The sequence below is a fragment of the Bradyrhizobium sp. 2TAF24 genome (genome assembly GCF_052115025.1).
In the GTDB taxonomy this organism is placed as follows: domain Bacteria; phylum Pseudomonadota; class Alphaproteobacteria; order Rhizobiales; family Xanthobacteraceae; genus Bradyrhizobium_A.
The window spans coordinates 109,763-167,433 of record NZ_JBFRFW010000004.1; the positions used below are offsets into that span (position 1 = coordinate 109,763).

Sequence of the window (57,671 nt, forward strand, 5' to 3'; positions counted from 1 at the left end):
TGTGGCGCTCGACCGACCTGCCGTCCACCGTATAGGTGATGTCCACCGGACCGCCGCGATGCAGCACCATCAGGCTGTCGGACAGAGCATGCAGCTTGCCATCATAAGGGCGTTCGCGCTGCACCGAGGCGAACGCAGACGACCAGCCGAGCCCCTCGCTCGAACCGTGGATGTCGGCCTCGAATCGATGCAGGATGCGGTGGGTATCCTCAATTCCGAAAATCGGCTTCGCGTCCATGGACCGCTCGCGGGCTGCGGGACGGCGGCGAGTGAAGCGCAACGGCCGGCGGATTTCAACACGTCCGCTTCCGCGTCAATGTTGCGACGCAGCAGGCTTCCGGGCCGGCAACTGTCCGGCTAGGTTGAACGGGCCTGTTCTCCAACCCTCACGGTCGCCCCGATGCCTCGACGTCCCCTCGCGACGCCCACCACAGCTGTCGCCGAATGCCTGTGCGGCGCGGTCAAGCTGTCGATCGATACGCCCGCGCGCTGGGCTTGGCACGATCACACCGCGGCGAGCCGCACCGCCCATGGCGCTGCCTATGCCACCTATGTCGGCAGCTGGCGCAAGCGTTTTCGCGTGCTCGCCGGCGAGGAGCACATCCGGCGCTATCAGGAGGCGAAAACCGGTGCGACGCGCAGCTTCTGCGAACGCTGCGGCACGCCGCTGGCCTACGAGCGCGCACGCTCGCCGCACATGGTCAACATCCCCCGTGCGCTGTTCCGCAGCCGCACCGGCCGCCAGCCGCTCTATCACATTGGCATCGACGAATTGCAGGAGTGGACCTATGCCGGCGAACCGCTGGTGCCGCTGAAGGGATTTCCCGGCGTGGTGTGGGAGCGCCCGCGCAAGCGCCGACGCGGCCGCGACGACGATGGCCGCGTGATGTAGGCGTGACGCGCGCATCGCTGGCACGGATGAGCACAGCGATATCCGGGAATGCCGTGACGAAGCCATTGCCGACGCGAAAGCCCCCGCATGTCGCTGCGCTCATACGGGCTACGCCTCTTCCCTCATGGTGAGGAGCGCGGCGCCGAGGCGATGCGATAGAGCCATGCGATTGAATGCGCCGCGCGTCTCGAACCATGAGGCCCGGGCAGTGCTGCAAGTTGTCCTGCGCTGCGCCCCGGCCTCATCCTTCGAGACGCCCGCTGCGCGGGCGCCTCAGGACGAGGAGAACGAGGATGCCGAAAATCACAAACGAAACCCATGACAAATGACCATCGGGCCGGCGCTTGCGCACCGGCCCGACAGCTTGTCATCCGACAGACGAAACTACGACGAAACTACGCCGCCTTGTCGACCACGACCTTGGCGGCATCGGCGATGCCGCGGGCCATGGAGACGAACTCGCTCGGCATCATCACCAGCGTCATGGTGTTCTGCTCCGCGCCGACCTCGGTGATCATCTGCATGCGGCGCAGCTCGAGGCCGGCCGGATTCTGCATGATCACTTCCGCCGCCTGGCGCAGTTGCTCGGCGGCCTCAAGCTCGGCGCCCGCCTTGATCACCCGGGCGCGGCGCTCACGCAGCGCCTCGGCCTCCTGCGCCAGTGCACGCTGCATGGTCGGCGGGATCTCGACGTTCTTCATCTGCACCAGTTCGACCTTGACGCCCCACGGCTCGGTGATGCCGTCGACCGTCTCCTGGATCTGGCTGGCGATCGAGTCCTGCGCCTTGAGGATCTCGTCCAGCGTGTGCTGGCCGAGCACCGTGCGCAGCGTGGTCATCGCCACCTGGACCACCGCGTTGCCGACAGTCCTGACCTCCATCACCGCACGCTCGGGATCGAAGATGCGAAACCAGATCACCGCGTCGACCTTGATCGGCACGTTGTCCCGGGTGATGCCTTCCTGCTGCTCGACATCCGCGGTCACGGTGCGCAGGTCGATCTTGATCTGCCACTCCAGCCACGGCCAGATGAAATAGAGGCCGGGTCCGGCAATGCGATCGAAATTGCCGAGCTGGAAGATGACGCTGCGCTCATACTGGTTGGCGGTGTGCACGCTCTTCACCAGCAGCACGAGCGCCACCACGACGACAATGATCAGAGGAAAAACCAACGGGTAGTCCACGACACGCTCCCATATAATGTCTTTGGTCGCGACCCGACCAAATGAGAACAAAATAGGAACGCTATCCTGAATTTTCAAGGGGCACAGCGCCATCACTTTGCCGTGCGGCGGCCTCACCTCGCAATCACGGCGCGCTGATCACCCGTCATGCATGCGCGGCGAAGCGATCAGCACCGCGACGATGCATGTTTCCAGCAACGCCGCCTTGCTAGGCCGCCGGAAGCCCGAGCGGGCTGAGGCGCGGCAGCGGCGGCGCCTGATCGGGCGCGCCCAGCAATGCGATAAGCTCGCGCTTGAAGCGCACGAACGCCATGTCGGTCAGCAGGTCGCGGCTGCGCGGCCGCGGAAAGTCCAGCCGCAGGTCGGCGATGATCCGGCCCGGGCGTGGACTGAGCATCAGCACGCGGTCGCCGAGAAACAGCGCTTCGTCGATGTCGTGGGTCACGAACACCGTGGTGGTCGGGATCTCGCTCCAGATCTCCAGCAGCAGATCGTGCATGCGCGCCCGCGTCAGCGCGTCGAGCGCGCCGAACGGTTCGTCCATCAGCAGCACGCGCGGATGGTTGATCAGCACGCGGGCGATCTCGACGCGCTGCTGCATGCCGCCGGACAGCTGGGACGGATAGACCGCCTCGAAACCTGCGAGCCCGACCCGCCGCAACAGCGCATCGGCCGCCGCATGGCGCTCGGCGCGGCCGACGCCGCGCATCTTCAGGCCGAACGCGACGTTGTCGCGCACCGTCTTCCAGGGAAACAGCGTGTGCTGCTGGAATACGATGCCACGATCCGGGCTCGGCCCCACGATATCCAGATCGTCGACGATGAGACGGCCGGCCGTCGCCGGCAGATGCCCGGCGATCACGCCGAGCAGCGTGGACTTGCCGCAGCCGGACGGGCCGAGGATGCAGACGAGTTCGCCCGGCTCGATGGTCACGGTGAAGTCGCCGAGCGCGGCAAAGGCGGCCGCGCCCTCCCCGAGCCGGATCGACAGCCGATCGGCGACGATGCGTCCCGCCGTCACCGCCTGGCGTGTCAGGATCGCATCCATCAGCGCGCCACCGCCGGCCGCTGCCACGGCGTCAGCGCGCGGCCGAGCGCCGTCAGCCCCCAGCTGCTGCCCATGCCGAACAGCCCGATCACCAGCATGCCGACAATGATGTCGGCATAGTTCTGCAAGGTGTAGGCCTCCCAGGTGTAGTAGCCGATGCCGAACTGGCCCGCGATCATCTCCGCGGTGACAAGGCAGAACCACGACGTGCCCATGCCGATGGCGAGGCCGGTGACGATGCTGGGCGCGGCGCCCGGCAAGACGATCTCCCACAGAATGGCGCGGGAGCCGCCGCCGAGGCTGCGCGCCGACGCCACGAGGCGCCGGTCGACATGGGCGACGCCATGGACGGTGTTGAGGATGATCGGAAACAGCGCGCCGATGAAGGTGATGAAGACCATCGACAATTCCGACGACGGGAACATCAGGATCGCCAGCGGGATCCAGGCGACTGCCGGGATCGGCCGCAACAGCTCCAACGGCGGCAGCAGCACGTCGCTGGCGACGCGCGAACGGCCGATGGCGAAGCCCAGTGCCACGCCGGCCAGCACGGCCGCGGCATAGCCGGCAAATACCCGGCCGAGGCTCGCCCCGACATGGGACAGCAGTTTTGGCGAGCGCAGCAGCACCAGCAGCGCCTCCGCCACCTCGACCGGCGTCGGCACGTTGCGGAACGTGACGATGCCGAGATTGAGCCGCAGCGACGACGCCAGCTGCCACAGCACGAGGCACGCCGCGATCGAGCCGACGCGCAGCGCGAGACGCACCGCCGGCCGCGCCGGGAGCGTCGTGGCCGGCGCCATGGTCAGCGGCTCGCGACCAGCGCGGCGCGGGCCCCGGCGAAGTCCAGAACCTCGCCGCCATGCGCCTTGGCCCAGGCCTCCGCGCTATCCTTGCCGAGGAACGCGCTGAACTCGTCGCGTGCACCACGCACGAAGAAGGCCTGTTGCGCGAACAGCTTGATGCCGCTCTCGCGGTCCTGGGCATAGACGACGCGGACGGCCTTGCCCTCCTTCTCCAGTGCGGCGAGCGCACGCAGCGCATTCTCCGGCGACGCGTAGTGGCGCACCAGCGGCTCGCCCTTGACCCAGATCTGCGCGACGCGCGAGACGTCGGTGATCGGCGCGCCGGTCGCCGCGTCGTTGGCCTTCAGCGACGATGGCGCATAGTTCTTCAGCTCGGCGTCGTAATCGCGCCCCACCTGCACGAACGCGGCGCGGATGAATTTGTCGGTGACGAAGCTGTCGAGCGCGACATCGCTGTCGGCGCGCTTGAGCAGCTTCAGCGTCTCCAGCGAGGTCTGCACCGCCTGGCGGTATTCCGCCTTCCAGGTCAGGCCGCGCGTCTGCAGCCCGAGCGGGCCGTGGAACAGGTAGTCGACCTCGGCCTCGATGCCGGTGACGCGGGCGATCAGCTCGCTGTAGGTCTCGGGTTCGGCGGCGATCAGGCGATCGGCCTCGAGCGCGGCCCGCAGGTAGGCGATCACGATCTCCGGATATTTGTCGGCATAGTCGCCATCGACCAGCGCGCCATGGAAGGTCGGCGCGTTGGCCTGCGCACCGTCGAAGATCTTGCGCGCGAAGCCGCGCCAGGGAAACAGCTCGGCGAACGGCACGAAGTCGGCATGGGCCTCGATCTTGCCGGCCTGCAGCGCGGGCCCCGCAACTTCCGGCGCCTGGGTGATGATGCTGACGTCGGTTTCGGGATTCCAGCCCTGCGCCTTGATCGCGCGCAGCAGCATGCCGTGCGCGGTCGAGGCGAAGGGTACCGAAATGGTCTTGCCCTTGAGATCGGCGACCGACTGGATCGGCGACGCCGTCGGCACGACGATGCCATTGCCGCTGCCCTTCGGGCCGCCGGACAGCGTCGTGATGAACAGGCTGCGGCGGCCGGCCTTCTGGAACGCGACGCCGTTGAGCGAGCCGGGGAAATCGGCCATCGCGCCGAAGTCGAGCTTGCCCGCCACCATCTCGTTGGTGAGCGGCGCGCCGCTGGTGAAATTGCGCCACTGGATGTCGTAGGTGACGTCCTTGTACTTGCCGTCATGCGGCAGGTACTTCTCCAGCAGCTTGAGCTCGCGGATCAGCAGGCCGCCGGTCGCGCAGTTGATCGTGGTGTCCTGCGTGCCGATCGCCACGCGGATGGTCTCCGCCTGCGCCGCGCCGGCAAGGCCGAGCGCCAGCGCGACGATCGACGACAATCCAAGACGCATCATCTTCAATCCCCCGTGCCACATCCCCGTCGCCATCATCGCGACGGTCACATCGTCCACGGTCACCGTAGCGACGGCCGGCAGGCGCTGAAGCAATTACTTGCAGGGGTCGCTGTGGCAAACGCGTCGCATCCGTCCGGCCGCGGGCGGCAATGACGGCAGGCGCGAAAAGAATCTTTCTCATCGCGCGCGCATAACAGATGAATTCTTATCCTGGCCACGCGAAACTCCACGCGGCTGTCCCAACTCGATCGCCGCGGCGTCAAAGCAGTGGACTTCCGGCCGCCGCCGTCCTTACTTTGCGCACCTATGCCGCGCGCATCAGCAGACATGGCGACGATGACGACCCTCAAGCTTGCTTCCGACACCTCCGTTCGCAACCGCGCGCGCTCCGCACCCGTCCTGGCGGAAGGCTGGAGCGGAGCCGACGCGCGCCGCGGCACGCGGCCGGCGGCAAGCCATGACGCCGGTGGATCACCGCGGCCGGCGCGCAGCTCCGCGCTGTTCATGAGCGAGAGCATCGAGGGACTCAATGTCGGCGCCCATTTCCTCGACCGGCTGGCGCCGCGGGAACGCGAACAATTGCTGGCCTCCGGCCGCACGCTCCTTGCCCGCCAGAACGAGATGGTGTTCAGCCAGGGCGATCCGCATGACGGCATCTTCATCATCACCCGCGGCCAGGTGCGGGTGTATTACACCGCCCCGTCCGGCCGCGAGATCACGCTGGCGTACTGGACGCCGGGCCATTTCATCGGCGGGCCGGAGATCAGCGGCGGCGGCACCCACATGTGGTCGGGCATCGCGATCGACGATTGTGAATTCGTGGCCTTGTCGGGGGCGACGCTGCAGCGCGTGCTGCGCGAGATCCCGGCGTTCGCGCTGGCGCTGATCGACGGCCTTGTGGCCAAGGGCAAGTGCTACTCGTCGATGGCGCAGATGCTGGGCACCCGCTCGGTGATCGAGCGCCTCGCGCAGTACCTGCTCAATCTCGCCGAGCTCGAAGGCATCGCCGAAGGCGACACCGTGCTGCTCGGCCGCAAGACCACCCACGACCAGATCGCCGCCATGGTGGGCTCGACCCGCCAATGGGTGACGATGATGCTGAAGCGCTTCCAGGCCAAGCGCATCATCGCCATTGAGGGCGGCGCGATCCGCATCCTGCGTATCGACCAGCTCGAAGCCATCCTGTTCAGGGACTGACCGCGGCCGGTCGTTTAACCGCCCGCGCTGTCGATCCGCCCAAGCGCCCACGCCGCCGTCTTGCGCACGTCGGGATCGCCGTCCGGCGCCCGCGCCGCCAGCGCGGTGCGCGCCCGGGGATCGCCGATCTCGCCGAGCGCTGCGGCCGCCTCCTTGCGCAGCGACGGCAGGTCGTGATCGAGCAGCGCGATCAGCGCCACAACCGCCTCGCGCGCCCTGAGCTTGCCGAGGCTCTGCGCCGCCTTCTGGCGCACCTGCCAGAACGCATCGCCGAGCACAGCCACGAGTGGCGCCGCCGCGGACGCCACGCCGATGCGGCCGAGCGCTTCTGCCGCCGCAGCGCGCACCTCCCAGTCGGCATCGTGCAGCGCCGCCGCGGCGCCGCGTGCGGCCTCCGTCGTCCGGGCGAAGCACAGCGCGTTGACGGCGGCGAGCCGCACGCGCGCACTGGGATCGGCGACGGCGCCGATCAGCGCCGGCACCGCCTCGGCCGGCTTGAGATAGCCGATGACGCTGACCGCCTGTCCGCGCACCTCGGCGTCCGTATCGGCCAACGCCGTGACAGCGGGCGCCAGCGCCGCCGGCGCACGCAGGGCTTTGAGCGCCCGGAAGGCGGCCGCGCGGACGAAGGCCCGCGGAACCGTCACCAGCGGCAGCAGCGCCGCGGCGGCGTCGATGTCGCGCAGCTCAGCCAGACTGTCCGACGCCGCGTCGGCAACCTCGCCGTCGGCATCGAGCAGGCCATGCGCCAGGGCCTGTGCGACCTCGCGGCCGTCGAATTCGCCGAGGGCGCGCGCCGCCTGCAGCCGCACTTCCCGCGCTTCATCGCCGATGGCCACGGCGAGGTGCGCGACCGCGTCCGCGCTCGACGTCTCCGCCAACGCGATCACCGCAAGACGACGGACCGACGCGTCCGGGCTCGCGAGATCCGCGGCAATCTCGGCGACATCGCCGAACGCCTCGAAGGGATCGAAGCTCGCCATCCCCGTCTCCTCAGCGCAGCAGGTAGGGGATGTTGACCGTCACCGCGCCGGTCGGGCAGTCGGTCTCGCAGGGCATGCAGTACCAGCATTCGTCGTACTTCATGTAGGCCTTGCCGGTGAGGTCGCTGATCCGCAGCACGTCGAGCGGGCAGACGTCGACGCAGACGGTGCAGCCCTTGTCGGCGATGCATTTGGCGTCATCGACGACGACGGGCACGGTGGTGGGGGCATGGACAAGCGGCATGGCGGTTCCTTGTGTCAGGCAGTCTGGCGGATGCGCTGGCGGTCGTAGGCGCCGCGCTCGGCCTCGTCGATCGGCACGATGTAGGGCGCGACCGCGCGCTTCTCGGCGGTCATCTTGCCTGCCGCCTTGCGCACCAGGCTGTGGCAGAACCATTCGGCGTCGTTCTTGTCGGGATGATCGACGCGGTGGTGGTAGAGCCCCCAGCGGCTCTCGGTGCGGTACAGCGAGGCGAACGCCGCCATGTCAGCGCAGTCGAGGATCGATGACACCTCCAGCGCGCGCATCAGCTCATGGGCGTCGCGCGCCACCATCGCGGTGTCGAGGTCGTCGCGCGCTTCGGCAAAGCGCGCCTGCCCGAGCTGCATCCGCGCCGTCACCTTGGGCGGCTGCAGGTAGTCGTTGACCAGGCGGCGCACCTTGTATTCGAGCTGGTTGGGCGGAATGCCGTCGTCGCGCCGGGTCGGCGCCAGCACCCGCGCCTGCTCGCGCACGACATCCTCATGGTCATAGGCCGGCAGGTCGATGTCGGCGGCATGGTCGGCGGCGTGCTCGCCGGCCACCGCGCCGTTGGTGAACGCGCCCAGCATGTAGTTGTGCGGCACGCTCGCCATGTCGCCGGCGGCGTAGAGCCCGGACACCGTGGTGCGCGCGAAATCGTCGACGAACACGCCGGAGGCGCTATGGCCGGAGCACAACCCGATCTCCGAGATGTGCATCTCAATCATCTGCGCGCGGTAATTCGTGCCGCGGTTGTCGTGGAAACGGCCGCGGCTCGGCCGCTCCACCTTGTGCAGCACCGCCTCGATCTGGCCGATGGTGTCGCTGTGCAGATGGTTGAGCTTGAGGAACACCGGCCCCTTGCCCGACTGCAGCTCGTTGTAGAACTCCTGCATCATTTGGCCGGACCAGTAGTCGCACTCGATGAAGCGGCGGCCTTCGCTGTTGGCGGTGTAGGCGCCGAAGGGGCCGGCGACATAGGCACAGGCCGGACCGTTGTAGTCCTTGATCAGCGGGTTGATCTGGAAGCACTCGAGGTTGGCGAGCGCCGCGCCCGCGTGATAGGCCATGGCATAGCCGTCGCCGGAGTTGGTGGCGTTCTCGTAGGTGCCCCAGAGATAGCCGGAGTGCGGCAGGCCGAGGCGGCCGGCGGCACCTGCACACAGGATCACCGTCTTCGCGCGCAGCACCAAGAGCTCCGCGGTGCGGGTGTTGACGGCGATGGCGCCGGCGATGCGGCCGTCGGCGGCGGTGAGCAGCCGCGTCGCCATGAAGCGATTGGAGATCAGCACCCGCTCGCGCCGCAACTGGCGGTACAGCGCCTTCTTGATGGTGTCGCCGTTCGGCATCGGCAGCACATAGGAGCCGAGGTGATGCACCTTCTTGACGTCGAAGTCGCCGTTCTCGGTCTTCTGGAACTTGATGCCGAAGCTGTCCAACTCCTGGATCATGTCGAAGCAGCGCGAGGCGTATTTATAGACCGCCGCCTGGTCGACGATGCCGTCGTTGGCGATGGTGATTTCCTTGGTGTACTGCTCGGGCGTGGCATAGCCCGGCACCACGGCGTTGTTGAGCCCGTCCATGCCCATAGCGATGGCGCCGGAGCGCTTGACGTTGGCCTTCTCCAGCAGCACGACGCGCGCCGCCGGATTGCGGCGCTTGGCCTTGTAGGCGGCCATCGGGCCGGCGGTGCCGCCGCCGATCACCAGCACGTCGCAGTCGACCTCCGACACCCCGTCTCGAATCTCGTCCATGTTGGCTTCCTTCACGCCGCCTCGAGGCCCGCCAGCGAGCGCAAGTAGGACCAGGGATAGATGCCGCGGTGATGGCCGTCGGAAAACACCAGCCGCAGCGCATAGTTGCCGATCGGCTCCGCCGCCTCGACGCGCAGGTCCGCCGGCAGCCGCAACTCGATGCCATCGGCCTGCCGCCGGATCTCGCTCGCCGCACGGCTCGCCCGGCGCAGCAGTTCGGCGTCGAGCCGGCCGGTGCCGTCCGGCCAGGTCAGCACCAGCGTGGTGCCGGGATCGTCCAGTGTGATGTCGGTCGGCTCCATGGCGTCTCTCCGTTCGCAACGTTGTTGTAGGGCGCGCTCTTCGCGGAGGCGCGCAATAAATTGCCCCCGTGCGCCGATCAGCCAGCGCGTTGCGCGCCGGCCGCCTCGCCGCCGTCGCGGCGGCGCGGCGCCCGCTCGACGCCGTACCAGGGCAGCAGCGCGCGCACCGCGCGCTCGAACAGGACATCGGCGCCGAACCCCATGAGGCCGAGCACCGCAAGGCCGACGAACATGTGGTCGACCCGAAACACCTGCTGCGACATCTGGATGAGATAGCCGACACCGTAGGCGGCGCCCGCCAGCTCCGCCGCCACCAGCACCACCAGCGCCACCGACAGGCCGACACGCAAGCCGGCGATGATGAACGGCAGCGCGCCCGGCAGCACCACGAACACGACGTTGCGCCATCCCCTGGCGCCGAGGCTCGCCGCCGCGCGCCCGAGCAGCGGGCTGGCGTCGCGCACGCCCAGATAGGTGTTGACCCACACCGGGAAGAACACACCCCACGCCACCAGGAAGATCTTCGAGGTTTCGCCGATGCCGAACCAGAAGATCGCCAGCGGCACGAATGCCAATGAAGGCACCGCGCGGAACATCTGCACCAGCGGATTGATCGCGCCATGCAGCAGCGGCAGCCGCGCCATCGCGGTGCCCAGCGCGACCGCGAGCGCGGCGCCGGCGGCAAAGCCCACCGCCGCGCGAAAAAGACTGGCGCCGAAGTGACGCAGCAGCTCGCCGCTTGCGAGCAGCTCCCAGGCCGAGGTGAGGATCATGCTCGGCGCCGGCAGCATCACGGCATTGACGAGGCCGCTGCGGCTCAGCGCTTCCCAGGCAAGAAAAAAGATCGCGGTGCCGAGAATGCCGGCGACCGTCAGCCGGTCGATGCGTGCCACCATCGCCCTACTCCGCCGCCTCGAGCCCGATGGCGTGCGCCACCCGCTCATACAGCGCGTTGAACGCCGGCGACGTCCGCCGCCGCGGATAGGGCAGATCGACCGTGATATCCTCGGCGATACGGCCGGGATGGGCCGACATCACCACGAGGCGGGTGCCGAGGCTGATGGCCTCGGCGATGTTGTGGGTCACGAACAGGATGGTCTGGGCCTCGTGCGCCCTGATGTCGATCAGCTTCGTCTGCAGGGAGCTGCGTGTCATGGCATCGAGCGCCGCGAACGGCTCGTCCATCAGCAGCAGCGCCGGTTTGGTCGCCAGCGCCCGGGCGATGGCGACGCGCTGCTTCATGCCGCCGGACAATTCCGATGGGTAGCGCGCACCCGCGTCCGGCAGCCCGACGAGGTCGAGCAGGCGCTGTGCGGCCTCGCGGCGCTCCCGCGCCGGCCGCCCGGCCATGCGCAGGCCGAATGCGACATTGGCCTCAGCCGTCAGCCAGGGAAACAGCGAATAGTCCTGGAATACGACACCACGCTCGGAGCTGGGTCCATCGATCGCCCGTCCGTCGATGCGCACCGTGCCACGGGACGGCGTGACAAAACCGGCAAGGATGTTCAGCAGCGTGGTCTTGCCGCAGCCGCTGGGGCCCAGCACACAGACGAACTCGCCGCGCGCGACGCTGAGCGAGACGCGATCGAGCGCCGCCGTCTCGCCGCGGCCCGAGGCATAGACATGCCCGACATCGACGCAGGAGATCAGCGGCGGCTCGAACGCCGCCAATGGCGCGCGGGCCGCCTGCAGGGTGGTGCCGTGCACGTCGCGCCCCTCGCCTAGTTGCCGCGCGCGCGCTCGAACAGGTCCTGCACCACGACGGTGTCGAAGTCCGGGACCTTGGCGTCGGGCCGCACCAGCTTGTTCTCGACCGCCCAGGCCGCCTGGCGCTTGAGCTCGGCGACCAGCTCCGGCTTGTCGAGCGCAAGACGGAAATTGGCGCGCGGCCAGAACGCGCGGGCGACCGCCGGATCGAGCTTGATCCGTTCGGCGGTCAGCGCCGCTGCGGCGTCGGGATCCCTGCGAATGATGTCGTCGGCCTCGATCAGCGCTTTGAGCGCCTTCACCAGCAGATCGGGCTTGCTGTCGATGGTCGACTGCAGGGTGATGATGCTGGAGTATGTCGAATACAGCCCCGGCGAGCGGATGATGTGGAAGCGGTCCGGCCCCTGCGCCAGCGCCTGCGACAGGTGCGGTTCGGTCCAGATGAAGGCGTCGATGGCGCCGCCCGACAGGCTGGAGACGAAGTCACCGGGGTTGAGGCTGACGGGGGTGATGTCCGACAACGTCAGGCCTTCCGAGGCCAGCAGCTTGAGCAGGTAGTAGTGGGCGTTGGTGCCCTGGGAGTAGCCGATGCGGCGGCCCTTGATGTCCTTCGCGGTCTTGATCGCATTGATGGCGACGAGGTCGAACGGCTCGTGCCTGTTCAGCGTGCCGATGATCCGCACCGGCAAACCGTTGAGCGCGGCGAACACCACCGGCGTCTCCGCCGCGGTGCCGATGACGACGCCGCCACCGACCAGCGCGTCGAGCACGAGGCGGCCGCTGGCGAACGTCGTGGCCTTGGGGGTGAGGCCCTGCTTCTGCCACGTCTTGTCATGGTCGGCGACGAAGAACTGCGCCCAGCCGAGCGCGATGCCCTCGCCGATGGTGATGTCCTGCGCGCGGGATGGCGTCGCCGCCCCGGCCACCGCGACGGCCATCGCCAGCGCGGCCCCGATCCGCCTGACATTCGCCCGCAGGCCTGCGGTCCATTTGCTGCTGGTCACGTCGTCAACTCCTCTTGTCGATGGGATGGCGCTACGCGATCCGCGGCCGCGACGGCGCGCGCTGCGAGCGGCAGGTTCTGGTGGCGATGGAAGCGCTCGGCGAGCGCGGCCGCATCGTGATCGGCGAACGCCGGCGTGATCAGGCTGATGCCCTGCGGCACGCCGTTCGGCAGGAAGCCCGCGGGCACAGCCACCGCGGCGAGGTCGGCGAGGTTGACGAAATTGGTGTAGGTGCCGAGCCGGAAGTTCAGCGTGATGGGATCGGCCACAAGCTCCGCGATGGTGTAGGCCGTGCCGGTGGTCGGCACGGCGAACACGTCGATGTCCAGCCACAGCCGCTCGATCTCGCGCTTGAGCAGGTTGAGGCGCCGCTGGGCGGCGAATACCTGCGCACCGGAGATGCGCGCACCACCGAGCAGGATGTCGCGGGTGACCGGCAGGATCGCCTCGGGCTGCGCGTCGACGAACGACTGCAGCGCGCCATAGCGCTCGGCGAGCCACGGCCCCTGGAACAGCAGGTCGTTGATCTCGAGGAACGGGCCGTAGTCGACCTCGACCCGCGTGCCGCCGAGCGTCTCCAGACGGCGCACCGCGGCATCGAACAGCGCGGCCGCATCGCCATTGCCGAAGAACTCGAGCTGGGCCGCCCTGGGCACGCCGAAGCGAAACGTATCGCCGAGGCGTCGCGGCGCCAGCGTCGCCTGCCGCGCGAACGGATCGTGCGCGTCGAAGCCGCGGATGACCTCGAACGCCGCCTGCGCGTCGGGAACCGTGAGCGCGAACACCGACAGCGTCTCGATCGAGCGGCAGGCGGCGATGTTGCCGACGCCGCTGACAAGGCCGCGGGTCGGCTTCAGCCCGACCACGTTGTTGAGCGCCGCCGGCACTCGCCCGGAGCCGCCGGTGTCGGTGGCGAGCGCCAGACTGACCAGCCCGGCCGCGACCGAAACCGCGGCGCCCGAACTCGAACCGCCGGGAATAAAGCGCGCATCGAACGGATTGCGCGCCACGCCATGGGGCGAGCGCACACCGACGAGCCCGGTGGCGAACTGGTCCATGTTGGTCTTGCCGATGAAGATCGCGCCGGCCGCCAGCAGCCGCTCGACCGCCGGATTGTTCTCCGTCGGCACGTAGGCGAAGCCGGGACAGGCCGAACTCGTCGGCACGCCGGCGACGTCGGTGCAGTCCTTGACGCTGAACGGCACGCCCCACAGCGGCAGGCTCGCGCGCGCCAGCGCCGGCAGTGCTTCGAGCGCACGGGCACGAGCGAGCGCCGCAGCGCGCGGCGCGAGGCTGACCCACACGCCGTCGTCGCCGCGCCGCGCGATGGCATCGAAGATCGCCTCGACAACTGCCGTCGGCGTCAGCGTGCCATCGGCGTAAGCCGCGCGCAGGCTCGGCAGGTCGAGATGCAGCGGAACGGTCGCGGTCATCGCGGCTCACCGGGGCTGGCGAAAGGACGCGCGATTTCGAAGGCTCGCGCCGCGCGCAGCACGGTGGCATCGGCGAACCTGGCGCCGACGATCTGCAGGCCAACCGGCAGGCCCTCGGGCGTCAGCCCGACCGGCACCGAGGCCGCCGGCTGCTGGGTGAGGTTGAAGGGATAGGTGAAGGGCGAGCGGATCGGGCGGCGGACGAGATCGGCCTGCGTCGCGTCGATGGCCGAGGCCGGGTGCGCCGTGGTCGGCGTGATCAGCAGGTCCCAGGTCTGGTGGAACTGGTTGAAATGCCGGCCAAGCGCCTCGCGCGCGTCGACCGCGCGCAGATACGCCACGACATCGATCGCCTGCCCGCGTGCCGCGACCTCCTGCAGGCCCGCTTCCACCAGCCCACGGCGCTCCGGCGCGAAGGAGGCGAGCAGCTTGGCCGCCCCCGCCGCCCACAGCGTGTCGAAGATCGGAAAGGGATCGTCGATGCCGGGATCGACCAGCTCGACCGTGGCGCCGAGATCGGCGAACACCCGCGCGCCGTCGGCCACCAGCCGCTCGACCTGCGGATCGACCTGCGCATAGCCGAGCGCCGGGCTGAAGGCGATGCGCAGCCCCTTGACGCCCTGCTCCAGCCCGTCGTCGAGCGCGGTGGCCGATGGCGGCAGCGCGTGCCAGTCGCGCGCGTCGGGCCGCGCGATGACATTGAGCAGCACGGCGGCATCGCGCACCGAGCGCGTCAGCGGCGTGACATGATAGAGCGTGCCGTTCTGCGATGGCGGATAGACCGGCACGCGGCCGAAGCTCGGCTTGAAGCCGAATACGCCGCTGTGCGCCGCCGGCAGGCGGGTCGAGCCGCCGCCGTCGGTCGCGACATGCAGCGGCCCGAAGTCGAATGCCGCCGCGGCCGCGGCACCGCCGCTGCTGCCGCCGGGCGTATGCGCCGTGTTCCAGGGATTGCGGGTGATGCCGGTGAGCGGGCTGTCGCCGAGCCCTTTCCAACCGAATTCGGAGGTCGTGGTCTTGCCGAGCAGCACCGCGCCGTCCTCGCGCAGCCGCGCGGCGGCCGGCGCATCCTCGTCCCAGGCCTGCGCCGGATCGACGGCGCGGCTGCCGCGCAGCGTCGGCCAGCCCTTGGCGAGAATGAGATCCTTCAGCGTCACCGGCACGCCGTCGAGCGCACCGAGCGGCGTGCCGCGCCGCCAGCGCTGCTCCGACTGCCGCGCCGCCTCCAGCGCGGTCTCCGGATCGAACACCGCAAACGCGTTGACCTTCGGATCGAGCCGCCGCACGCGGTCGATCACCGCCTGCGTCGCCTCGACCGGGGACAAGCGCCGGGCACGATAGCCCTCAACAAGTTCCAGCGCCGACAGCCGCGCCGGATCGTCCGCGCCGGCGGATGGCCGGGCCGGTGTCGCGGCGGTGGATAATGGTGATGTCGGCATGCAGCGTCCCCTTGTCCTGCGTGAGGAGGAGACGTGGCTAAGGCGCCGCTTCAGCCGAATGCAGCAATTAATTGCGCCGGCTGCCGTTCCGCCTGCGAAATGCAACGGATCGACTGCCGTACATCCATTTTCGAGAATAAATCCCTCGCCGTCACATCACGACGGACGCGCTGCGGCGGCCGCCGCGCGCGGACGCAGCAGCTTGAACTCGCGCCCTTCCGTCAGCCATTGCTCACGCTCCGTGCGCAGCGCCTGGCGCCGCGCCTTGCCGGCATGGTCACGCAGCGGCACCGCCGAGAACTCATAGCTCTGCGGCAGCTTGAACTGCGCAATGCGGTCGGCAAGGAATGCCTCGAGGTCGACGAGGTCGATGCTGCGGCCCTGGCGCGGTTCGATCATCGCATGCACGCTCTGGCCGAGATCGCGATGCGGCAGGCCGATCACGAGCGAGGACGCCACCGCCTGATGGGCGTCGAGCGCCGCCTCAATCTCGGCGGGATAGATGTTGGCGCCACCGCGCAGGATCAGGTCGGTGCGGCGGTCGGCGAGGTAGAGGTAGCCTTCCGGATCGAGCCAGCCGAGATCACCGAGCGTCTCCCAGCCGTCGGCGCGGCGGTGCGGCTCGGCGCCGAGATAGTGATAGGTCGAGCCCGCGCCACCGGCCGGCATGAAGTAGATTTCGCCGATCTCGCCCGGCGCGCAGACCCTGCCGTCGTCCCGCAGCACCCGCAGCTCGCCGGGCGTCACGAGGCGGCCGACCGAGCCGCGATGCGTCAGCCACTCGCGGCCGTTGATTACGGTGAAGCCCTGGCTCTCGGTGCCGCCATACATATCCCAGATGACGTCAGGCCCCAGCCAGCCGATCCACTGCTCCTTGAGCCACTCCGGAGCCGCGGATGCGCCATGCACGACCGTGCGCAGCGACGACACGTCGAGGGATCGCCGCAACTCGTCCGGCAATGCCAGGATGCGGTGCATCATGGTCGGCACCAGGAACGTGAAGGCGACGCGATGGCGCGCGATCAGCCGCAGCGCCTCCTCGGCGTCGAAGTGAGTTGTGCCGACGACCCTGGCACCACAGAACAGGCCGCGAAACGCAAACGCGAACGGCGCATTGTGATAGAGCGGGCCGGCATTGAGGATGATGTCGTCGACGCGTTGCCCGAACACCGGCTCGTCGGGATCATAGACTGCGGCCATGTGATCGACGATCACCTTGGGCCGGCCGGTCGATCCGCCGCTGGTCATCGCCTTCCAGTATGGCGCCGGTGGCGCCGGCTCGAACGGCGCATCGTCGAAGCCGTCCAGCGCCGCATCGGGCGGCAGCCGCGGTGCATCGGACGGCCCAAAGCCGGCCTCCGCGATCAGCACTGCCGGCCGCACGAGATCGAGGATCGCCGCGGCCTCGGCCGGCGCCAGCCTGGGCGACACCACGTTGGGAATGGCGCCAAGCTTCCAGATCGCGAACACGCTTTCATACAGCACGAGGCCATTCGGCAGCGCCAGCGTGACGAAATCACCGGCCTTGACGCCCCGCGCCTGCAACAGCCGGGCGCGCCGGCTGCTGCGGGCATCGAGCGCCTGCCAGCTCAGCTCGCCTTCGGGATAGGACAGCGCGACGGCGTCGCCGGGCTTGCGCAGGGCGTGATGGCGCGCAAGCGCGCCCATGGGAAGCAGGGCCATTTGTCGGCGATCTCCGTGACAGGCGCAGGCAGGAGCTGCGGCTCGGAGCGCACAATGGCGGACACCGGCGACGGCGGGGAGGACCGAACCGCGCCGGCGGCGGGGACCCGTTCGGCGAAACGATCGCGCGCCTGCTCTGCCCGGCGCGCGCGGACATCACTCCAGCAGCGCGGCGGTCTCGCGGATGCGTGCATAAACCGCCGGCCCCACCGTGCTGGCTTCGCCGCCTGCGGTCGCGGTGCTGCGGATCTGATGCGGGGTCCGGCCGGTGGCGCCCTTGATGAAGCGGCGGAAGCTGCGGGCATCGGCGTAGCCGAGCTGGCAGGCGACCGCATCGACGCTGGCATCGGTGCTGCGCAGCAACCGCACGCCGGCATCGGCCAGCGCGCGCTGCCGGCTCTGGCGGTAGCCCGGCTCGCGCCGCCGCTCCCGCCGCGCCTGTGCCGGCGTCATCTCCTTGCGCACCTCCACATCCGCCAGCGGCTCGCCTTCCGCCTCGTCGACGAAACGCAACCAGCGGCGGGTGCAGTCCCACAAGGCGGCGTCGCTGCTCGGGCTGCCGCGACGGGCGCCGAGCAGCGCCTTCGGAAACCGGATAGCGGCGACAGATCCATGGCTCACCGGCGCGCGGATGGACCAGTGGCGCTGACCGAGGTTGAAATGGGTCGGATCGCGCGTCACGACATCGGCGACAGGCAGCGGCCGGCCGAGGAAGCCGCCGCAGCACATGAACAGCCAGCTCAGCGCGACATCGTCCATCACCGTATCGGCCGATGCGCTGCGCCCCTCGTGGCGCGCGAGCAGGCGGGCTTCGTTGCCGGCGACATCGAGCTTGAGCTGCAGCGACGGCAGCGCCAGGCGATAGAAGCGCTCGACCGACTGCAACGCATTCTCCAGCGTGGCGCTGCCGAGCATGATGCGCATCGCCAGCGCGCTGCTGCCGAGCCGCAGCCGCCGGTCGCACAGGCCATGGCAGGCGTCTTCGATGCCGCGCGCCAGATTGAGCCAGAACAGAAAGTAACGCGCGGAATCGATCTCGGCGTCGTCGTCCTCGGCGTCGAGGTCGATCAGCGAATTGCGAAAGATCTCCGCTTCCGAGATCCCTTCGGCCATGGCGCCGGCGCCATGGCGCCGAATCCAGCTCAGCGGCACCCCCTGATGCATCATCGCGTCGCGCTCCCCTGACTTCTCTCCCTTTGCCGTGAGGTTAGCGATATCGCCGCGAAAATGACAGCCCCGTGACGCCGGCTTCAGTCGGCCGACGACGGATTGTTGCGCCCCTCGCCGCCGCCGAACGACACGATCGCCTGCTTGAGCCCGGGCATGGCCTGCGGCGCCTGATCGAAGAACGAGGGATCGATGATGGTCTGGAAGCGCAGGCGATTGTGGGCATGGCCAAGCTGATGCTGCGCGAAGGCCGTCGCCATCGCCGACAGCCGCCCCTGGGCATCCTGCGCGGCGTTGACCGATTCCTTGGCAAGCCGCAGCGCAAACATCGGCTTGCGGGCGATGTCGACCGCCAGATCGAGCGTGAACGACGCAAGGTCGTCGCGCGGCACCACATGGTTGACCATGCCGAGCCGATGCGCCTCCGCCGCCGAAACCCAGCTGGCGCGGAACAGCATCTCCTTGGCCTTGCGCGCGCCGAACTCATAGGGGTGGGCGAAGAACTCGACGCCGTTGACCCCCATGGCGACGGTATTGTCCTGGAACTGAGCGTCGTCGGATGCCACGATCAGATCGCACGGCCAGATCAGCAGCAGCGCGCCGGCGATCGCCTTTCCCTGCACCTGCGCGATGGTCGGCTTGGGAATGTTGCGCCAGCGCTCGGAGAAACCGAAGAACGCTTCCTTCTCGAATGCCACGCGCCCTTCGGCGCCCTCGGCGCGAAAGCCGCTCCAGGTGCCGACCGTCTTGAAGCGCTCGACGGTGTCGACCTGGCCAGCATCGCGCAGATCGTGACCGGACGAGAAGTGCGGGCCGTTGGCGGCCAGGATGATCACCTTCACCGCATCGTCCTGGGCGGCGATGTCGAACGCGTCGTTCAGCTCGTAGAGCAGCTGCGCATCCTGGGCGTTACGGGTGTCGACCCTGTCGAGCACGATGCGCGCGACATGCGGCGCCGGTGCCTCGTAACGGATGCGGGTGAATTCCTTCATGATGGCGGGCTCTCCCTGAACGCGTGTTCGACGAACCGCTCGCGCCGGGCGCGACGGCCCGCCGTCTGATCGCGAACCCTGACGGAGCCTCCGCCGGTCGGGAAGGACAGAAACAGCGCGGCTACGGGGACAGTTTGCCGGCGCATGCCGCATCCGCCTCGATCCGGCCGGGCTGCGACCGATAGATTGCGCGGGACGCAACCCGACCACCCCAACAAGGAGAGGAAACCATGTCCCCTCGTGCTCTCAGCCGCCGCGCCGTGCTGGCCGGCGGCGTCGCCGCCGCCGCGCTCGGCAGCCGCCGCGCCTTCGCCGACAAGTCCTATGATCCGGGCGCCAGCGACAGCGAAATCCGCATCGGCCACATCAATCCCTACAGCGGCCCGGCATCGGCCTACGGCGTCATCGGCAAGGTCGAGGCGGCCTATTTCCGTATGCTCAACGAGCGCGGCGGCATCAACGGACGGCACATCAATTTCATCACCTACGACGATGCGCTGAGCCCGCCGAAGACCGTGGAGCAGACCCGCCGCCTGATCGAGGGCGACGAGGTGCTGCTGCTGTTCAACACCCTCGGCACCTCCAACAACATCGCCATCCAGAAATACATGAATACCAAGAAGGTGCCGCAGCTGTTCGTCGGCGGCGCCGCGTCGCGCTTCGGCGCCGATCCCGCCGGCTCGCCCTGGACCATGAGCTGGGGCCCGAACTACGACATCGAGGGACGTATCTACGCCAGATACATCCTCGACACCCACCCCGACGCCAGGATCGGCGTGTTCTCCCAGAATGACGACTACGGCCGCGACATCGTCAAGGGCTTCAAGGAAGGCCTCGGTGACAGGGCAAAGGCGATGATCGTGATCGAGGAGACCTACGAGATCACCGAGCCGACCATCGAGACCCATATCGTGAAGATCAAGGCGGCGGGCGCCGACGTATTCGTCGACTTCAGCACCTCGAAGTTCGCCGCCCAGGCGATCAAGAAGTCGGCCGAACTCGGCTGGAAGCCGCTGCACATCCTCAACAACCTGTCGAGCTCGATCGCCGCGACGCTGGTGCCGGCCGGCATCGACAACGCCACCGGCATCGTCACCACCGCATATCTCAAGGACGTCGGCGATACCGCCTGGCGCGATGATCCCGGCATGGTCGAATTCCTCGCCTTCCTCGACAAATACATCCCGGACACCGACCGCAACTCGATCTTCCTGCCCTATGCCTACAGCGTGGCGCAGACGCTGGTCCATGTCCTGACCCAGTGCGGCGACCGCCTGACCCGCGACAATGTCATGCATCAGGCCGCGAGCCTTGCCGGCGTGCGGTTGCCGCTGCTGCTGCCCGGCATCACGCTGACCACGAGCGCGACCGACTACTATCCGATCGAGCAGATGCAGCTCGCGCGCTTCAACGGCGCCGGCTGGGAGCGGTTCGGCAGCGTGATCAGCGGCAAATGAGACGACGGGCTCGGGGATGATCCCCGAGCCCGCCATTGCTCCCCGGCGCCTCGTCTCAGAACTGGTACTTCAGGCCGCCGCTGACGCCATGCAGTTCGCCGCCGCTGCGCGCGAAGGTAGTGAACGCGGTAAGCGTGGTCGAGAGCCCGCCGCCGAGGGCCGTACCAATGCCGCCGAGCACGCGACCATAAGTCCGCGCCGCGGCTCCGCCCACCGGCGTCCAGATCGGCAGCTCGATCGCCGAGGTCTGCTGGGTGACGATCCAGCGGTCGCGGTCGAGGAACTCGTGCTCGGCAGTCACATTGAGATATGGATTGATCTGCGCCGTCCCCAGCGCAAACGAGCGGCGCAGCTGTAGACCGATGCTGCCGATCAGGCTGTCCGAGCTCTGCCGGTTGACATGCTGGGTGATGACGCTGTCACCGCTCTCGGTGTAGCCGCCGATCGCGGCGTGGGCGTAGGCGAGGCCGGCGATGGGACCTGCGCGCAGCTCGCCAACATCGAACAGATAGCCTGCACGGACCGCGGCGGCGAAGGTGTCGGCGGAGGTGCTGGCATGCAGCACGTCGATCACCCCCTGCCGGTCGATCGCGAAGCGATGGCGGCCGTATCCCGCGACGATATCGGTGAACCAGGCGGTGCCGCCGAACGAGGCATAACCGGCGAGCTGATAGCTGTCGACGTCGGTCTTGCTGCCGGGCCCGGTCGCCACATGGGTCGTCGCAACGTTGAACGCGGCCCCTGCCAGCAGCGACGGCGAGAAGCGCCGCTCGACGCCGACGGTGCCGCCGGCGGCCTCGAAGCTGCCACCGCCTGCGACAAGGCCGGTCGCCGAAAGCTGACCGTCGCGGCCGCCACCCCAGTCGTTGCCCTGGATATAGACCGCAAGCCCGGATGCCGGCGCGACCGCCGGCCCGGACGCCGGCGCCTTGCGCGGCAGCTCGGCCCGGCTGTCAAACGGCGCCGCCCAGGACCGCCCGGCCTCGAGGCGATCGAGCAGCCCGCCGGTGAACCCGGTGGCGGCTCCGCGCACGATGTCGGACTGCAGCGGAATTGCATCCTGCGCGCCGAGCAGGTTCGCGATGTAGGTCGCAAGGATCAGGTGGCCCGTTTCGGTTGGATGCACGTCGTAGAAGAAATGCTGGTTCTGGACACTGCGCGGCGCGGTCACGCAGGCGGGATCCATCAGGCAAGGCTGGCTGGACTGCACGCCATAGGCGGCATAGATCGACGGCGTCAGCAGGGCCCGCGACACGATGGTGCTGAAATCCAGGACGCGGATCTGCGTGCCGGGACCTGCATAGCCTGCCAGCATGCGAGCGAGCCCCGACTGCACGGTGTCGGCGAACGGCACCGCCGCCGGCGCCACCGGCAGCGGCGCCCAGGCGCCGCCGGAATAGAGCCCCCCCTTCGCAAGCACCTGCAACTGCGGCACGGCGAAATTGTAGGCGACGATGTTGCGCGCGCCCGCGGCGATCAGGCGAGCGACGTTCTGCGACTGCTCCTGCAGCGCGACCTGGCCGAACTGCGCTCCCGACAACGGAAACGCCGGATTGAGAAACGCGAATGAATCGTTGCCGAAGCCGCTGAGCAGCACAAGGTCGCGCGCGCCGATGCGCTGGCCGCTCTGCGTCAGCTCTGCGACCTGGTCGGCGGTCGAGATCGGCAGCACCGTCCCGGGAAACGTCGCGCCCGTACCGGCGCCGCCGACCGCATAGATGTTGGCCGGGTTGAGCGAGTAGCCGGTCAGCGACGGCAGGAACTGAACGTCATTGCGGCCGTTGCTGCACCCGCCCAGCGACCCGGGATAGCCGAACGGCAGACAGGCGCGCCGGATATCGATCAAACTGTCGCCGAACCCGAAGATCGTGCCGCTCTGCGCGCGCGCAGGCGCCGACCACAGGCCCGCCACCATCATAACGGCAGCGATGCCCCACAGCATGCGATGAACCATGTTTCCCCCTCTGAGGTTTGTTCGGGCGATTGCATTCGCCCACCTTGTCGGCTGCGACTGTTTCCAACCGCTCCGGTTCTGGGAAGGACACATTCGGCGGCGGCACGGGGACCGCGCACGGGAACACGGCCCGGATCGGCGATTTCACGGCGCAGCGACAATCGGAGAACGAATGCCGTTCACACTTCGCGCCGGTCGCGCGTTGGACAAGGCGATGCGCGACCGGACGAAGCCGACCTGAGCGCGGCGGTTCACGATCGCAGCGCACGGCGCTATGATGCGGCCGATGTGCAGCGAGCCGCGGCACGGATGACGACAAGATCAAGAAGGAGCGCCAATGACATCCCCCTCTCCGCTCGCCCTCCCCATCGACCAGCAGGCATTCTGGAACGGCGAAGCCGGCCGGCAATGGACCGACTTCCAGGACACGCTCGACATCACCTTCGCGCCCGTCCTGCAGCACACGCTCGCGCGCGCCGCGGTGCGGCCGGGCGAGCGGGTGATCGATGTCGGCTGCGGCTGCGGCGCGTCCTCGGTCGTGCTGGCCGACCAGGTCGGCCCGACGGGCGAGGTGCTCGGCATCGACATCTCCCAGGAGATGCTGACGCGGGCCCGCGCGCGCATGCCTGCCGGCGCGCCGCTGACCTATCTGCAGGCGGATGCCGCAACGCATCGGTTTCCCGCCGGCCATTTCGACCTGCTGGCGTCGCGCTTCGGCGTGATGTTCTTCGATGATCCCATCGCCGCGTTCAGCAATCTCGCCGCGGCGCTGCGCCCGGGCGGCCGCGTCGCCTTCGCCTGCTGGCGCCAGCCACGCGACAATCCCTACTTCATGCTGGCGCTGCAGCAGGCCTACAAGCACGTGCCGAAGCTGCCGGAGATGAAGCCGGACGATCCCGGCCCGTTCGCATTCGCGGCACAGGCGCGCGTCGAGCGCATCCTGACCGCAGCGGGCTTCACCTCCATCGCGCTGGAGCCGTTCGATACGTCCCTCGACATGGCCGGCGGGCGCGGCCTCGACCATGCCGTCACGGTGGCGCTGTCGATCGGCCCCGCGGCGCGCGCGCTGGAAGGCCAGCCGCCGGAGAAGACCGCGGCCACCGCACAGTCGATGCGCGAGGCGTTCGCGGCCTTCCAGCACGGCGACAACGTCAAGCTGCCGGCGGCGGTCTGGATCGTCACCGCGGTCAAGCCGGGCTGATCCATTGCTGCTGGTTGCGCGAAGCACCGCGCGACCAACGGCTCGCTCGATCCTCATGGCGAGGAGCGCGGCAAGACCGCGCGTCTCGAACCATGAGGCCAATGAGCTGCGACAAACGGGCCTCATCCTTCGCGACGCCCGCCATGCGGGCTCCTCAAGAAGAGGGGGAAGGCTGGCGTCGGCGGCCCAATTTCGCGAACCAGGCCCGCAGCGAACTAGCGCGCGGCGAGGTTCTTGCGCTCCTCCGGCGTCAGCTTGTTCTGCTCTTCGTCGGTAAGCGCGCCCGCGCCGACATACTGCACCGACCCCTGCGGATCATAGCTCTGCTGATCGGAGCGCTTGCGGCGCGTGCCGGTGTCCTCGCCCGCGCCGTCGCCGCCGCCATAGCCCAGCACCTCGACCATGATGATCGACGGCTGGCCGTTGCCCGATTGCGGCGGCGGTGCCGCCTGCTGGGTCGCGGCGCTGGTGTTGTTGGCCGCCGTCAGCGCGCCGGTCGGCGGGCCTTGCACGGTGGGAATGCCGGAGGCGGTGCCCTTGACGTCGATGTTCGCGGCATTGATGACCTGCAGCGCCGCGAGGTTGAGGTTGCCCGACACGCGGATGCCGGCTTCGCCCGCATCGATGGTGCCGAGCGGCGCCACCAGATCGACGTTGCCCGGCGGCACGCCGGCCAAAAGCTTCAGCGTGGCGATGCCGGCGCCGCTCGCCGGCGCTGTCAGCGATACCGAAACGTTGCCATAGTTGTCGTAGATCCGCTGCGGCGGCGTGTAGAGGGTCGAGGTCTTGGCGCCACGGCCGGCGTTGATGTCGCCCTGCGCCGACCAGGCGAGGATGTTGCCGCCGAACATCGTCATGATGCGGCTCTGGCCGAGCAGGATGCTGCCGAGCGAATAGATGTCGATGTCGCTGTTGGCGGCGGCCGTGACGAGGCCGGCGTCCGCGCCGGGCGACAGGCCTTCAGTGCCGAGGATCACCTTGCCGCCGGGCGCCAGCAGCTGCACGCTGCCGCCCTTGTCCGTGTGCACGGAGCCGGAGACGATGGTCTTTCCCAGGCTGTCCAGCGTGCTGTACATGGTGATGTTGCCGGCAAAGTTCGTCGGCTGGCCGCCGACGCCAGCGGTGGGGAACAACGCCGCGATCGCCTCGCGCCCCCGCAGATAACTGAGGTGGCGCGGTCCGTTTTCGTCGTTGTACTCGCGCGCGCCGGCGGTCAGTTCGGCGTAGTACACCTGACGCAGGAAGATCCGCTGCTGGTCGCCGGGCAACGACCGGAAGTAGGCAAGCGCCCCCGTCTTGTCACCACTGTAGCCGAAACGCGACTGCAGCCAGTGGTAGAGATCCTGGTCGTAGGTCCTGGCGACCTTGCCCGGCTGCGCCGCGAGCGAGCTATTGCCGGCGAGATTGGCCGGATCGAGGTAGAGACTGGCAAAACCATCCCAGTTCACCTGACCGACGCCGGGCGCGCCGGTGCCGACACCGGCTTGCAGCACGACGCCGGCGCCCGGCGTCTTGTCGCCGCCGATGAGCGAGCCGATGCTCTCGACGCCCGCGCGCGAGCCCTGCAGGATGTCCTTGCCTGCGGTCAGTTCGAGCGTCCCCGGCCCGGCAATCTGCAGGCCGGCCACACTCGTCCCGGTATCGAGATTGTTGACGCCGGCATAGATCAGGCTGCCGCTCGCGGCGATCACCGATACATCCGTCGCCGCCTGGTGCATGATCATGCCCTTGAGGTTGACGATGTCGCCCGAAGCAAGAATCTGGACCGGCTTCGTCGCGCGGTAGTAGCTGGTGACCCCGGTGGCCTGCGACCCGACGACGTAGACCTCGCCGTAGTCGAGGTTCAGGATGTCGCCGCCCATCGCATAGATACGAGAGATCACGCCTGCGCTCGCCGCGCTGGTGTCGGTCACGGTATTGGGACCGAATGCGAACAGCGGCATGCTGCCACCGTCCGTGGCGAGATTGACGCCCTGCATCCCATCCGGAATGGGGCTGGCGAGGCTCCATATGTTGGTCGCGGATACGTTCGAGAGGTTGTAGTTGCTGGCCGAGAACCGCAGCCAGGCCGGATTGGCCGGCGTCGCCATGCTGAAAAGCGACGTCGACAGCGGACCGAACGACGCGACCGCGTTGGGGGCCTCGACCACCATGCCTGCCGCCAGCAATGTGAGCTGGCCCTGCGGTGACGGCATCATGAAGCTGACGCCACCTGTCGCCGGAGCCAGATAGATGTTGCCGCGCGCCGCAGTCGCGTCCAGGATGGCCGGCAGCACGGTGGTGCTCATCCCATTTCCCTGATTCGGCGACAGCGGCGTCAGGTCGCCACCAGCGGCGAACAGGTCCACCGCCGTGCGGTCCGTCCACAGCGTGAACCAGGTCGAGCCCTGCTGTCCGCCCGCGTCGGTGTTCTGACGCTGGGAGGAGCGGCCGGCGTCGTCGATGGTGTCCATGACGAGACTGCCGCGCGTGCGCACGGCGACCGTCCCGTCGCCGGGCACGAAGACGCCGCCCGCCACGGGAGGGCCGCCAATCCTCACGGCGATGCCATAGGGCACCAGCGGATTGAGCAGGCGCGGGTCATTGTAGCCATCGTAGCCGAAATTCGTCGCCACGGACGTGCCGAAATTGCCGGCCAGCACCGTGGTGTCGCCGCGCAGGTCGATGAACGCATTGCCGCCGATGCCGATGTTGCGCCCCGCCGTCACGCTCAACGTGCCGCCGCCGGTCACCATCGGCACGCCATTGGCGACCCGCCCCGTGCTGCCGACGGCTGCGACGATGCCGGCATTGGCGCCGCCGATGTCCCGGCCGGCGATCAGCGTGACGTTGCCGCCCCCGAGCGTGCCGATGCCGGAGAAAGCTGCAAAGCCCAGCTTGGGCGCGCCGCCGTTCGACGGAATGTCGGCGACATAGCTGCCGAAATTGATACCCCAGGCGGTTCCCTGGCCAAGCGCATCGCCGCCCTGGCGCCACAGCCAGTTGCCAGGCGCGGCCCCGCCAGGCACGAGTGCTCCGGCGATATCGCCCTGCGCCATCACCAGCACATCACCGCCGCCATCGCTGTAGTGGAGGCGCTGCAGGTCGAGCGTCGCACTATACGCCGCGTTGGCCGAGCCGAGCACGGTGCCGTCGACCAGGTGTCCGCGCGGCGCCTCATAGGCCGGATCGACCGCGATGGCGCTGCCGGCGGTGTAGACACCAAACGGCGAGGCCTGCTGATAATTGCCCCCGGCGAGAATCTCGAGACTGCCGGTGCCGGTACGCACCACGCTGACGCCGGGACGCGGCGTGCCGGTGCCGGAGATCGTCACCAAGAACGGGTCGTTCAGCACCACGTTGCCAACACCGGCCAGGCTCGAAGCAGCCTGCAAGGCGCGGGTATCCGCGCCAGCGAGGTCGGCGCCGCCGACTATTCTCATCGACCACGACTGCGTGCCCGGCGCCAGCAGCGGCGCGGTCGCCCATACCTGACGGTCGCCCGGGCCGGTGAGGTTGACGTTGCCCATGCCGGCGGGGAGCACCGTGCCGACCGGGATCGGCGTGTCCTTCGTGAACGTGTACCCGAAGAAGACGCGCAGGCTGGTGTTTGCAGGCAGGGTCACCGACTTAATGTAGAACGGCTTCGCCGTAGAGTTCATCGGCTGGCTGAAATAAGTGCCCTGGGCTATTTTGGTGCCGGCGGGCCATACCTCATTTGGCGGGATCTTCGATCCGCTGGCGTGCAGCACGCTACCGTCAGATCTGTAGATCGTCCCGGTCACCACCCGGGGCGGGTTGTTCGGCGGGGCCGTGAACGGACCGCTCAGGGTAACATCCACCGGAATCGGCGCGGCGGCGGTCGGACTCATGCCGATCCTGGCTCCGTCCGGCAGGGTCAGCGACATGTTGATTTTGGCACTGTAGGGGATCGACGCCCCTGCTGCGAGAACCGCATGGTTGGCCACCACATTGTAGCTGCTCGACAACACGCCCGACACCAGCACCGTCAGTGCATCGGGCGAGGCCGGCGGCGTGGCGAAGCCGTCGTTGATGCTGCCCTTGATATCGAGATCGCCGCCCGCGCGCAGCACCAGCGCGCCGGCCTCGCCGGCACCGAACGTCGGCGAGGTGCGATCGCGGTTCGCATGCGGGCCATAGCGGAAACCCGCGAGATCGAGATCGCCGGAGGTCGACAGCGTGCCGCTGGCACGGATCTCGACGCCGGGCCGCAGATGGAACGCGCCGTTGCCGCGGCCGTCCGTCACCTGCATGAGCCCGCCGAGGCTGGCCTGAAGCGACGCATTGAACTGCCCCGCCGCGACATTGCCATCATAGGCGGCGCTGATGAAGGCCAGGTTCTGGGTGTCGATCTGGTTGAGGCCGATCTGGTCCGTCGGCGATACCGGTGCCGTCCCACCATTGTCCTGCACAATGGTGCCGTTGGCGCCCGCCGGCTGATAGGTCCAGTAGGCATTGAGCGCGACGCTCTGCGCGCCACGGATATTGAGTGTCTGGCCCGCCTGGATATTGATGGTGCCGCTGGTCTCGCCGGTGCGCGGGACGTTGAGCACGACCTGCCCATAGCTGACGGAATTGTTCGGATCTGTCACGCGAACGTCGATGGTCGAGCCATTGTCGAGCTTCAATGTGCCCTGACTGGTGGTCAATTCCACCGTCGCGCGATTGGAAGCCACGATCGGCTGGCCATAACTGTCGACCTGCAGTTGTGTGCCATGGGCATCGAGCACACCCGACGCAGCCAGCTCCAATGTGTCGCGCGCCGACAGGCGGATGCTGCCCGGCGTGACGCCGCTGGCATTGATGGTGCCGTTGACGGTCAGGCTGCCGCCATCCACCGCGATGGTCACCGCATGAGCCACCACCTCATTGCCGACGACGAGATCGCCCTGCTTGAGGTCGAAGCTGCGCGACTTCAGGAAGCCCGCCGCCGTGAGCCTGCGGTTGAGCGCGGCGAAATCGCCGAGATTTTGCGCCGCGACGGTGACGCTGCCGCCGAGATAGCCGCCGCTGGCGACGCCGCGGAGCGTGCCGTTCAGCGCGACGACACCCTGTCCCGCACCGGTGGCGGCGGCCGTGATCGAGCCGGCGTCGTTGTTGGCGGCGGAAACGTCGATGACCGAGGCCGCGCTCTGGACGATGTTGCCCGCCGCGCTGGTCATCGCCAGGTCGCCGCCCCAGCTGTACTTGGTGACGTCGTTGAAGGCGATGCTGCGGCCGGCGAGATCGACATGCGCGCGATCGCCGAGCGTCACGTCATGGGTGGCCGCGAGCGTCAGCTTGCCGCTCGGCAGCGCCACGGCCGTGTCCAGCACCACGCTGTCACCCGACAGCGCGATGGTGCCGCCGAGGTCGTTGACACCCGCCGTCGCCGCGCCTGCCGCGCCCGCTGACGCCGCCACCTGGACCGCACCACCGGCCTTGTAGCTGATCGACGCGCCGCTTGCTGCGGTGAGCAGCGGCGTCGTCAGCACGAGATTGCCGCCGGTCAGCGCCCCGCCCGCGCCCTGCGACTGGCCGACCGAGAGTGTGCCGGTGCTGTTGGCCGTGATCTGCGTCGTGGCGTTGAAGGTCACGATCGAGAACCCGAGCGCGATGCGGTCGAGGGTGGCGCCATCCGTCGGCCGGCTGTTGGCGTCGTAGCCGAACAGGATCCGGTTGGCGTAGATCGCTAGCTGCCCGACGCCGGTGCCGGCGCCGCCCGGCAGCACCGCGCCAGGCGCCTTACTGCCGTAGGGAGCGCCATTCAGACCCAGGCCGCCGTTGCCGGTGCGGATGCCGTTCCAGACGAAAGTGTCGGCGCGGATCGAGGCGACGTCGCCGGCGCCGCCGAGACCATAGATCGCCGGCGTGTTCAGCACGAGTTGCAGGGGATGTCCGCTCTGGGCAGAGGCATCGAGCGACACGCTACCGAAAATGCTCAGTGCATTTCCCGCCGTGAGCGTCAGTTGCTCCAGTATGGGCGCGCCCGGCGTCGTGGACGGACGCAACAATGTATTGAGCGCCTCCTGGCTCAGCGTCCAGCCCGGCTGCAGCACGCCGGCGGCCTGGGCGGCCGCGAGCGAATTGGCATCGCCGATGTTGATCTGGCTCTGCGACACCGTGAGATAGCGCGCGCCGAAGTTGACATTGTTCATCGTGAGCGTGCCGGGCGCCGCCAGCACGACGCTGCCATCGGTGAGCAGCGAGGCCCCGCCTGCGATCGAGATCGAGGCATTGCCGACCACCGGCAGGAAATTGAGCCAACCGTTGGCCACCGCGAGGACCGCAGGCCCGGAGGTCACCGTCGCTTCGCTGGTCACGTTGCCGTAGAGATAGCCGAGCCGCGAGTCGGCAACCGTACCAACTGCGCCGCGCGTATCGATGACGGCGCTGCCCGAGACGTTGACGCTGTTGCCGATGGCATAGACCTGCGCCGCTCGGAGCACCGCGCCATCGAGGATGTTGACCACGCCGGAGCCGGTGAACGCGACGCGGTTGCCTGTGCCGTTGCCGACATCGACATAGTAGTTCGCGCCACCACCGATGAACAGCGCGCCGGCATTGAACGCGTCGAGATCCGCCGCAGCCACCGTGGTGTGCCCCGCGACCGGCGTTGCACCTGCCCCGACAATGTCGAGAATGACGTTCGGCGCCGACGACGTCACCATCAGGCTGCCCGAGATGCCGTCGCGGGCGGCGCCGAACAGCGCCGTGCCGGCGAAGCTCAGGGCCGGACCGTTGCCGCTGCCGAGATCGAGCTGCAGCACCTTGCCGTCCCCGGGCAGGCGCAGCCGCACCTGGCTGAGCAGCGCGGCCTGGCTGCGGGCGAAGTCGCTGTAGCTCGTCTCGTTGTACTGCGAATAGCGCCGCACCGTCGCGCCGGAGGTCAGCAGCAGCTGGGTCGGCAGCGCATTGCGGATGCCAGTGTTGGCGATGCCAAGAATGCCGGTCGTGACATACGATCCGTTGGGAAGACCGATGGTGCCGATCGGCGCCGTCGTGGTGCTGCCGACCTCGACGCGGAAAGCCCCCGGCAGCAGCGCGTAGCTCGACGGCAGCATGGTGTAGGTGCCCGCCGCAAGACCAGGCACGCCATTGCCGATGGTCACCTGCTGGCCGATCGCCGGATCGCCTGCGCCATTAGTGGCGATCGAAGGCGCATAGGCCGAGGCGTAGCCCGGCAGCAGCGCATAGACCTTGTTGCCCGCAGCAGAGTAGCCGTTGGCCGGATTGGCGTTGATGAGCGCGGTCTTCAGCACGTCGACGGAGCCGCCACGGCCGGGGACGAAGCCGGAACCGGTGAGACTGCCGCCGCCCGAGAGGTCAAGTACCGATCCCGCCTCGCCCACCAGCGAGGTCGCGGTGATCTTGACGCCTGTCGGCAGAAGGTAATTGTAGCCGTCGTTCACCAGCACCGAGCTGATATCGGACAGCGTGCCATCGGCGCCTTGATACGTGATGCCGTCGGTGGTGCCCCCGAACGGAATGACGAGACCATTGGCGCTTGCCGAGGTGATGCTGCCGGCGCGCAGGATGACCTGCGCACCGGAGGGCGCCTGCAAACTGCCCCCGGGCTGCGTGTTGAAAGCAACGATACCGAGCGGCGCTCGTACAATGCCGCCCTGATCGATGGCCGACGCGAACAGCGACAGCTTGCCGAACACTGCTGCCGGCATCGCCGGCACCGCGCGGTTGCCGCGGATCGTCAGCGTCGCGGCAGGGTCGAAAAAGGGCGCGCCCCAGGTGCCATACTGGTCATACCCGGGCATCATCCCGGCCCTGAGCAACGCGTTGGCGCCGCTCAAGGGATAGAGTTGCGCGGCCTGGATGGTGAGGTTACCGCCGGTGATGATGTCGGTCGTGCCGAAGCGGATGTCACCACTGCTCTGCAGCACGAGATCGCGGAAGCCCAACGCATCAAGAACATGAGACGGCCCGTTGCCACTCCCTTCGGTGGCGTGAAGGCCGCTGAACTGCAGCCGGCCGTAGAAGTCGATCAGGTTCGCGGCCACCGCGAGGTGACTGTTGGTTCGAACCCAGCCGACCTGGCCGACGTTGTTGATGCTTGGACTGTAGCCGCCGTCTTGTGCTTGAGATTCGGTGAAACCATCAAAGCGGACATAGGGCGCGGCCAGCGTCACGTTGATATTCGGTGTCGCAGCGGCCACCGCAAACATGCCCCCCGAGAAAGCGAGGCTGCGCGGCAATGCGAGGCTCACGTCGCCCTGGAACGCGAACAGGTCGGAAGAGCGCAGCGTCAGCGAGCCGAAGCCGCCCGCCGCCACCTGATCGGCACTGATCACCGCGGTGCCGAACTGCAGCGCCGGATCGGTGGCACCGGGCGTCAGCGTGTCGGCGAGCCCGCTCGGCTGGCGGTGCTGCACGATGGTGACGATGCGGGCCTTCTGCAGCGCGTCGGGGACGACGCCGATGCCGTCCGGCGCCTTCGGGCCCGCGGGACCGGTCGTGTAGGCGCGGCTGACGAGATCGAGGCTGAGGCTGCCGCCGGACGCCCCGGCGCCGCCCGCCGCGGCGCGGATGTCGCCATCGAGGTACATGCCGCTGTTGGACGCAAGCGTGATCGCACCACCGTTGCTCGCCACCAGCGTCGGCTGCGACGGCATGCGTGGCGACTGCCCGGCGGCGAGATCGATCCACGCCGAGGTGCCGGAGGCATCGACCACAGCCCCTGGGCGGATGACGATGAACGCGTCCGTCGCCTGATCGCTCACGGCGGTGCCGCCGATGACGATATTGCCGCCGTCCTTCACGACGCCGAAATTGCGACCCTGCGCATCCTGCGCCACCTGCGCGTAGCCGGACGCATCGAGCACTGCGTCTGCGCCGATCCAGATCGAGCGCGTCAGGTTGAAAGTGCCGTTGCCGCCGGCGACTTGCGCCCGTCCCGCGAAGTCGATCAGGCTGTTGAGGGTGATCTGGCCGCCACGCGCGGTGATACGGCCATCGAGGGTGGTCTGGCCGTTGGCCAGAATCGTGATCGCGCTGCCGGGATCGACGGTGATCGATGCGCCCGCCTGCAGGGTGAAGTCCGACAGGCTCGCCAGCGTCAGGCTGGCGCCGGGGCGCTGGATCAGGCGGGCATGGAGCACATCTGCAATAAATTGCGGCTGGACGACGAGATCGGCGGCCGCCGCCGGGGCACTGCCGCTCGGCAGCAGGACGCTGGCGCTGTTGAAGCGGTAGGTCGGAACAACCGCCGCAACCTAGGTGCCGGCGGCAATAACGACGCTCCGTCCGGTGACGCCGTACTGGGTGAAGCCGGAGGAGAACAGCACGGGATCGATCCCCAGCGTGCCGCTCGACGGCGCGATGCCGCTGCCGATCACGACCTGCTGCCCTGCCGCAAGCGTCAGGCTGCCGCCGCCGTTGAAGCCGTAGGCGCGCAAGCTGCCGTCGAGCACCAGCGGCGCAGTGCGGTCGATCGCGAAATAGTCGGCGGCGCCGAGATGGGAGTAGTCGTTGGTGATGAGGCTGACACTGCCGCCGCTACCGCCCTGGAGCTGGCCGTTGATCAACACGCCGCCCCCGGACGAGACATCGACGAGGCTGCCCTTCGTCAGCGCAATGCTGCCAGTGGTGGAGACGCTGAGGCTGCCGCCGTTGATGAAAGCCAGATCGCCCGTATCGGTCGGATCACTCGCCGTGTTGCTCCACAGCCCGCGCAGGTCGATGGTCACCCCGCCCGCGACCGCCACGGAGGGCACACCGGCGCCATTGGTCAGCGCCCACCATTGCGTCGCCTGGCCGACGCCCAGCACGCCGTGCATCAGATTGCCGAGCGTGACGTTACCGCCGCGCGCAGTGACGTCGGCGTTGAGGGCGATCGACGGCGCAGCGAAGGTGATCTGGCCGCCTGGGGTCAACGACAGCGCCTGGTCGACCGTGATGCTGGTCCCGGTGGCGATGTTGAGACCGCCGAGCTTGTTGTTGATCGGCTGAACATCGAACCAGGCGGTGTTCTGGCGCTGCGCCGGCAGCGCATCGGTCGCGTTGAATCCGCTCGTGATCGGCGTCACGGTCCCGAACCTGACGTCGGTGCCGTAGGCCCCGATCAGCCCGAAGCCACCATACTGCCCCAGCGCCAGCGTGCCGGCGAGCGGCGCGGTGCCCTGCGTCAGCTTGTAGCCGTCGGTCATGCCCGCCGGACGCGCATTGACCTGACGCGTGCCCTTGATCACGTCGGCGACGATCTGTCCCTCGAAGACCGCTGTCGGCGCCGAGATGATCAGGCGGCCGGCATCGCGGCCAACCGTGTAGCCGCCCTGCCAGGCGCTGCCGCCGAAGCCAAGGGGACTTGCATAGATCTCCGTCAGCGCCGGATCGAGCTTGCCGCCCTGGTTGTGCTGGACCACGAAGCCGGTCACCACCGCCGTGTAATTGAGGTTCGACGGCGCGCTGTTGACATTGTAGATGCGCCCATCGCTGCCGAGCACGTAGCTCTGCGGTATGAAGCCGCCCTGGTAGGTGACCGAGCCGCCGGAGATATTGAAGGTCGAGCCCTGCTGCGTCACCACCTCGGGCGCGGCGAGCGCGATGGTGCCGCCGACCGCACTCCATTCGCCGATGGTGTGCGGCGTGTTGCTGACATAGCCGGACACCTCCAACAGCCCGCCGGACGTGTAGTAGCGGTCGCTGGCATAACCGCCGGTGCCGGCCGGCACCAGTGTGAGGCTGCGCGCATCGATCCAGACATTCTGGCTGAACAGCCCGCCATTGTCGCGGTTCTGCGGCGAGTCGCGCAGTTCGTTGCCCTGGATGTTGACCTTGATGGAGTTGGCGCTCATCGGCAGCACGACGCCCTGCACGCCGGAGACGTCGACGGTGGCGCCATTCTCGGTGAACACGCGCTTGCCGGCCGAGACCGCGATCTGGCCGCCTTGCGCCATCGTCTGCGAGCCGCTGCGGACATTGACAAGGCCGCCGCTCACGATTTCGATCCGCGACTGGTCCTGTCGATCGGCGAGGATGGAGAGGTCGTCGAACTGACCGGTGGCGAGCGCGTTGGCGCCCGAGCCTGCGATCAGGGTATCGCGCCGCGAATTCAACGCGGTGTCCGTCGACCTCAGCTCGGGCAGGACCAGCGTGAGGCTGTTGGCGGTCAGCGTGATGCTGCCGCTCGGGTCGCTGGCCGAGTTCAGCAGATGGATGGTGCCGCGCTGGTTGACCGAGGTGGAGCTCAGCAGCGCGCCGTCCTGGACGACCGTGCGGCCAGCGAGCGTGATGTCGCCCTGCTGCGCGAACATCAGGCCGGTGTTGGTGACGGCTCCGCTCGCACTGCCGGCATAGATCACCGGCGCGACTTCGTTGCCGTTCGTGGTCGAGTACTGGTTGGCGTTGGTACCGTAGCCCGGCCGCAGGATGAAGTCGTCGCCGGCGGCGAGCAGCGCCTGACCCTTGGGGGTGGTGATCGCGCCCGCATTGCTGATGCTGGAGCCGAGCAGCGCGACGAACCCGCCGCCCGATGTCGCGTCGACCGGCGGGTTGGTGGTGATCAGTGCGCCCTTTTCGACGACGATCTGGCCGCCCGCTCCCGTGAAGCTCGGCAGATACGCGCTGCCGCTCTGCACCGAATAGATGCCGCGGGCCTGGAACTGCTGATCGGTGATGTTTGCAGTGGAAGCGATCAGCGAGCCGACATTGATCTGGCTGGCGCCGCCGAAAATGATGCCGTTCTGGTTGATGATCAGAACCCGTCCCGGTGCGGCGATCTGCCCGAGAATCTGGCTCGGGCCGGCATTGCCGATGACGCGGTTGAGTGCGGTCGCCGTCGACGAGGGCTGATTGAAATTGACCGTGGTCTGGGCGCCGACGTTGAAGCTCTGCCAGCTCAGGATCGCCTGCTGCGCCGTCTGGTTGATGGTGACGAGCGTGCCGTTGCCGCCCGCGCTCTGCACCGGCGCAGAGGCGCCGCTCCACGTGCCGCTGGGGGCGACCTGCAGGCCGCCGGCGCCAAGACCATTGGGCACGGTGATCTGCGGCAATGTCGCGGAGCGCTGCGCCGCCGCGGCGGCGGCGCGCGCCGCGGCCTGGGCGCCCTGCATCGCCTGGATCGCCTCGATCGAACGGCGCATCGCGCTCTGGCTCTGCTGGGCGGCGGCCGCCGCCTGTTGCGCGGCCATCGCCGCAGCATCCATCGTGTAGGTGGTGGCCGGCACACCGACGCCGCCGCCGAGCTGCGCCGCGCTCACCGGGTGATGCACGCCCGCCAGCAGCGCCAGAAGGCTCGTTCCCGCCAGCAGAGTGGCGCGGCGCAGGGAGGCGGAGGACAGACGGTGGTGGCGGGACATCACGAACTCTCTCGATCGGCGAAAGGCCCGGCACAGCCATAGCTGCTCCAGGCGCCGGGCATGTCCCGACCGTCTATGGACGCCCCACCCCCGACCGAGAGGAAATGAAATCGTGGATTCTTTTTTGCGGTGAATGTCGTCAAACTGTCGCACAGACGGTCACAGAGAGCTTCAGGTCAGCACCACAATGCCGCCGCCGAGCGGCGTGACGCGAACGCCGAACGCCTCGCGGAACTGGGTCAGCACCGCATCGAGCCGCGCCAGCTTGAAGCGCGCGGTGATGCGGCGGTCGCCGAGCGCGGTGTTCATCAGCACGATCCGGCCCGGACGATAGCGGTTGACCTCCTCGATCACCCGCGCCAGCGGCTCGTCCTGGAAGATCAGGAGACCGTCGCGCCAGCCGGCGGCGATCTCGGGATTGACCGCGGCGATCTGGCTGAGGTTGCTGCCGGCATAGACGATCTGCTGGCCAGGCCCGACCATGGCGCGATGCCCCGCGCAGACAACCTCGACCTCGCCTGCAAGGCCGGTGACGCGCACCTGCGCGCCATCGCAGCGCACGGTGAACTGGGCGTCGCTCGCCGAGATGCGGCCCGATGCGGCGCGCACCACCACCGGATGCGTGGACGCCGACACCGCCGCCTCGCCGCTGATCAGTTCGACGCTGTCGGCGCCGCGGATGTTCAGGCTGGTGCGGGTGTTCAGCTCGATCGAGGCCGCGTCAGTCACCGCGACACGGCGCTGCTCCCCCGTGCCGGTGTGATAGTCGGCGGCGAGCGCATCGAGCGAGGGCCACAGCTCGAGCGGCGGCTTCACCACGGCGACACCGACGACCGCGGCCGCCGACGCGGCAAGCGCCCCGCCGAGGAATGCACGGCGGCCGAAAATGGCACGCGCCGGCCGACGCACCATCGGCGACGCCGCCTCTGCCGGCGCCACCGCCCGCAGCGGCGCCTCGAGCTGTCTCCACAGCCGGCACGCCTGTGCATAGGCCTGCGCATGCGCGGCGCTGCGCCCGCGCCACGCCGCAAGCGCCTGCAGGTCCGCGGTCGTGACCTCGCCGGTCGCCAGGTGCACCACCCAGTCCTTGGCCTCGCGGCGCAGGTCGTCGGCCGACGCAGCGCCATGCGCCGTCATCCCCGACAATCCCTGCTGGTCGTTCATGGTCATCACCGGCGCCATCTCATGCGTCCCCGTCCTCACTGGACGGGCTGGCGGCGCGCCGCGGATCGGAAGGCCGATCCACAGCTGCCTCTCCTATAGACGTTTCAGCGGCCCCGGACAGGAAGCCCTCTGTCGCATTTTCTTCAAGGAGGGCTTCGCAATGGTCAAGTGCGCGGCGCAGCTCGATCCGCACCATGCGCGGCGAGATGCCATAGCGCGCGGCGATCTCCTGCTGCGGCTGGCCTTCCAGCCGCGCCGCGATCAGGATGTCGCGGGTGCGCGGCGGCAGCGACGCGATCGCCTGGCGCAGCATGTCCAGCTCCTGCCGCGCCTCGGCCTCGCGGGCCGGCCCCGGCGCTGGATCGGCCACCTCAAGCGCGGCGGACACATCGGCGCGGCGCGCGCGGCGGCTCTCCGCGCGGCGGTGGTCGGTCGCCGCATTGACCGCCATGCGCATCACATAGCCGGTGGGGCTGTCGACCATTCCGGCGTCGTTCGGCCGGTGCAGCCGCAGCCAGGTCTCGTTGAGGCTTTCGCGGGCGAGCTCCTCGGAGCCGAGGCGGCGCGTCAGCCGCGCCTTCAGCTCGTCGTAGCGCTCGCTGATGAGGTCACGCAGCGCCGCCCAGCTCGTTGGTCCCATCGGAGTGACTGCGTTTCGAACGGCCGCCCAACATCCGGCCGCCGCGCGACGCCTGTCGCACCACGCGGGCCGGAATTGTGAAGGGCTTGTAACGGGCAAATGTAACAGATCGACTACACCGGCATCCGCCTACCCGCACTCCGGCCGCGCGCCGCCCGCGCGCGGGCCGATGACAAGAGTAACAGGCTGGCCGAGCCCGGGCGGCGGCGCCCCGACCACCGTTCCCGGCAGCAGGCGCTGCAGCGCGGCGTCGCGCCTCACGTCGCCGGTTGAACCCAGCAACGCCGCGCGGGTGATCGCGCCGGCCGGCGTGATCCAGAGCTGCAGCGCGGCGCGATACGTCCCCGGGCGCGTCTCCTCGGTGCCGCACAGCGCGCCGAGCACAGCGCCCTGCAGCACGCCAAGGAAGCGTGGATCGGGCCGCGCCGGCGCCGGCGCGGCGTCCGGAGGCTTCTCGGCGTACAGCGTGATGGCATCGACGTCAGTGCGGCGGCTGACGAGCCCGCTGCCTGACAGCAGCAATTGCAACGCCGCGTCCGGCGTCATGCGCCCCTTCACCGCCGTGGAGCTGCGGCCGGCGGCAAGCGCCGTCTCGTAGAGCACCTGCAGGCCGCTCGCCGTCGCATAGGCGTTGAGGGCGCGCGCGAGATCCTGGGCGGGAATGTCGTAGACGGTGCTGTCGCCCGATGCGGTCGACCGCTCCACCGCCAGCGCTGGCATCGCGATCAGCAACAACAGCGCCGCAAGCACTCCCTGCCACAACGACAGGCGTGGCGCAGCCGACACCGTCATGCGCCTGTCGTCACGCTCGGGATAATCCCAGTCCATGCGCAGCCGTGCATCTCTCTGTCACGGCCGGCAGATAGGGCCGACAACCGCGCCGCTGTCAATGCGGCCGCAGAGCCTGCGCACCTAGTTCGGATCGACCGCGCGCTGCTGGCCGAACCAGCGCGCCATCGACAGCTTCACCGCGAGCACATGCTGGCGCATCAGCCGCTCGGCCTCGCGCGGCTCCCGGCAGATGATCGCTTCGTAGATCTGGCGGTGCGCGGCGTGGCGCTGGCGGACGTCGTCGAGATCGAACGCCACGATGTTGTGAGCCGAGGTCTGCGGCACGCGCTGGCAGATGCGCAGCACGTCGCGCACCAGCTGCGACTGCGCCGCCTCGTGAATCATCGCATGGAACGCCGCGTTGGCCTCGGCATAGAGGCCGCGCCGCGCGTCGTCGGCGGTCTCCGGCGCGAGCGCGCGGTCGCCATCCGTGAGCGCGTCCTCCATGCGCTGGCGCAGCGCGTCGGAGAGACCGCGCTCGGCGGCGAGGCGCGCCGCCAGCCCCTCGGCGAGCGCCCGCATCTCGTAGGCATCGACGATCGCCGACAGCGACTGCTCCGGCACCGTGAAGCCGCGGTTCGGCGTGTGATGCAGCAGCCCCTCGCCGGCCAGCGTCTGCAGCGCAGCACGCAGCGGTGTGCGCGACACTTCGAGGGTGCGCGCGAGATGCACCTCGTTGAGCCGGCTGCCGGCAGGAAACGCGCCGTCGAGCAGCGCCTGGCGCAGCCGCTCCGCCAGCAGGCGCGACTGGGTCGAGGCGCTGCGCGGGGAGCCGGCGGGGCTGGAAACGGTCTCGGTCATCGGGGGCCTTGCACAAGTGTGTACATATTTCGATTCGAATGGCCTGTCGATTGACTCGAAAATCGAGCCAAAATCAGAGTTTTGTCACCCACTCGCGCACGTCCGGGGTCATATCGCCCCATAAGTGTACACATTTTATCATTGACAAAGCAAAAGTGTACTCATTTTATGTCGGCATGAGCTGGCACACCCAGCCAGCAGATATTTGGCTCTCAAGGGAGGACAGCCGGATGCTCGCATCCCGCATCACGCACCAGGTCGCATCCATCGCCCTGCCAGTCGCCGGCACGGACAGCTTCTTCGCGGTACGCCGCGTCTATTGCGTCGGCCGCAACTATGTCGACCACATCCGCGAGATGAAGGAAGGCGACGAGCGTGACCCGCCGTTCTTCTTCCAGAAGCCGGCCGACAGCATCATGCAGGACGGCGCCACGCTGCCCTATCCGCCGCTCACCGAGGATTACCAGCACGAGATCGAGCTCGTCGTCGCCATCGGCCGCGGCGGCGCGCGCATCCCGCTGGCACAGGCGCTCGACCATGTCGCGGGCTATGCGGTCGGCCTCGACATGACCCGCCGCGATCGCCAGCGCGACGCCCGCGCCTGGGGCCAGCCCTGGGAAATCGGCAAGTCGTTCGATCACTCCGCGCCGTGCGGCCCGATCCATCCCGCGAGCACGGTCGGCCACATCACCTCCGGCGCGATCACGCTTGCGGTCAACGGCACGGTGCGCCAGCGCGGCGACATCGGCCAAATGATCTGGAATGTCGCTGAGATCGTCGCCAACCTGTCGCAGCACTATGCGCTCGAAAGCGGCGACCTGATCTTCACGGGCACGCCGGCCGGCGTCGGCCCGCTGGTGCCGGGCGACCGCATGACCGGCGCCATCGACGGCCTCGGCGAGATCCACTTCACCATCGGCCCGAAGGAGTTCTGAGCATGCTGCCGACCGAGCGCCTGTCGTATTCCGCCATCACCGAGCGGCCGAAGCTGACGCTGCCGGAGGGCGCCCGCCTCGCGGTCTGGGTGATCGTCAATGTCGAAGAATGGGACGCGCGCCAGCCGATGCCGCGCACCGTGCTGACGCCGCCGGCCGGCGGCTCACCGAGCCCGGACATTCCCAACTGGGCCTGGCACGAGTACGGCAACCGCGTCGGCTTCTGGCGCATGCTGGAAGTGCTGGACACGCTGAAGATCAAGGCCGCCCTCGCCATCAACGGCTCGGCGATCGGCGCCTACGAGCCGATCGCCCGCGCCGCGCGCGAACGCGACTGGGAGTTCATCGGCCACGGCTTCACCCAGAAGAACATGCAGAAGGTCGAGAACGAGCGCGAGGACATCGCCAGGACGACGAAGGCAATCGCCGACTACGTCGGCCGCCGGCCGCGCGGCTGGCTCGGCCCCGGCCTCACCGAAACCTGGGAGACGCCGGACATCCTGGTCGAGGAAGGCTATGACTATGTCTGCGACTGGGTGCTCGACGACCAGCCGGTGGTGCTGAAGACCCGCGGCGGACCGATCGTCAACGTGCCCTACACCCAGGAGTGCAACGACGTCGCGATGATGCTGATCCAGCATCACAAGGCGTCGGAGTATCGCGACCGCGCCATCGACCAGTTCGAGCAGCTCTATGCCGACGCGGCGACCTCCGCGCGCGTCATGGCGCTGGTGGTGCATCCCTACATCATGGGCGCGCCGCACCGCCTGCGCTACTTCCGCGAAGCGCTGCAGCACATCGCCGGCAAGAACGGCGTCGTGTTCCGCACCGGTGAGGAAATCCTCGACTGGTACCAGGCCGCCAAAGCCTGACACGTCTTCCACCGCGGCGGCAATCCGCCACGGTGCCCCAAACAAAAGCAACAACCAACGATCCCCCGGGGATCGGGAGGACTCCCATGACCATTCACACGGACACGGTTGCGCCTGCGCGCGACGACGCCTCACCCGGCATCGCCATGCTGGCGATGTTCGGGCTGCTGCTCGCCTCCTATGTCGTCAACGCCATGGACCGGCAGATCTTCCCGCTGCTCGCCGCCGACGTGCGCAAGGAATACGGCTTCTCGCTCGCCGATACCGGGCTCCTCTCCACCATCTTCACCCTCGGCATGGCGGTCGCCGGCTGGCCGACCGGCTATCTGCTGGCGCGCGCCTCGCGGAAAGCCGTGCTGCAGATCGGCATCGCGATCTTCTCCGCCGGCACCGTGCTGACAGCCTATGCCACCGGCTTCGCCGACATGCTGATCTATCGCGCCGCCACCGGCATCGGCGAAGCGATGCAGCTCACCGCGCTGATCGCGATCGCCACCACCGCCTTCACTCGCTATCGCAGCGTCGCGGTCGGCGCGATCAATGCTTCGTTCGGTGTCGGCGCCATCGTCGGCCCGCTGCTCGCGGGCGTCGTGCTGAGCTTCCACGGCTCCTGGCACGGCCCCATCATGGTGTTCGGCGTGATCGGCTTCGTCGCCATGGCGGTGATCGCGCTTGCGGTGCGTCCGGCGATCACCGAGGTGCAGCGCCGCGCCGACGGCGTGCAGGTGGTCGGCGGCGCGTCGACGCTGCTCAACCGCAACACCGTGATCCTCACGGTGCTCAGCCTGATCGGCGGGCTGATCATCTATGGCTATCTCGGCATGTACCCGACGTTCCTGCGCGAGCAACTCCATGTCGCGCCCGCCGACACCGGCGCGATCATGAGCATCTACGGCCTTGGCGTGCTGTGCTCGCTGATCGGCGGCTGGTTCGGCGACCGCTTCTCGCCGCGCGCGGTGTTCGGCCTCGCCTTCCTCGGCGCCGCGGTGCTCGGCTTCCTGCTGTTCGCCTACGCGCAGAGTTTCGCGGCGCACGCGGCGCTGTCGTTCCTGTGGGGCTTCATCGTCAGCGGCACGATCTACGTCAACCTCGCCGGCTCCCATGTGAAGGCGGTCGATGGAGCGCTGGCGGGACGCGCCTCCGGCGTGTTCGTCACCAGCCTCTATGGCGCCGCAGCGATCGCCGGCTATCTCATCGGCTTCATCGCCAGCCTCGCCGGCTGGGGCCAGGCCGGGCTCATCCAGATCACCCTGCTGTCCGTTGCCGGCGCCGTGCTGGCGCTCGGCCTCGACGGCCGGGCGATGTCACATGCAACACGCTAGGCCCTGCGGCAGCGATGGAAAACGCTCTGCGCGAAGAAAGGCACCTCACTCAACCAGACGGCGTGACGCCCGTGATGGCGCCGTGCCGATGCATCCGGACAGCACTCCGCTTCCCGGCCTTGCCGATTTATTCCCCAGCTCAAACAAATTTCCGCGGATGACAAATCAGCGCCGTCGGTTATGGTCCGCTCGCTACACTTAAGATAGCGGGGCGGGAGGTCATGATGGGGCAAGGCAATGCGCGGTTCGAGGTGTTCCGTGATCCCACCGATTCCTGGGTGGTGTGGGACTGCGAGCGCGATGATTTCGCGTCCCTCGGGACGGCGGCGCTGTACGGGCTCGCCGAATCCCACGCGCGCACCGTCTGCCTGTTCCTGAACACCACGCGCGGCCACCGGCCGCGCCCGATGAGCCCGTGGCTGCGGCCGGTCGATTCTGCCCCGCCGATCCCACCAAGCCGTTGATCTCCCTGCGTCGGCACTTGTCAAAGGCCGGCAAGTTGCGCAACCTGTCAGCGAAGATCCGGTCATCGAAGCCGGACGGGACTCGTGTGGTCCCACATAATGGACAGGGAGATGACACAATGACCAACGCCCCGGGCGGTGGCCCGCTTTCACGCCGTTCCGTGCTCGGCGCCGGCCTGTCAGCCGCGCTTGGCGGCGCCGCGTTGACGACCCTTGGCGGCCGCACCGGTCTGGCCCAGGCCGACCAGCGGCTGCGCATGTTCTGGTGGGGCTCCAAGGAGCGGGCGGAGCGCACCGACAAGGTCAACAAGCTTTACCAACAGACCCATCCCGGTGTGACCATCACCGGCGAATCCCTCGGCTGGACCGACTACTGGCCGCGCCTCGCCACCCAGACCGCCGGCCGCAACGCCGCGGACGTCATCCAGATGGACTACCGTTACATCTTCGAGTACGCCCGCCGCGGCGCACTGCAACCGCTCGACGGCTATGTACCCGCCCAGCTCAATCTCGGCGATTTCAGCAAGGCGGCGGTCGACAGCGGCAAGGTCGACGGCAAGATCTATGGCGTCAGCCTCGGGCTCAACTCCACCTCGCTGGTCTATGACAAGGAGCTGATCCAGAAGCTCGGCCTCAAGGAGCCGACCTGGGACATGACCTGGGCCGAGATCGGCGAACTCGCGGTCGAGATCAGCAAGGCCGCCAAGCGTGACCGCTTCACCGGCATCGCCGACGGTGGCCGCGAGGAGCCCGGCCTCGAAGTGTGGCTCGCCCAGCGCGGCAAGTCGCTGTACACGCCCGAGGGCAAGCTCGGCTACGACGCCGCCGACATGACCGAGTGGTTCGCATTCTGGCATGAGCTGCGCAAACGCGGCGGCTGCGCGGCCCCGGACGTGCAGGCGCTCGACCGCGGCGAGATCGACTCCAGCCTGCTCACCCTCGGCAAGGCGGCGATGGCGTTCGCCCATTCCAACCAGCTCGTCGGCTTCCAGGCGCTCAACAAGAGCAAGCTCGCGCTGTCGACCTATCCGGACGGCGGCAAGACCGCCAAGCCCGGCCAGTACCTCAAGCCGGCGATGATGTGGAGCGTGTCGGCGCAGTCCAAGCAGCCGGAGGCGGCGGCGCAACTCGTCAGCTTCTTCGTCGCCGATGTCGAGGCCGGCAAGCTGCTCGGGGTGGAGCGCGGCGTGCCCGCCTCGGATGCCCTGCGCAAGGCGGTGTCGCCGACCCTCGACGACCTCGGCCGCGCCATGGCCGACTACATCACACTGATCAGCGACAAGGTCGGCCCGCTGCCGCCGCCGCCGCCGCGCGGCGCCGGCGAGATCCAGACCATCCTGCAGCGCGTCAACGAGCAGATCGGCTTCGGCAAACTGACGCCCGCGGACGGCGCCAAGCAGTTCGTCACCGACAGCTCCGCGGTGCTCGCGCGCGGGTAAGGCTGGAGGTGCGGGGTGCACTCGGCACCCCTGCCTCCTTTTTTGTCCTACCCATCCACGGTCTTCGAGTTCACCGGCCCGCGAGCGAGAACATGAAGAAGGCAGGCCTCGCTCCAATTTCTGCGTCATGCGCGGGCTTGACCCGCGCATCCAGCTCGCTTGCCACATGCGGAGGCATCGCGAAGCTGGATCACCGGGTCACGGCGCTGCGCGCCGGCCCGGTGATGACGCCGAATTGGTGGGCGCGATGCAACTCGCCGTTGGACAACGGTATGAGTTTGCGATCGAACCATCTTGAGATTGAGCCATTTTGAGATTGGACCATGGCCAGCACACTGACTGAAGCCGCGCCGCGGCCGATCGCGAAGGCCGAGACGGCGGAAGGCGCCGACTGGCGCGGCAGTATCGCCGGCTATCTCTTTCTCACGCCATGGCTGCTCGGCTTCTTCGGCCTCACCCTCGGGCCGGCGCTGATCTCGCTCTATCTGTCCTTCACCGATTTTGACCTGCTGGGAACGCCGAAATGGATTGGCGCGGCGAACTATGTGCGGATCGCCACCAACGATCCCAAGTTCGTCTCGGCGATGCATGTCACCTTCCTCTACGTCGTGCTCGCGGTGCCGCTGAAGCTGGCGTTCGCGCTGTTCGTCGCCGTGATCCTGAACAAGGGCATTCGCGGCCTGCCGCTGTACCGCGCGCTGTTCTACCTGCCCTCGCTGATCGGCGCGAGTGTCGCCATCGCCGTGCTGTGGCGGCAGCTGTTTTCCGGCGACGGCCTGCTCAACCAGTTCCTCGGCCTGTTCGGTATCCATGGTCCGAGCTGGATCTCCGATCCCGACTACTCGCTCTATACCCTGGTCGCGCTCAGCATCTGGCAGTTCGGCTCGCCGATGATCATCTTCCTCGCGGGCCTGCGTCAGATCCCGAGAGACGTCTATGAGGCCGCAGAGATCGACGGCGCGAGCCGCCGCCAGCAATTCTGGCGCATCACGCTGCCACTGCTCACCCCCGTCGTGTTCTTCAACGCCGTGGTGCAGACCATCGAGGCCTTCAAGGCGTTCACGCCGGCCTTCATCATCAGCGGCGGCAGCGGCGGCCCGATCGACTCGACGCTGTTCTACACGCTCTATCTCTATCAGGAAGCGTTCGCCTACTTCCGCATGGGCTATGCCTCGGCGCTGGCCTGGATCCTGGTGGTGATCATCGCCACCTTCACCGCGCTCACGTTCCTGTCGTCGCGCTACTGGGTACACTACGATGGCTGACATCACCGTGACAACGCCGCAGCGCGACCTCGACGACCCGGCGCAGGGCGCACCCCGCGGCGCAGGGCGCAGCCTCGTCTATCACGTGCTGCTGTGCCTCGCCTCGCTCGCCATGCTCTATCCGCTGCTGTGGATGCTGGCGAGCTCGTTCAAGCCGGACAGCGATATCTTCGCCAGCGCCTCGCTGTGGCCGTCGAGCTTCAGCCTTGACGCCTACCGCCGCGGCTGGTCCGGCCTGCAGGTGTCGTTTGGCCAGTTCTTCATCAACTCGCTGATCGTGTCGCTGAGCTGCGTCATCGGCAACGTGCTGTCGTGCTCGCTGACGGCTTATGCCTTCGCCCGGCTCAAGTTCCGGGGGCAGAAGATCTGGTTCGCGCTGATGCTCGGCACCTTGATGCTGCCCTACCATGTCACGCTGATCCCGCAATACGTGCTGTTCCTCAACCTCGACTGGGTCGGCACCTTCTTGCCACTGATCGTGCCGAAATTCCTCGCCGCCGACGCCTTCTTCATCTTCCTGCTGGTGCAGTTCTTCCGCTCGATCCCGCGCGAGCTGGACGAGGCGGCGATGATCGACGGCTGCGGACCCTGGCGGATCTACTGGATGGTGATCCTGCCGCTGTCGCTGCCGGCGCTGGCGACCGCCGCCATCTTCACCTTCATCTGGACCTGGGACGATTTCTTCGGCCCGCTCGTCTACCTCAACGACATGAACGGCTACACCGTGCAGCTCGGCCTGCGCAGCTTCGTCGACTCGACCGGGAAATCGGACTGGGGCGCGCTGTTCGCGATGTCGACGTTGACGCTGCTGCCGGTGTTCGCCTTCTTCCTCGCGTTCCAGCGCCTCCTGATCAACGGCATCGCCACCACGGGGCTGAAGGGGTGAGTGATGTTCAACGATGAGGCAGGCCATCGCTCGCAAGCGTCATGGTATCGTCAGACGCCTGCATCATACGATGCGTCATGGCCTTATCCCCGCCCCTCGGTTCGCGTCATGAATGCCCCCGGCTTTACCTCACATTCTGCGTCATGCGCGGGCTTGACCCGCGCATCCAGCTTACGGCGTACAGCCGGACGCGCCGCCAGGCTGGATCCGAAGCAACTCGGGGCCGAGTTGCGTTCTATATCTGAAGTCCCAAGTCGGAAACATCCGACTTGGGATGTCTCGGCGCTGACGCGCCGGCCCGGTGATGAAGCCGAGATATTGCAGGCGCCTTGCGCGCCTCGCTCACCCTTTTCAGGACAATTCACGTCCGCTCCCGGAGACCTCGTGACATGACCATCCGCTTCGCCGCCATCGGCATCAACCACGCCCACATCTTCGGCCAGGTCGACTGCCTGGTGCGTGCCGGCGCTGAATTCGTCGGCTTTCATGCGCCCGAAGACGACCTCGCAAAGCCCTTTGCCGAGCGCTATCCGCAGGCGCCGCGGGTCGCTGATCGCCGCCAGTTGCTGGAAGACCCGACCATCCAGCTGATCGTCTCCTCCGGCATTCCGGCGGACCGCGCGCCGCTCGGCATCGAGGTGATGCGCCATGCCAAGGACTACATGAGCGACAAGCCCGGCATGACCTCGCTGGAGCAGCTCGCCGAGGTGCGGCGGGTGCAGGCCGAGACCAAACGCATCTACTCGATCTGCTATTCCGAACATTTCGAGACCCGCTGCACGGTCAGGGCTGGCGAGCTGGTCAAGGCCGGCGCGATCGGCAAGGTCATCAACACCACCGGGCTCGGGCCTCACAAGCTCAAGAACCTCCCGCGGCCGGCGTGGTTCTATAGCCGCGAGCGCACCGGCGGCGTGCTCACCGACATCGCTTCGCACCAGTGCGAGCAGTTTCTGTTCTTCGCCGATGCGCTCGACGCCGAGGTGGTGGCGGCGACCGTCGCCAACCGCGCCAACCCGGAGACGCCGGAGCTGCAGGATTTCGGCGAGATGCTGCTGCGCACGGATGGCGTCACCGGCTACATCCGTGTCGACTGGTTCACGCCCGACGGCTTGCCGACCTGGGGCGACGGCCGCCTCACCATCCTCGGCACCGAGGGCACCATCGAGCTGCGCAAGTACATCGACGTCGCCGGGCAGAGTGGCATCGACCACCTGTTCCTGACCGACCGCAAGGGCGTGCAGCGCATCGACTGCAGCGCGGTCGAACTGCCCTACGGCCGCCAGCTGATCGCCGACGTGCAGAACCGCACCGAGACCGCGATGCCCCAGGCGCGCTGCTTCAAGGCCATGGAGCTCGCGCTGACGGCACAGGCGAAGGCGGAGGGCAAGGCATGACACTGAACGCGGCTTGGTGCGATCACGCGGCTGGCTCACCCTCTCCCCTCATCCAGAGGAGGCGCAAGGCGCCGTCTCGAAGGATGAGGCCTCCGCCTCTCCGGGCCTCATGGTTCGAGACGCGCGGCTATGCCGCGCTCCTCACCATGAGGAGAAGCGGCAGCGCCCGCCGCAAGTCCCCTCGCTGAAATCAGACCGACAACAAGAAAGAAGAAACCCATGCCCAAACGCTGGACAGTCGCGGTGATCGGATGCGGGATTGGCCGCGCCCATATCGAGGAAGGATACTCCCGCCTCACCGACAGGTTCGAGGTGCGCGCGCTGTGCGATCTCAACGAGGAGCGCCTTGCGACCGTCGGTGACGAGTTCAACGTACCGCGACGCACCACCTCGTTCGACGAGGTACTGGCGATGGACGACATCGACATCGTCGATATCGCTACCCCGCCGTCGCTGCACTTCCCGCAGGCGACGCAGGCGCTCGCCAGCGGCAAGCACGTGATTTGCGAAAAGCCGCTGGTCGGCTCGCTCGCCGATGTCGACCGCCTCGCCGCCGCGGAAGCCAAGGCGCGTGGCCGCCTGATGCCGATCTTCCAGTACCGCTACGGCAACGGCCTGCAAAAGGCGAAGCACATCATCGAGCAGGGCCTTGCCGGCAAGCCCTATCTCGCCAGCATCGAGACCGCATGGCGGCGCGGCGCCGACTATTATGCGGTGCCCTGGCGCGGCAAGCGCGCCACCGAACTCGGCGGTGCGCTCTTGACCCACGCCATCCACGCCCACGACATCCTGACCTACCTGATGGGCGACATCGCCTCGGTGTTCGCCCGCACCGCGACGCGGGTCAACACCATCGAGGTCGAGGACTGCGCGGTGGCGAGCCTTCAGATGCAGAGCGGCGCGCTCGCCGCCCTCGCCGTTACGCTCGGCTCCGCCAATGAGATCAGCCGGCTGCGGCTGAGCTTCGAGCATGTCACCTTCGAGAGCTCGCAGTCGCCCTACGCGCCCGGCGACGACCCCTGGCAGATCCTGCCGGCCTCGCCGGAGGCCAAGGCGCGCATCGACGCCGCCCTCGAAGGCTGGACCTTCGTGCCGTCGCGGTTCGAGGGCCTGATGGCCGCCTATCACGCGGCGCTGGAGAGCGGCGGCCCGCTGCCGGTGACCATCGCCGACGCGCGGCGCTCGCTGGAGCTGATCACCGCGCTCTACCATACGGCGGAAACCGGCGCCCCGATGAGCCTGCCGATCCCCAAGAATCATCCCAAGTACGGCAGCTGGCAGCCGGCGGGAAGCTGAAGGAGACACGTGTCATGGCCACGATGATTCGACCGGCAGGCGCCGCGGATATCGACCTCGTGGCCACGACCATTCTCGCCGCCCAGCGCGGCCAGCAGCCGCGCGGCTATTTCGACATCGTGCTCGATCGCAGCGAGGCCGACTGCCACGCTTTTGTGCGGCAGCTGACGACCGCACAGGTGCGCTCGTGGTGGCATCTGTCGCATTTCTGGATCGCCGAACACGACGGCGTCGCCGCGGCCGCGCTGTGCGCGCTGCCGGTCGCCGGCAGCATGGCCGATGCGCGACAGGCCGTGCTCGACACGATGACCGCCGCCGGCTTCACACCGGAGGCACAGGCCGCGGTGGCGCAGCGCGGCGCCTATGTCCGCCACTGCTGGATGGACAGCGACGACGACGCCTGGATGATCGAGCATGTCGCGACACGGCCCTCGCATCGCGGGCTCGGCCTCGCCGCCCGCCTGCTCGACCATGCGCTGGCTGAGGGACGCGCCCGCGGCTTTTCCCGGGCACAGATCACATTTTATATCGGCAATGATGCGGCCGAGCGCAGCTATGCCCGCGCCGGCTTCAGCTTTGCAGAGGAGAAGCGTCATCCGGACTTTGCGGCTCTGACGGGGGCAGCGGGCTTCCGCCGCGCAGCGATGACACTGTGAGCAGCGGCGCGTCCGACTGCAGGCTCGGGCTCGGCAGCACAGCCTCCAGCGCATCGAGCTCGGCACGCGCGTGGTGCGCGTGCAGCAGCGCCTGCGCCTCACCGATGACCTGCGCCGCAAGGCTCTCCTCGGACATCAGCAATTGCGGCTCGTCGCCGGCAAAGACGATCCAGCCGATATCCGTGGATGTGAGCCTGTAGTCCGGCATGACTGCGAAACCAGGAATGTTGCGCGCGCGATCCCTGAAGATCCGAGCGATCAGGAACTCAGAGCCAAAAGCGAGCTTTTGCCTAAAAAGCCCGATACTTTTGACTCTCTCCTGTTAAGACTTGGTGCGGCGGATTGTCGAAATCGCGTTACATCATTGTTAACGCGACCGCGGAAAGTCGGGCGCATCCTACCGGTTGCGGTCGGGCGCTTCAGGAGTTTCACGGATCGCGAAAAATGCCGGACCGCGGCCACGGATTAACGTGACGCGTGCGGCGATGCCGCGTTCCACGATGCGGCATCGGATCGACATGCCATTCGCCTCAGCTTCCGAGGCACGGCCGCCCAGCCTCATACAACGCAGGCCGATGACGGTCATCATGAACCGCGACGGACGAACCGCCTGGAACACTCATCGCATGGCCGCATCCTGCGCGGGATCGGGCGCGCCGAACCATCGCGACGCTGCGTCCGTGGCCAGCGCGAGATCGGCTGCGGCATCGCTGGCCCACGCCACGACGCCGTCAGGGCGCACGAGCACCGCGCTGAGGCCGAGACGATCGTCGGCATCGCCGGCGAGATACGCGATCCGATCGCCCCAGCGGCTGGCGAGCGCGCGCCGTTGCGATTGCGCGTCGAAATCCAGCAGCAGGCCGCGCCCCGTCCGCATCCATTGGCCGAGCGTGCGACCGTCGGCGAGCATGAAGTCGGGCGCGCTGCGGCCGACCAGCGGGTGGCTGTCGCCGAGATCGCAGCGAAGGGACACGCCCCACACCCGCCCGGCGAAATAGGTCGCACCATCGCGGGTGTCGATGAGATCGCGAACAATGTCTGCGAGCGCGCGCGTGCTCGGCGTCGGACGCATCAGGGCGACCTGGGCCCGCGACCAGTCGAGGATCGCCGCACCGACCGGATGCCGCTCGCCGGCATAGCTGTCGAGCAGCCCGGCCGGCGCGTGACCTCGAATGCTGGCCGCCAGCTTCCAGCCGAGGTTCATCGCATCACCGATCCCGAGGTTCAGGCCCTGGCCGCCGAGCGGCGAATGGATATGGGCGGCGTCGCCGGCGAGCAGCACCCGGCCACAGCGGTAGGCACTCGCCTGGCAGGCACGATCGGTCCAGGTCGTGGCAAGCGTCAGCGCGGTCAGGGTAACGTCGACGCCGGACACGCGGCGCAGCACCGCCTGCACATGCTCGCGCGTGATCGGCCGGGAGCGATGGAACGCACCGCCGTCGAAATCGACCATCGCGATCGTGCCCGGCTGCGCATAAGTGTACATGCCCGCTGCGGTGTAGTGGCGGCCGGGGGCGAGCCCGGCGGAATCGGCCATCTCGACCATGACGGAATAGCCGGTGAACTCCGGCGCGGTGCCGACGAAATCGAAGCAGCCGAGCTTGCGGACAGTGCTGCGGCCGCCATCACAACCGACCAGCCAGCGGCCGCGATAGGTTGCACCGCCGGCACGAACGGACACGTCGTCATCCGACGCGCTGATATCCGCGATGGCACTGCCGCGGGTGATCGCGACCCCCATAGCGACTGCACGCGCGGCGAGGACGGTCTCGAGATGCTCCATCTCGACCGGCAGACCGGCGCTGGCCGGCCCCGGCAGGCGATACGACCATTGCGACGGGTCGATCCTGTCGTCAAAAAACTGGATGCCGGCGAAATGACCGCCCGGACGGCGTGGCTGGCCCATCCAGTGCGCACCGGGCATGACGCCGCCGCCGCTATCATGCGCACGTTGTGGCGCCGCGATGTCGTCCAGCAGCCCACGGCGATGGAGCGCCTCGACGGTGGGCACCGAGAGGCCCCGCAAGCCGAACGGCAGTTGCTTCAGAGGTGAACGCGGGTCTGCCTCCTGTTCCAGCACCAGCACTGAAAGTCCGGCAAGGCGCAGCTCGCACGCCAGGAACAGGCCGACAGGGCCGGCGCCGCCAATCACCACATCATACACCACGGGACACATCCTTCGTCATCACGCCGGCGCCGCGTCGCTCAGAACTTGCACCGGGTGCGATTTTTTATTACACTGAGTGTAATTATTCAAGAGGCCGACAGTAGAGGGCATCGTGGCGACGGGCGAGACGGACAGACCTGAGGGGCTTCGGGAACGCAAGCGACGCGAAACATCGGCGCGGATCATCGAGCAAGGCCTCAAGCTGTTCGTGAAGAACGGCTACGACGGCACCACCCTCGACGCCATCGCCGAGGCCGCCGGCATCTCGCGCCGGACCTTCTTCTACTATTTCAAGTCCAAGGAAGACGTACTGCTGGCCGCTCATGACAGCGGCTTCCGCGCCGCACTGCGGCCGGCGATGCTCGCGGAGTCGCCGGATCAGGCGCCCATCGCGGCCGTGCAGAAGTGCCTCATCAAGCTCGCGTCACGCTACGAGACCAGGGAATCTATCGTTTTCGATCGCCTGATGCAGTCGACGGAGGCGCTGCGCGCGCGCAAGGAAGCGGTCTTCGTCGAGGCCGAACAGATCCTGCTCGACGCGATGGGCGAGCTGTGGCCGTCGCCGGCGCGCCGCGACGGGCTGCGGCTGGTGGCGATGGTGGCGATGGGCACGCTGCGTCTCGCGCTGGAACGCTGGAAGCAGCACGACGCGGCGCAACCCCTCGCCCATTATATCCGCCAGAGCTTCACGTTGCTGGCGAAGCAATTCTGACACCATGCCGGCGCATGGCGATCCGTGGCCCTGCGCGAGGCCGCCTCTGAGTGACGGATTGAAGCTCGCGCTCAGACCGTGGCCCGGATGAGCGCTGGGATATCCAGGTCACGCGCATCGCCCTGCCATCCCGGCTGTCGCGGCGTTCACCCGGGCCACCCGTCATCTGCAGGAAGATGACCTCATGACCGGATGCGTCAGTTCACCCGCCGCTCCCGTCCGGCCCAGAACGGGTCGCGCAGCTCGCGGCGCAGGATCTTGCCGGTGCCGTTGCGCGGCAGCGCCGGGATGAAATCGACGCTCTTGGGCACCTTGTAGCCGGCGATGTGCTGGCGGGCGTGGGCGATGATCTCCTCGGCCGTGACCTCGGCGCCGGGCTTGCGCACCACCATCGCCTTGACCGCCTCGCCCCAGGTGGCGTCGGGCACGCCGATGACGGCGACCTCGGCGACCGCCGGATGGCCGAAGATCGCGTTCTCGACCTCCGCCGGATAGATGTTTTCGGCGCCGGAGATGATCATGTCCTTGATGCGGTCGTGGACGTAGACATAACCATCGGCGTCCATATAGCCAGCATCGCCCGTGCGCAGCCAGTTGTCCTTGCTCAGCGTGCGTGCGGTCGCCTCCGGCAGCTTCCAGTAGCCGACCATGTTGGCGGCGGAGCGCGTCGCAATCTCGCCGACCTCGCCCGGCGGCAGCAGCCTGCCGTCAGGATCGAGGATGGCGATCTCCACCCCCGGCACCGCCTTGCCGGCGGAGCGCAGCCGCGGCGAGCCGTCGAGGGTGTGGTCTTCCGGCGGCAGCACCACGATGGTGCCCGTCGTCTCGGTCATGCCGTACATCTGCACGAAGCCGCAGCCGAACACCTCCATGCACTCTTTCAGCAAGTCGGCCGGGATCGGCGACGCGCCGTACAGCAGATATTTCAGCCGCGAATAGTCGATCTGCCGGGCGCGCGGATGGCGCACCACGAACTGCATCGCCGCCGGCACCATGAACAGCTTCGAGATGCGCTCGTTGACGAACGTGTCCAGCACCTTGGCAGGGTCGAACTCGCGGGCGACCACGCCCTTGGCGCCGTAGTACAGCCCGAAGATGCCCCAGCCGGTGCCGCCGATGTGGAACACCGGCATCGCCACCAGCGACACGTCCTCCGCCGTCCACACATTCCACGCCGGCGTCTCGCCATGGCGACTGTTGCGCAGGTCGACGAGATTGCGATGGCTCAGCATCGCGCCCTTGGGATGGCCGGTGGTGCCCGAGGTGTAGAGCTGCAGCGCGACATCGTCGATGGTCGCGCGAAACGCCGGCGGCGCATCCTGTTGCGCGTCGCGCCATGGCTCAAAGGCCGGCCAGTCCCCGGCCGCGCCCTCCATCGCCACGATGCGTGGCGCCGATGTCAGCTTCGACGCGAACGCGGTCACGGCTCCGACGAATTCACCACCGACGAACAGCAGCTTCGCCTCCGCATTGTCGATGATATAGACCATTTCCGGCGGCGCGAGGCGCCAGTTGACCGGCACCATCACCACGCCGACCTTCATGGCGCCGATCAGCAGCTCGAAATAATGATCGCTGTTCTTGCCGACATAGGCGATGCGGTCGCCCTTGCCGAGCCCCGCGGCGGTCAGCGCGTGGGCGACCTGGTTGGCGTGGCGTTCGAACGCGGCATAGCTCGTCTCGCGCCCTTCGAAGGTCAAGGCGATGGCATCGCCCCGCGCCTGCGCATGCCCGCTCACCACGTCCAGCAGCGTCTGCTCGCCCATCGGCCATTCCCCTCCTGTGTGGCCGGCGCGCCGCCATCGAACGTGGTCGCATCCGGCCTGTTTTTTCTGAGCATTTGGCAAGCGCCTGATGTAGTCAAGCCGTCCGCCGCCCCGGCCTCGCGGCTGTGCACCGCGTCGTCGCCCGGGAAGGCGTTGTCCCGCAGCGCACGCAAGGCATCCATGAGCGCACGGCGCTCGCGCGGCGCAGCGAAACATGCGACGGAGCCGTCCCGCCCTCCCTGATCCGAGTACCTGCCCGATGGCCCCGATCATCACCGCTCTGTCCAGCCCCCTGGCCCTGCCGTCGGCGCTGGTCGCCGCGACGATCGTGCTGTGGGCAACCGCGTGGCTGCCGGAATACCTGACGGCGCTGCTGTTCTTCACCGTCGCCATGGTGCTGCACGTCGCGCCGGCGGATGTGGTGTTCGCCGGCTTCCTGTCGTCGGCGTTCTGGCTGGTGCTGAGCGGCTTCGTGCTGGGCGCGGCGATCCGCAAGGTCGGCCTTGCCGACCGCGCCGCGCGGCTGCTGGCCGCCCATCTGTCACACTCCTGGCCGCGCATGGTCGGCGGCGTGGTGGCGCTGACCTATGTGCTGGCGCTGGTGATGCCGTCCAACATGGGGCGCATCGCGCTGCTGATGCCGGTGGTGATGGCGGTGGCCGATCGCGCCGGCCTCGCCCCCGGCAGCCGCGGCCGCATCGGCCTCGTGCTGGCGGTCGGCTTCGGCACCTTCATGCTGTCGGCCAGCATCCTGCCGGCGAACGTGCCGAACCTCGTGCTGACCGGCGCCGCCGAAAGCGCCTACGGCCTGCACTTCGCCTATCTGCCTTATCTTCTGCTGCACGCTCCGGTGCTTGGCCTCGTCAAGGGCGTGGCGCTCGCCGCCAGCATCTGGCTAATGTTTCCGGCAACGCTCAGCAACGGCGCCACCGCCGAGCCGTCGACGGCGCTGAGCCCTGAGGAGGTCCGCCTCGGCGTGCTGCTGGCGGCAACGCTGGCGCTCTGGGTTACCGACACCTGGCACGGCGTCTCGCCGGCATGGGTCGGCCTCGGCGCCGCCTGCCTGTGCCTGCTGCCGCGCATCGGCTTTCTCAGCGGCGACGAGTTCGCCGCCGCCACCAATATCCGCACCAGCATCTACGTCGCCGGGATTCTCGGCCTCGCCGCGCTGGTGACGCGCTCCGGGCTCGGCGACGCCATCGGCCGCGCGGTGCTGCCGTTGCTGCCGCTCGATCCGGCGCGGCCGGCGGTCAGCTTCGCCGCCCTCGTGGCGCTGGCCGTGGTTCTCAACTTCGTCATCACCGCCAATGGCGTGCCGGCACTGTTCACGCCGCTGGCAAAGACGCTCGCCGACAGCGCCGGCCTGCCGCTCACCTCGGTGCTGATGGTGCAGGTGATCGGCTATGGCACGCCGCTGATGCCCTATCAGGCCTCACCGCTGGTGGTGGCCATGGAGATGGGCAAGGCCCCGGCACGCGACGGCCTGCGGCTGTGCCTCGTGATGGCGTTGATCTCATTCGTCGTGCTGGTGCCGCTCGACTATCTCTGGTTCAGGCTGCTGGGCTGGCTGGGGTGAGCCTCCCCCCGTACATTTAATCCGTGACCCTGAGGGGCATAGCCCCGGAGGCCCCAATGTGAGATGCACGGGCTGTTCATCCTTCGAGGCGCGCAAGCGCGCGCACCTCAGGATGACGGATGATACGTCGCGTTCGGATCAGTCATCGTCCGGCATCGCGGCGTGCGCAAATGCCGCCAGTCATTGCCGCGACATGCCGCTCATCAGGCAGGCAACCAGCTCGGTGCGGTTGTGGGCACCGAAGCGCTTGCAGAGGTTGGCGACATGCTCCTTTACCGTCTGATCGGAGATGCCCATGTCGCGCGCGATCTCCTTGTTGGTCTGACCGCGGCAGACGCGCTGCGCGACATCGGCCGAGCGCGGCGGGAGCTTGATCGGCGGTTGCGGCGGCATGACGCCGAGCATGATGCGTGCCGACCCCTGACCGGCATTCATCATGTTGGCCAGCGCCAGCGAGCCGGCACGGCAGAGGATGTCCATGCGCTCGCGCAGCAGCGCGGTGTAGGGCGAGTGCGCGTCGCGCGTCGCGGTGAACAGCACGCCGACGATACGGCTGTCGCAGACCAGCGGACCGCCCATGTTGTAGCTGAAGCCCCAGTGGCGCAGCATCTGGCAGGACTCGCTGCCCGCCCAGTGGTGCGCGCCGATCACCGAGGCGCCATCGGCGGCGCGGCCGCGCGTCATGATGGTGTCGAGCACCGGATCGGTCTTCCAGAATCCGGCCTTGTAGTTGTCGAGGAAGTCGTCGGCGACATGGCGGCTGTAGGCGAGCTCGGGCTCGTCGCCCTCGAGCAGGTAGAGCCCGACCGTCGGCGATCCCGTGAGTTCGCCGACCGCCGCGCAGCAGGCCTCGCCGAGGCTGGCGACGCTGCGGCTTTCGGCGATCGACATCAGCCGGTCGGCCAGCAGGCGCTCCGGCAAGTCATGCAAATGGATGCCTGGCACACGTCCCCCACAACGTTCTCATTTCGCTCCCGGATCCGGCGAATGACGGCGCCGCCGCCTTCGCTCTCGTGGCGCCCAAGCTCTCCGCTGCCTGCGCATTGGTCAAGCGAAAAGAAGCAGCATCGCACCGCGCGAACGGCCCAGCTTTGCGGCAGTGCACGCACAGCCGCACCCGATACCCCCCATGGTGGGGGATTGCTGGCGGGGCGCCCGCGCTCCTAGCCTCATGCTCGGGAAAGGCTTGAAACGAACGATGGTCGCGCCAGCGCGATCCCGTCGCAGGGATTGCTTGCGCCATCGCGGGGGACAGTCCGTCGAAACACGAAGCGGCTCGCGCGCCGCGCGTCCTGTCATGGGCGCGTGACGGCCTCCGCACGTGCCGACGGCAATCGCCCCG

44 protein-coding genes (1 of these 44 cut by a window edge) are annotated in these 57,671 nt (G+C 68.1%); 16 read left to right on the forward strand and 28 right to left on the reverse strand.

Annotated elements, in window-relative coordinates; translation table 11 throughout:
* On the reverse strand, positions 1 to 238 hold the beginning of the coding sequence (locus tag AB4Z37_RS08440; protein WP_441516259.1) for a helix-turn-helix domain-containing protein. It extends 650 nt beyond the left edge of the window; 238 of the gene's 888 nt are visible here — the first part of the coding sequence; it begins with the start codon at positions 236 to 238; the stop codon falls past the left edge of the window.
* A 162-nt stretch (positions 239 to 400) separates the two neighbouring features.
* Between AB4Z37_RS08440 and AB4Z37_RS08445 the strand changes: the two genes are divergently transcribed.
* A complete protein-coding gene (locus AB4Z37_RS08445) occupies positions 401 to 892 on the forward strand; it encodes a GFA family protein (RefSeq protein WP_441516260.1) in 492 nt (163 codons plus the stop codon).
* Positions 893 to 1,287: 395 nt separating this feature from the next.
* Here AB4Z37_RS08445 and AB4Z37_RS08450 read toward each other — a convergent pair whose 3' ends face one another.
* The 4 genes from AB4Z37_RS08450 to AB4Z37_RS08465 all read right to left on the reverse strand — a co-directional run bounded on the left by AB4Z37_RS08450 (position 1,288) and on the right by AB4Z37_RS08465 (position 5,339).
* Positions 1,288 to 2,076, reverse strand: coding sequence for a slipin family protein (locus AB4Z37_RS08450; RefSeq protein ID WP_441516261.1), 789 nt, complete (start codon positions 2,074 to 2,076; stop codon positions 1,288 to 1,290).
* A gap of 208 nt (positions 2,077 to 2,284) precedes the next feature.
* Positions 2,285 to 3,124 carry an ABC transporter ATP-binding protein gene (locus tag AB4Z37_RS08455; RefSeq protein WP_441516262.1) on the reverse strand — a complete coding sequence of 280 codons (840 nt, stop codon included), beginning with the start codon at positions 3,122 to 3,124 and terminating at the stop codon, positions 2,285 to 2,287.
* Entirely contained in the window at positions 3,124 to 3,927 is an 804-nt protein-coding gene (locus AB4Z37_RS08460) for an ABC transporter permease (RefSeq protein WP_441516263.1), read from the reverse strand. The genes AB4Z37_RS08455 and AB4Z37_RS08460 overlap by 1 nt, the downstream gene beginning before the upstream one ends.
* Positions 3,928 to 3,929: 2 nt before the next feature.
* Entirely contained in the window at positions 3,930 to 5,339 is a 1,410-nt protein-coding gene (locus AB4Z37_RS08465; protein ID WP_441516264.1) for an ABC transporter substrate-binding protein, read from the reverse strand.
* Between the two features lie 504 nt (positions 5,340 to 5,843).
* Between AB4Z37_RS08465 and AB4Z37_RS08470 the strand changes: the two genes are divergently transcribed.
* The gene (locus AB4Z37_RS08470) at positions 5,844 to 6,536 is read left to right on the forward strand and encodes a Crp/Fnr family transcriptional regulator (RefSeq protein ID WP_441516475.1); all 693 of its coding nucleotides are present in this window, start codon (positions 5,844 to 5,846) and stop codon (positions 6,534 to 6,536) included.
* 14 nt (positions 6,537 to 6,550) lie between these two features.
* Here AB4Z37_RS08470 and AB4Z37_RS08475 read toward each other — a convergent pair whose 3' ends face one another.
* The 12 genes from AB4Z37_RS08475 to AB4Z37_RS08530 form a co-directional block, all read right to left on the reverse strand.
* The gene (locus AB4Z37_RS08475; RefSeq protein ID WP_441516265.1) at positions 6,551 to 7,519 is read right to left on the reverse strand and encodes a HEAT repeat domain-containing protein; all 969 of its coding nucleotides are present in this window, start codon (positions 7,517 to 7,519) and stop codon (positions 6,551 to 6,553) included.
* Between the two features lie 10 nt (positions 7,520 to 7,529).
* Positions 7,530 to 7,763 (reverse strand): 4Fe-4S dicluster domain-containing protein, encoded by a 234-nt coding sequence (locus AB4Z37_RS08480; RefSeq protein ID WP_441516266.1) that lies wholly within the window; start codon positions 7,761 to 7,763, stop codon positions 7,530 to 7,532.
* A 14-nt stretch (positions 7,764 to 7,777) separates the two neighbouring features.
* Complete coding sequence (locus AB4Z37_RS08485) at positions 7,778 to 9,514, reverse strand: fumarate reductase/succinate dehydrogenase flavoprotein subunit (RefSeq protein ID WP_441516267.1); 1,737 nt, start codon at positions 9,512 to 9,514, stop codon at positions 7,778 to 7,780.
* A gap of 11 nt (positions 9,515 to 9,525) precedes the next feature.
* Positions 9,526 to 9,816: a gamma-butyrobetaine hydroxylase-like domain-containing protein gene (locus tag AB4Z37_RS08490; RefSeq protein ID WP_441516268.1), complete on the reverse strand. Its 291-nt coding sequence runs from the start codon at positions 9,814 to 9,816 to the stop codon at positions 9,526 to 9,528.
* Between the two features lie 77 nt (positions 9,817 to 9,893).
* Positions 9,894 to 10,712 (reverse strand): ABC transporter permease, encoded by an 819-nt coding sequence (locus tag AB4Z37_RS08495; protein ID WP_441516269.1) that lies wholly within the window; start codon positions 10,710 to 10,712, stop codon positions 9,894 to 9,896.
* 4 nt (positions 10,713 to 10,716) lie between these two features.
* The gene (locus AB4Z37_RS08500; RefSeq protein ID WP_441516270.1) at positions 10,717 to 11,523 is read right to left on the reverse strand and encodes an ABC transporter ATP-binding protein; all 807 of its coding nucleotides are present in this window, start codon (positions 11,521 to 11,523) and stop codon (positions 10,717 to 10,719) included.
* 14 nt (positions 11,524 to 11,537) lie between these two features.
* Positions 11,538 to 12,527 carry an ABC transporter substrate-binding protein gene (locus tag AB4Z37_RS08505; protein ID WP_441516271.1) on the reverse strand — a complete coding sequence of 330 codons (990 nt, stop codon included), beginning with the start codon at positions 12,525 to 12,527 and terminating at the stop codon, positions 11,538 to 11,540.
* Positions 12,524 to 13,960, reverse strand: a complete 1,437-nt coding sequence (gene atzF, locus AB4Z37_RS08510) for an allophanate hydrolase (RefSeq protein WP_441516272.1) — start codon at positions 13,958 to 13,960, stop codon at positions 12,524 to 12,526. The genes AB4Z37_RS08505 and atzF overlap by 4 nt, the downstream gene beginning before the upstream one ends.
* The gene (locus AB4Z37_RS08515; protein ID WP_441516273.1) at positions 13,957 to 15,399 is read right to left on the reverse strand and encodes an amidase; all 1,443 of its coding nucleotides are present in this window, start codon (positions 15,397 to 15,399) and stop codon (positions 13,957 to 13,959) included. The genes atzF and AB4Z37_RS08515 overlap by 4 nt, the downstream gene beginning before the upstream one ends.
* A 156-nt stretch (positions 15,400 to 15,555) precedes the next feature.
* On the reverse strand, positions 15,556 to 17,082 hold the full coding sequence (locus AB4Z37_RS08520) for an AMP-binding protein (RefSeq protein ID WP_441516274.1): 1,527 nt from the start codon (positions 17,080 to 17,082) through the stop codon (positions 15,556 to 15,558).
* A 156-nt stretch (positions 17,083 to 17,238) separates the two neighbouring features.
* Entirely contained in the window at positions 17,239 to 18,249 is a 1,011-nt protein-coding gene (locus tag AB4Z37_RS08525; protein ID WP_441516275.1) for an AraC family transcriptional regulator ligand-binding domain-containing protein, read from the reverse strand.
* A gap of 83 nt (positions 18,250 to 18,332) precedes the next feature.
* A complete protein-coding gene (locus AB4Z37_RS08530) occupies positions 18,333 to 19,241 on the reverse strand; it encodes an enoyl-CoA hydratase (protein ID WP_441516276.1) in 909 nt (302 codons plus the stop codon).
* A gap of 230 nt (positions 19,242 to 19,471) precedes the next feature.
* Here AB4Z37_RS08530 and AB4Z37_RS08535 point away from each other — a divergent pair, with 230 nt between their 5' ends.
* Positions 19,472 to 20,698, forward strand: a complete 1,227-nt coding sequence (locus AB4Z37_RS08535; protein WP_441516277.1) for an ABC transporter substrate-binding protein — start codon at positions 19,472 to 19,474, stop codon at positions 20,696 to 20,698.
* 55 nt (positions 20,699 to 20,753) lie between these two features.
* Here the strand turns inward: AB4Z37_RS08535 and AB4Z37_RS08540 are convergent, their stop codons facing one another.
* Positions 20,754 to 22,652 carry an autotransporter domain-containing protein gene (locus AB4Z37_RS08540; RefSeq protein WP_441516278.1) on the reverse strand — a complete coding sequence of 633 codons (1,899 nt, stop codon included), beginning with the start codon at positions 22,650 to 22,652 and terminating at the stop codon, positions 20,754 to 20,756.
* 337 nt (positions 22,653 to 22,989) lie between these two features.
* Here AB4Z37_RS08540 and AB4Z37_RS08545 point away from each other — a divergent pair, with 337 nt between their 5' ends.
* Positions 22,990 to 23,853: a class I SAM-dependent methyltransferase gene (locus AB4Z37_RS08545; RefSeq protein WP_441516279.1), complete on the forward strand. Its 864-nt coding sequence runs from the start codon at positions 22,990 to 22,992 to the stop codon at positions 23,851 to 23,853.
* Positions 23,854 to 24,068: 215 nt separating this feature from the next.
* Here AB4Z37_RS08545 and AB4Z37_RS08550 read toward each other — a convergent pair whose 3' ends face one another.
* From AB4Z37_RS08550 to AB4Z37_RS08575, 6 genes are all read right to left on the reverse strand, one after another.
* Positions 24,069 to 32,945 carry a filamentous haemagglutinin family protein gene (locus tag AB4Z37_RS08550; protein WP_441516280.1) on the reverse strand — a complete coding sequence of 2,959 codons (8,877 nt, stop codon included), beginning with the start codon at positions 32,943 to 32,945 and terminating at the stop codon, positions 24,069 to 24,071.
* Positions 32,946 to 33,059: 114 nt separating this feature from the next.
* On the reverse strand, positions 33,060 to 36,143 hold the full coding sequence (locus tag AB4Z37_RS08555; protein WP_441516281.1) for a two-partner secretion domain-containing protein: 3,084 nt from the start codon (positions 36,141 to 36,143) through the stop codon (positions 33,060 to 33,062).
* Positions 36,144 to 36,314: 171 nt separating this feature from the next.
* The gene (locus tag AB4Z37_RS08560; protein WP_441516282.1) at positions 36,315 to 37,325 is read right to left on the reverse strand and encodes a FecR family protein; all 1,011 of its coding nucleotides are present in this window, start codon (positions 37,323 to 37,325) and stop codon (positions 36,315 to 36,317) included.
* A gap of 1 nt (position 37,326) precedes the next feature.
* Positions 37,327 to 37,947, reverse strand: coding sequence for an RNA polymerase sigma factor (locus AB4Z37_RS08565; RefSeq protein ID WP_441516283.1), 621 nt, complete (start codon positions 37,945 to 37,947; stop codon positions 37,327 to 37,329).
* Positions 37,948 to 38,076: 129 nt separating this feature from the next.
* Positions 38,077 to 38,739 carry a secretin and TonB N-terminal domain-containing protein gene (locus AB4Z37_RS08570; RefSeq protein WP_441516284.1) on the reverse strand — a complete coding sequence of 221 codons (663 nt, stop codon included), beginning with the start codon at positions 38,737 to 38,739 and terminating at the stop codon, positions 38,077 to 38,079.
* A 120-nt stretch (positions 38,740 to 38,859) separates the two neighbouring features.
* Entirely contained in the window at positions 38,860 to 39,579 is a 720-nt protein-coding gene (locus AB4Z37_RS08575; protein ID WP_441516285.1) for a GntR family transcriptional regulator, read from the reverse strand.
* A gap of 230 nt (positions 39,580 to 39,809) precedes the next feature.
* Here AB4Z37_RS08575 and AB4Z37_RS08580 point away from each other — a divergent pair, with 230 nt between their 5' ends.
* The 10 genes from AB4Z37_RS08580 (at position 39,810) to AB4Z37_RS08625 (ending at position 50,108) form a co-directional block, all read left to right on the forward strand.
* A complete protein-coding gene (locus tag AB4Z37_RS08580; RefSeq protein ID WP_441516286.1) occupies positions 39,810 to 40,514 on the forward strand; it encodes a fumarylacetoacetate hydrolase family protein in 705 nt (234 codons plus the stop codon).
* A gap of 2 nt (positions 40,515 to 40,516) precedes the next feature.
* A complete protein-coding gene (locus tag AB4Z37_RS08585; protein ID WP_441516287.1) occupies positions 40,517 to 41,386 on the forward strand; it encodes a polysaccharide deacetylase family protein in 870 nt (289 codons plus the stop codon).
* Positions 41,387 to 41,472: 86 nt separating this feature from the next.
* Positions 41,473 to 42,708 (forward strand): MFS transporter, encoded by a 1,236-nt coding sequence (locus tag AB4Z37_RS08590; protein ID WP_441516288.1) that lies wholly within the window; start codon positions 41,473 to 41,475, stop codon positions 42,706 to 42,708.
* Positions 42,709 to 42,932: 224 nt separating this feature from the next.
* Positions 42,933 to 43,172 (forward strand): hypothetical protein, encoded by a 240-nt coding sequence (locus AB4Z37_RS08595; RefSeq protein ID WP_441516289.1) that lies wholly within the window; start codon positions 42,933 to 42,935, stop codon positions 43,170 to 43,172.
* A gap of 119 nt (positions 43,173 to 43,291) precedes the next feature.
* Positions 43,292 to 44,611: an ABC transporter substrate-binding protein gene (locus tag AB4Z37_RS08600; RefSeq protein ID WP_441516290.1), complete on the forward strand. Its 1,320-nt coding sequence runs from the start codon at positions 43,292 to 43,294 to the stop codon at positions 44,609 to 44,611.
* A 323-nt stretch (positions 44,612 to 44,934) separates the two neighbouring features.
* On the forward strand, positions 44,935 to 45,876 hold the full coding sequence (locus tag AB4Z37_RS08605) for a carbohydrate ABC transporter permease (protein WP_441516291.1): 942 nt from the start codon (positions 44,935 to 44,937) through the stop codon (positions 45,874 to 45,876).
* 112 nt (positions 45,877 to 45,988) lie between these two features.
* Entirely contained in the window at positions 45,989 to 46,762 is a 774-nt protein-coding gene (locus AB4Z37_RS08610; protein ID WP_441516476.1) for a carbohydrate ABC transporter permease, read from the forward strand.
* A gap of 389 nt (positions 46,763 to 47,151) precedes the next feature.
* Positions 47,152 to 48,156, forward strand: a complete 1,005-nt coding sequence (locus AB4Z37_RS08615; protein ID WP_441516292.1) for a Gfo/Idh/MocA family protein — start codon at positions 47,152 to 47,154, stop codon at positions 48,154 to 48,156.
* A gap of 219 nt (positions 48,157 to 48,375) precedes the next feature.
* The gene (locus tag AB4Z37_RS08620; RefSeq protein WP_441516293.1) at positions 48,376 to 49,452 is read left to right on the forward strand and encodes a Gfo/Idh/MocA family protein; all 1,077 of its coding nucleotides are present in this window, start codon (positions 48,376 to 48,378) and stop codon (positions 49,450 to 49,452) included.
* 14 nt (positions 49,453 to 49,466) lie between these two features.
* Positions 49,467 to 50,108: a GNAT family N-acetyltransferase gene (locus AB4Z37_RS08625; protein ID WP_441516294.1), complete on the forward strand. Its 642-nt coding sequence runs from the start codon at positions 49,467 to 49,469 to the stop codon at positions 50,106 to 50,108.
* A 397-nt stretch (positions 50,109 to 50,505) separates the two neighbouring features.
* Here the strand turns inward: AB4Z37_RS08625 and AB4Z37_RS08630 are convergent, their stop codons facing one another.
* Together AB4Z37_RS08630 and AB4Z37_RS08635 are read right to left on the reverse strand one after the other, a co-directional pair.
* A complete protein-coding gene (locus tag AB4Z37_RS08630) occupies positions 50,506 to 50,697 on the reverse strand; it encodes a hypothetical protein (RefSeq protein ID WP_441516295.1) in 192 nt (63 codons plus the stop codon).
* Between the two features lie 30 nt (positions 50,698 to 50,727).
* Positions 50,728 to 52,284: an FAD-dependent monooxygenase gene (locus AB4Z37_RS08635; RefSeq protein ID WP_441516296.1), complete on the reverse strand. Its 1,557-nt coding sequence runs from the start codon at positions 52,282 to 52,284 to the stop codon at positions 50,728 to 50,730.
* 103 nt (positions 52,285 to 52,387) lie between these two features.
* Between AB4Z37_RS08635 and AB4Z37_RS08640 the strand changes: the two genes are divergently transcribed.
* On the forward strand, positions 52,388 to 52,987 hold the full coding sequence (locus AB4Z37_RS08640) for a TetR/AcrR family transcriptional regulator (protein ID WP_441516297.1): 600 nt from the start codon (positions 52,388 to 52,390) through the stop codon (positions 52,985 to 52,987).
* A 197-nt stretch (positions 52,988 to 53,184) separates the two neighbouring features.
* Here AB4Z37_RS08640 and AB4Z37_RS08645 read toward each other — a convergent pair whose 3' ends face one another.
* Positions 53,185 to 54,753 (reverse strand): fatty acid--CoA ligase, encoded by a 1,569-nt coding sequence (locus AB4Z37_RS08645; protein WP_441516298.1) that lies wholly within the window; start codon positions 54,751 to 54,753, stop codon positions 53,185 to 53,187.
* Between the two features lie 259 nt (positions 54,754 to 55,012).
* On the opposite strand from AB4Z37_RS08645, the gene AB4Z37_RS08650 reads away from it, so the two are divergent.
* Positions 55,013 to 56,329: an SLC13 family permease gene (locus AB4Z37_RS08650; RefSeq protein WP_441516299.1), complete on the forward strand. Its 1,317-nt coding sequence runs from the start codon at positions 55,013 to 55,015 to the stop codon at positions 56,327 to 56,329.
* Between the two features lie 180 nt (positions 56,330 to 56,509).
* Here AB4Z37_RS08650 and AB4Z37_RS08655 read toward each other — a convergent pair whose 3' ends face one another.
* Positions 56,510 to 57,274: a LuxR C-terminal-related transcriptional regulator gene (locus AB4Z37_RS08655; protein ID WP_441516300.1), complete on the reverse strand. Its 765-nt coding sequence runs from the start codon at positions 57,272 to 57,274 to the stop codon at positions 56,510 to 56,512.
* Positions 57,275 to 57,671: the final 397 nt, after the last annotated feature.

Bases quoted from the DNA above. Each gene is read 5' to 3' on its own strand.
- AB4Z37_RS08445 (WP_441516260.1), top strand. From the start codon at position 401: ATGCCTCGACGTCCCCTCGCGACGCCCACCACAGCTGTCGCCGAATGC.
- AB4Z37_RS08455 (WP_441516262.1), bottom strand. From the start codon at position 3,124: ATGGATGCGATCCTGACACGCCAGGCGGTGACGGCGGGACGCATCGTC.
- AB4Z37_RS08460 (WP_441516263.1), bottom strand. From the start codon at position 3,927: ATGGCGCCGGCCACGACGCTCCCGGCGCGGCCGGCGGTGCGTCTCGCG.
- AB4Z37_RS08465 (WP_441516264.1), bottom strand. From the start codon at position 5,339: ATGATGCGTCTTGGATTGTCGTCGATCGTCGCGCTGGCGCTCGGCCTT.
- AB4Z37_RS08470 (WP_441516475.1), top strand. From the start codon at position 5,844: ATGAGCGAGAGCATCGAGGGACTCAATGTCGGCGCCCATTTCCTCGAC.
- AB4Z37_RS08475 (WP_441516265.1), bottom strand. From the start codon at position 7,519: ATGGCGAGCTTCGATCCCTTCGAGGCGTTCGGCGATGTCGCCGAGATT.
- AB4Z37_RS08480 (WP_441516266.1), bottom strand. From the start codon at position 7,763: ATGCCGCTTGTCCATGCCCCCACCACCGTGCCCGTCGTCGTCGATGAC.
- AB4Z37_RS08485 (WP_441516267.1), bottom strand. From the start codon at position 9,514: ATGGACGAGATTCGAGACGGGGTGTCGGAGGTCGACTGCGACGTGCTG.
- AB4Z37_RS08490 (WP_441516268.1), bottom strand. From the start codon at position 9,816: ATGGAGCCGACCGACATCACACTGGACGATCCCGGCACCACGCTGGTG.
- AB4Z37_RS08495 (WP_441516269.1), bottom strand. From the start codon at position 10,712: ATGGTGGCACGCATCGACCGGCTGACGGTCGCCGGCATTCTCGGCACC.
- atzF (WP_441516272.1), bottom strand. From the start codon at position 13,960: ATGACCGCGACCGTTCCGCTGCATCTCGACCTGCCGAGCCTGCGCGCG.
- AB4Z37_RS08515 (WP_441516273.1), bottom strand. From the start codon at position 15,399: ATGCCGACATCACCATTATCCACCGCCGCGACACCGGCCCGGCCATCC.
- AB4Z37_RS08520 (WP_441516274.1), bottom strand. From the start codon at position 17,082: ATGGCCCTGCTTCCCATGGGCGCGCTTGCGCGCCATCACGCCCTGCGC.
- AB4Z37_RS08525 (WP_441516275.1), bottom strand. From the start codon at position 18,249: ATGATGCATCAGGGGGTGCCGCTGAGCTGGATTCGGCGCCATGGCGCC.
- AB4Z37_RS08530 (WP_441516276.1), bottom strand. From the start codon at position 19,241: ATGAAGGAATTCACCCGCATCCGTTACGAGGCACCGGCGCCGCATGTC.
- AB4Z37_RS08535 (WP_441516277.1), top strand. From the start codon at position 19,472: ATGTCCCCTCGTGCTCTCAGCCGCCGCGCCGTGCTGGCCGGCGGCGTC.
- AB4Z37_RS08540 (WP_441516278.1), bottom strand. From the start codon at position 22,652: ATGGTTCATCGCATGCTGTGGGGCATCGCTGCCGTTATGATGGTGGCG.
- AB4Z37_RS08545 (WP_441516279.1), top strand. From the start codon at position 22,990: ATGACATCCCCCTCTCCGCTCGCCCTCCCCATCGACCAGCAGGCATTC.
- AB4Z37_RS08555 (WP_441516281.1), bottom strand. From the start codon at position 36,143: ATGTCCCGCCACCACCGTCTGTCCTCCGCCTCCCTGCGCCGCGCCACT.
- AB4Z37_RS08560 (WP_441516282.1), bottom strand. From the start codon at position 37,325: ATGGCGCCGGTGATGACCATGAACGACCAGCAGGGATTGTCGGGGATG.
- AB4Z37_RS08565 (WP_441516283.1), bottom strand. From the start codon at position 37,947: ATGGGACCAACGAGCTGGGCGGCGCTGCGTGACCTCATCAGCGAGCGC.
- AB4Z37_RS08570 (WP_441516284.1), bottom strand. From the start codon at position 38,739: ATGACGGTGTCGGCTGCGCCACGCCTGTCGTTGTGGCAGGGAGTGCTT.
- AB4Z37_RS08575 (WP_441516285.1), bottom strand. From the start codon at position 39,579: ATGACCGAGACCGTTTCCAGCCCCGCCGGCTCCCCGCGCAGCGCCTCG.
- AB4Z37_RS08580 (WP_441516286.1), top strand. From the start codon at position 39,810: ATGCTCGCATCCCGCATCACGCACCAGGTCGCATCCATCGCCCTGCCA.
- AB4Z37_RS08585 (WP_441516287.1), top strand. From the start codon at position 40,517: ATGCTGCCGACCGAGCGCCTGTCGTATTCCGCCATCACCGAGCGGCCG.
- AB4Z37_RS08590 (WP_441516288.1), top strand. From the start codon at position 41,473: ATGACCATTCACACGGACACGGTTGCGCCTGCGCGCGACGACGCCTCA.
- AB4Z37_RS08595 (WP_441516289.1), top strand. From the start codon at position 42,933: ATGGGGCAAGGCAATGCGCGGTTCGAGGTGTTCCGTGATCCCACCGAT.
- AB4Z37_RS08600 (WP_441516290.1), top strand. From the start codon at position 43,292: ATGACCAACGCCCCGGGCGGTGGCCCGCTTTCACGCCGTTCCGTGCTC.
- AB4Z37_RS08605 (WP_441516291.1), top strand. From the start codon at position 44,935: ATGGCCAGCACACTGACTGAAGCCGCGCCGCGGCCGATCGCGAAGGCC.
- AB4Z37_RS08610 (WP_441516476.1), top strand. From the start codon at position 45,989: ATGCTCTATCCGCTGCTGTGGATGCTGGCGAGCTCGTTCAAGCCGGAC.
- AB4Z37_RS08615 (WP_441516292.1), top strand. From the start codon at position 47,152: ATGACCATCCGCTTCGCCGCCATCGGCATCAACCACGCCCACATCTTC.
- AB4Z37_RS08620 (WP_441516293.1), top strand. From the start codon at position 48,376: ATGCCCAAACGCTGGACAGTCGCGGTGATCGGATGCGGGATTGGCCGC.
- AB4Z37_RS08625 (WP_441516294.1), top strand. From the start codon at position 49,467: ATGGCCACGATGATTCGACCGGCAGGCGCCGCGGATATCGACCTCGTG.
- AB4Z37_RS08630 (WP_441516295.1), bottom strand. From the start codon at position 50,697: ATGATGACCGTCATCGGCCTGCGTTGTATGAGGCTGGGCGGCCGTGCC.
- AB4Z37_RS08635 (WP_441516296.1), bottom strand. From the start codon at position 52,284: ATGTGTCCCGTGGTGTATGATGTGGTGATTGGCGGCGCCGGCCCTGTC.
- AB4Z37_RS08645 (WP_441516298.1), bottom strand. From the start codon at position 54,753: ATGGGCGAGCAGACGCTGCTGGACGTGGTGAGCGGGCATGCGCAGGCG.
- AB4Z37_RS08650 (WP_441516299.1), top strand. From the start codon at position 55,013: ATGGCCCCGATCATCACCGCTCTGTCCAGCCCCCTGGCCCTGCCGTCG.